The sequence below is a fragment of the Mycolicibacterium austroafricanum genome, from assembly GCF_000612725.1.
Taxonomy (GTDB): Bacteria; Actinomycetota; Actinomycetes; order Mycobacteriales; family Mycobacteriaceae; genus Mycobacterium; species Mycobacterium austroafricanum.
In genome coordinates, this window is record NZ_HG964450.1 from 1 (window position 1) to 55,626 (window position 55,626).

The window sequence follows — 55,626 nt, forward strand, 5'->3', positions numbered from 1 at the left end:
GAGGCGGCACCGCCCCGGCCTCACCGAAGATCGGTGCGCCCGGCGGCGCAGGAGACGGCGGCGCCACCACACCAGCCGGCATTGCCGCGGGCCCGCCGGGAATCGGAGGAGCCGGCGGCGTCACCACACCGGCGGGCACCGCTGCGGGTCCACCGGGAACCGGAGGCAGCGGAGGCAGCGCCGCCCCGCCGTCGCCGATGACGGGGACGCCCGGAACTGGAGGCGACGGCGGCGCCACGTTGGCCACCGGGGTGCCTGCCGGGGCGCCCGGCACCGGTGGCAGCGGCGGAGTGCCACCACCGATCGGGGTCCCCGCGGGGACTCCCGGAACGGGCGGCGCAGGCGGGGTCGCGCCCGCTGCCGGCCTGACCGTGGATCCGGGGGGCGTGGGCGGAACCGGCGGTGTCCCAACCCCGGTCGTTGTCGACGCCGGCGTCCCGGGTGTCGGCGGAACAGGCGGGGTGGCACCCGAGGACGGCCGGACCACCGAACCAGGCGGGGTCGGCGGCACCGGCGGTGTTCCGACCGACGACGAGCTGCTGGCGGGCGGCCGCACGACCGGCGGAGCGGGCTGCCCCGGGTTGGTGAACGACCGCGCCGTTTCGGTCAGCGCCTGGGGGATGTCGCCCGGACGGGAGATCACCTGCTGAAGAATGCCCACGCAGGGCACGCCGCCCCGGGTGGGGGTCGCGTTTGCGGAGGGGCCCAGCAGCGGGGCGCTCAAGAACAATCCCGCGCTGCCCATCATGACAACGACGATGCTCTTTTTCGTCCGTGACATGTGCTCCCAGTCCTTCTGCGTTCGTGCCGCGCGAATTACATCCGCGTAGTTACTGGGCTTACTCAACCGACAATTTGAGAAATCACCGCCGCGACAGAACCGGCGTTATCCAACCGTTGTGAAGGAGTGGCGTTCCCGTCACAGACGAGACCGGTGAGCTGCGTTGCCGGCCGCCTGTCGAACCGCCAGCTTCGCCGTGATCGGCCAGCGCCGCGTCGAGGACCGACAACGGGCCGACGTACTGCAGCGAGGCGCGGAGCCCCGAGCCAGTAGACGCCGCCACCGCCTCGTCGCTGCCGCAACCGGGTGACGTCCGAGGAACTGCCGCGCGGGCCGGAGATCGTCGTGCGGATGTCCTGGACGACCTCCTGCAGATCGTCCACGCACCGCGAAAGCCGTTGCCGCACTTCAGCTGGGTCGGTGCGTGCGACGGCCACCAACGGTGCACCACAGTGCCCGCGAATCCGCGCTGCGGATGAGGACCATTGACCCTGTCAGCCGAACGCTGCGGCGAGCACTGTTGTTGGTGAACCGAATGGAGGGCCGGGATGCCTGCGACACGAATTCGGATCGAGGCGATAGTCGACGCACTGCAGTTGGCCTGCCGGGCACCGTCGCTTCACAACAGCCAACCGTGGCGGTGGGTGGTCGTCGACCACAGGCTGGATCTGTACGTCGACCCTGCGCGCGTGATCCGCTCCGCCGACGCCACCGGGCGCCAGGCGTTGCTGAGCTGCGGTGCCGCGCTCGACCATTTCCGGGTGGCGATGACCGCCGCCGGCTGGAACACCTCGGTCCGGCGATTTCCCGATTCGGCCGATCCGCATCACCTGGCCACCATCGAGTTCGCGGCCGCAGGCGAGGTCTCATATGAGCAGAAGCGACGCGCCGATGCGATCCTGTTGCGTCACAGCGATCGTCTTCCGCTGGCGGCGCCGCCGGACTGGGAGCGGCTGACCGACACATTGACCAGCGCCGCCGGACGCGGTCCCGCGCAACTGCACGTCGTCGCCGAAGACCTGCGCAGCCCATTGGCCGAAGTCTCTCGCCTGGCCGAGGCGATGCGCCTCTACGATGCTCGCTACCATGCTGAATTACATTGGTGGACAGCTAGTTTCGCTGAACGCGAAGGAATTCCGCGCAGTGCGCTGATCACGGCGACCGAAAGCGAACGGGTGGACATCGGACGGTCGTTTCCGGTCACCGCGTCGCCGGAACGCCGCGGCCACCTCGACGAGGACCGCGCCGGCGTGCTGGTGCTGTCCACAGTGGACGACTCCCGCGAGAGCGTATTACGTTGTGGTGAAGCGTTGTCGGCCGTCCTTTTGGATGCCACTATGGCGGGAATGTCGACCTGCACCGTCACCCATGTCACCGAAGTGCCCGAAGGGCGCGACGTCCTCGCTTCTTTGATCGGTGGCACGGCGATCCCCCAGGCCCTCGTGCGGGTGGGGTTGGCCCCGGCGATGGACGCCACCCCGCCGCCGACGCCCCGCCGGCCGGTCCGGGAAGTGCTCGAGATACGCGGAGGTGCAGCATGTTAGAACCGAGCGCGTGCATCGTGGTCGGTATCGACGGGTCGCCGGCTGGTGTCGACGCCGCGCTGTGGGCGATCGAGCAAGCTGTCGACCACGACATGCCGCTGCGGTTGGTGTATGTGGTCGACGCCGGCGAGCATGGCACCGTCGATCCGCACGACCAGGCGCGCAGTATCGCCACCGCAGAGGTGGCCCTGCGCTACGCACTGGCCGCGGTGGAGTCGGTCGAGCGGCCGGTCAAGATCGAGGTGGAGATCCTGCAGGGCAGACCGGTTCAGACGCTGCTTGAGGCGGCCCGGTCCGCGGCGATGCTGTGCATCGGGGCCCGGGGACTCAAGCACTCCACCCAGGGCCGGATCGGGTCGACCGCGGTGGCACTCGCGACGTCGGCACTCTGCCCGGTCGCAATCGTGCGCTCGCACCGTCCCCACCGCAGGGACCGTGCCGTGGTCATCGAGTTCACCGACGGCGCCGTGATGCAGCGCGGTCTCGCCGAAGCGAAGCGACGGCGGGTACCTGCGCGGGTGCTGATCCCGGCACGGACGCACCCAGACGCCAGATCGCACGCCTCGGCCGCATGGGAGCGCAGGCTCGCCGAGTGGCAACGCAGTTACCCCGACGTCGAGATCGTCCCGGTCAGCGAACGCATCGACACTCTGGACTATCTGGCGGCGCATGGGGGCGACGTGCAACTGGTGGTCGCGGGCCGCAACCGGCCCGGCGGCGTGGCTGCTCTCGTCGGACCTCCCGGCAACGCCGCCCTTCGCGACACCGATTGTTCGATACTGGTGTGTGAACCGCACAACGTACTGTGATCGGGTGCCGACCCGTTGGGGGGATAACGTCGCAACATGGTGAAGGTTTTCCTGGTAGACGACCACGAAGTGGTCCGGCGCGGACTGATCGACCTGCTCAGCAGTGACCCCGAACTCGACGTGGTCGGCGAGGCGGGATCCGTTGCCGAGGCGCTGGCGCGCATCCCTGCGCTACAGCCCGACGTCGCGGTACTCGACGTCCGCCTGCCCGACGGCAACGGCATCGAGTTGTGTCGGGACCTGCTCTCCCGGCTTCCCGACCTGCGCTGCCTGATGTTGACCTCATTCACCTCCGACGAGGCGATGCTCGACGCGATCCTCGCCGGCGCCAGCGGCTACGTGGTGAAGGACATCAAGGGGATGGAACTGGCCCAGGCCATCAAAGACGTCGGGTCGGGCCGCTCCCTGCTCGACAACCGGGCCGCCGCGGCGCTGATGGCCCGGCTGCGCGGTGAGGGTGAGCGCACCGACCCGCTGTCCGGCCTGACCGAACAGGAGCGCGTGCTGCTCGGCCTGCTCGGTGAGGGCCTGACCAACAAGCAGATCGCGGCCCGGATGTTCCTCGCCGAGAAGACGGTCAAGAACTACGTGTCCCGGCTACTGGCCAAGTTGGGCATGGAGCGCCGCACCCAGGCCGCGGTGTTCGTGTCCAAGCTCGAGCGCCACCATCGGCCGGACGGCGAATAGCGGCAACCAGGCGCCCTTCACGCGATGGGCGACCCGTCAAGGTGGGCAATGACTTCAGTCACGTCACGGCGTGGGGTCGCGGGCAGCGGGTCTGCGTTGACCGGTGCCCATCCCACCCGCAACAGCATCTGCGGATGTCCGTCGGTGCCGAACACGTCACGACGGACCGCCTCGCGGGTGTCGGCGATCTCCAGCGGCTCGGTGATGGGGCAGCACGCCAGCCCGAGCGCCGTTGCGGTCAACAGCACGATGCTGGTCGCCTCTCCCGCCCGCAGCCAGGACAATCGGTCGTCCTCGACCGTGCCGAGTGCCAGCACCGCCGCGTTGTCGTCGGCCGGCTCGGTGTTCGGGGTCTGCGGTAGCACACCACCGGCGAAGGCTCGCAACGGAATCGGTCCGGTGCCGTCGCCGTCGGGCACATTGCGGGCGGGAACTCCGGCCGTCGACGCGTACCGGCCGCTCCAGGTGGCCAGCTCGGCCAGGTAACCCTGGTCGGACTGGTGCTGGAACGCGGCCTCGTTCACCAAGCGTTTGAGGGCGTCCAGGTCGTCGACGCGGCGCAGCATCACCCCCGCGCGGGCAGCCCGGGCGCCCATCAGGGCGATGTCCCCCCGCGGCACCGGCCATGGGCTGTAGTGGCGACGGTCCGTGCGGCGCCGCGGGATCGCGGCGGCCAGGGTGATGTCGAGCTCCGCCGCTGGGTAGCGATGCACCTGGATCGCTGCGACGTGATTCGGATCAGCCGGGTTGGGAAACCTGTGCACCTTCGACTGCCAACCCAGCGCCGCCAGCGCCACCACACAGTGGTTGAGCGCCGTTCCGCAGCTGAGCATGAAGTCCCGGGCGTCCGGGTCGATGTGCGGCAGCAACAGATCGGGGTTGGCGAACAGGTGCAGACTGTGGTCGCCCACCCGCCACTGCCATGGTTGTGAGTTGTGCACTGACGGCGCACGATTCGCCAGCGACAACGCCGACCGCAGGGTCACGCTGTCCGGAAAGTTCGTGGTCATCGCCTCGTGTCCCCTTCAGGTGTGGTCGTCCTCCCTCCAAGGATTGCTCCGCGCGTGACCCCGAGGTCAGAGCATAAAGACCTCTTCTGCCGGGAACTACCGCAACCACACCGCGGTGTCCGGCGGCAGCATGCCGTCGACCCCGGGCTCCGAGGCCAGCACCACCGCCGCTCCGGCCGGCAGCGGCACGCCGGCGTCGCCGGTGTTGACCCAGCACTGCGCTCCCCCGCGCTCGAACGCCGCGATGTCGGACGCCACCTCAAGCCACTTGACGTCCCCGGTGTCACGCCACATCGTCGGGCGGAGTTCCAGGGCGGAGCGGTACAGGTTCAGCGTCGAACCCGGATCGCGCTCCTGCGCTTCCACGCTGTGCTCGGCCCAGTGCTCGGGCTGCGGCAACCACGTCACCGCTGCGGGGTGTGCCGCGAATCCGTAGGGCACCGACGTTTCGGTCCAGGGCAACGGGATCCGACACCCGTCCCGACCGACGTCGGTGAATCCGGACTGCACCCACGTCGGGTCCTGACGCGCCTCGTCGGGCAGATCCTCGACCTCCTCGAGGCCGAGTTCCTCACCCTGGTAGACGTAGGCCGTTCCCGGTAACGCGAGCTGCACGAGCGCCGCGGCGCGGGCACGCCTGCGCCCGAGGGCATGGTCGGGCCGTTCGTCCTCCCAACGGCCCCGCTCCCAGTCCGTCTCGATCAGGTGGGCGGGCTGCGAGCGGGAGAACCTTGTCACGGTGCGGGTGACGTCGTGGTTGGACAGCACCCAGGTGGGCGGCGCGCCGACCGACGCGGCCGAATCGATCGCGTCGTCGATGACCTCGCGCAGCATCTGCGCACGCCACGGGGTGCGCAGGAAGTCGAACTGGAACGCGGTGTGCAGTTCGTCGGGCCGCAGGTAGCGGGCCAGCCGGGCGTTGCTGGACACCCACGCCTCTGCGATGAAGATCCGCTCGGGCGCGTAGCGGTCGGCCACCGCCCGCCAGCCGCGGTATATGTCGTGCACGCCGTCCTGATCCCAGGCGGGGTGGCGGCTTTGGACCTGCAGGAGGGTGTGCGGCTCCGCATCGACGCCCGCCCCGTCGGGCAGGCCCGCCGCTTTGACCAGCCCGTGCGCCACGTCGATGCGGAAACCGTCGACACCACGGTCGAACCAGAACGCCAGGATGTCCTCGAACTCCGCACGGACCTCGTCGTTCTCCCAGTTCAGGTCCGGTTGGCCGGGAGCGAACAGATGCAGATACCACTGGCCTTCCAGCGGACCACGGTCCACCCGCGTCCACGCCGGGCCCCCGAAGACGCTCTGCCAGTCGTTGGGCGGCAGCTCACCGTCGGCACCCCGCCCAGCCAGGAAGTGGTAGCGCCGCCGGGCGCCGGGCTCGCCGGCGAGGGCGGCACGGAACCACGCGTGCTGGTCGGACGTGTGATTGGGGACGATGTCGAGGATCACCCGGATTCCGAGAGCGTGCGCCTCCGCGATCAGCGCCCGCGCATCCTCGAGGGTGCCGTAGGCCGGCTCGATGTCGCGGTAGTCGGCTACGTCGTACCCCGCGTCGGCCATCGGCGACGGATACCACGGGTTGATCCACATGGCATCCACACCGAGCCGCGCCAGATACGGCAGCCTGGCCCGCAGACCCGCGATGTCGCCGACGCCGTCGCCGTTTCCATCAGCGAAGCTGCGGATGTAGACCTGGTAGACGACGGCGGTCTGCCACCAGGGCGACTCTTCGGGGGCCACGGGCGAACTCCTCCACACGGTGCGTAAACGTTTTCTCACTCAGATTCCCGCGGGAGCACCATATTGTCAATCTGTATTGTCCATACGTAAATAGTTACGTTCAGATAGTGTTGCGACCTGATGATTCCGAAGCAGACCGTCAACATGACCGACGTCGCGCGACGCTCGGGCGTCTCGATCGCCTCGGTGTCCCGTGCCCTGCGCGGCGAGTCCGGGGTTTCTGCCGCCACCCGCGACCGCATTCTGTCGGCGGCGCGCGAGCTCGCCTACGTGGTGTCGCCGGAGGCCTCACGGTTGTCGGGCGGCCCCACCGGCCGCGTCGGGGTCATCGTGCCCCGGGTGGATGCGTGGTTCTACTCGACGATCCTGGCGGGCATCGCCGACGAATTCGACACCGTCGGTATGGATCTGATCTTGTGCACGCTTCCGACATCGGCGGCCCGTCACCGGTTCTTCGAAGCACTTCCGTTGCGTCGCAAGGTCGACGCGGCGGTCGTGGTCTCCCTCCCTCTGTCCGCGCGGGAGCGCACCCGGCTCGATCAACTCGCGGTGCCGACCGTGTTCGTCGGGGGCCACCGCACCGAAGACCACCGGCCGTGGGTCGGCATCGACGACGAGCGCGCCGCCCAGCAGGCCGTCGGCCATCTGCTGCGGATCGGCCATCACGACATCGCGATGATCCAGGCCGCCGACGACACCGACATCCCGTGGGCGACCGATCAGGCCCGGATCCGCGGATTTCACCAGACGATGCAGGAGGCCGGTCTCGCGGACCCGACTGTGGTCACGGTGAAGTGGAGTGTCGACGGTGGCTCACACGGAATGGAGACGCTACTCAGCCGCTCCCGGCCGCCGACCGCGGTGTTCTGCCACTCCGACGAGATCGCGCTCGGCGCGCTGCGCACCCTGCGTCGATCAGGAATATCTGTACCACAACAGGTTTCGGTGATCGGTGTCGACGACCATCCCGCCGCCGAACTCAGCGATCTGACGACGGTCGCCCAGCCGGTTCGCGAACAGGGTCGGATCGCCGCCCGGGTGGTGCTCGGAGGGCTCGGCGACGGGGATGCGTCCGGACCGCCGGCATCGGTCACCACGCTGCCGACCCGCCTGGTGGTCCGCGGATCCACCGCCCCGCCGCGCTGAGACCGCTGCCCCACCAGCGCTGTGAGGTGTGACACACTCTCACACGTACCGAATGTGCTGCCCGTGGCCCTCATCGGAGACCACAACTTCATAGACGAGGACGTGATGAAACGAAATCAGTTCGCCCGCGGGCGACGACGTCGTGCGATCGCACTGGCCACCGCGCCTCTGATCGCGGCGTCGTTGTTGTCCGGGTGCGGCAGTCAGGGCGGTCCCCCGACGCTGACGTGGTACATCCTTCCCGACAACGGAGGCTCCGTGGCCCGCGCGGAGCAATGCGCCGAGGCCTCCAACGGCGCCTACCAGGTCCGGATCGAATCGTTGCCGAGCACCGCGACCGCCCAACGCGAGCAGATGGTGCGCCGCCTCGCCGCAGGCGATTCGTCGATCGACCTGGTCAGCATGGATGTGGTGTTCACCGCCGAGTTCGCCAACGCCGGCTTCCTGCGCCCGTACACCGAGGAGGAGACCAGCCGGCTCACCGCAGGCATGCTCCCGGCGCCGGTCGAGACCGGCATGTGGGAGGACACGCTTTACGGAGCGCCCTACAAGTCCAACACCCAGTTGCTGTGGTACCGCAAGTCTCATGCCGCCGCTGCGGGCGTGGACCCCGCCAGTCCGACGTTCACGTGGGACGAGATGCTCAAAGCCGCTGAGCAACAACAGAAGAAGATTGCCGTCCAGGCGCAGCGCTACGAGGGTTACACGGTGTGGATCAACGCACTGGTGCTCTCGGGCGGTGGCGAGTTGCTTCAGGACGTGGAGGCCGGCCGCAACGCCAAACCCTCCATGGCCACCCCGCCCGGCGAGAAGGCCGCCGAGATCGTCGGCAACCTGGGCCGGTCCAGCGCGGCGCCGACCGACCTGTCCAACGCCTCGGAAGAGCAGGCACGCGCCAACTTCCAATCCGATCAGGGCATGTTCATGGTCAACTGGCCCTACGTGCTGGCGGCGGCCCGCAGCGCCGCCGAAGAGGGCACCTTGCCGCAGGCGGTCGTCGACGACATCGGTTGGGCGCGCTACCCGAGGGTCTCGCCGGACCGGCCCAGTGCGCCGCCGCTGGGTGGTGCGAACCTCGGCATCGGCGCCTACACCAAACATCCGGACCAGGCCGTCGCGCTGGTGGAGTGCATCAACGCAGAGCCCAAGGCCACCCAGTACATGCTCGACGAGAGTGAGCCCTCGCCGTACGCCGCGTCGTACGACAATCCTGAGATCCGGGAGACCTACGAGAATGCCGACCTGATCCGGGAGTCCATCGGAGAAGGCGGCCCCCGTCCGCCGACCCCGTTCTATACCGACATCTCGGGCGCCATCCAGCAGACCTGGCACCCACCCGCCTCGGTCAACGCTGAAACCCCGGAAAGGACAGATCAATTCATGGCCGACGTGCTGGCGGGGAGGCGGCTGCTGTGACCGCACTTCACGAAGCCCCCATCCAGAAGGACCCCGGCACACCGGCGGTCAGCGAACGGGCCCGCGGCGAACGCCGGCTCGGGATCTACCTGACCCTGCCGTCGTATGTGGTGATGCTCCTCGTCACCGCCTACCCGCTGGGCTACGCACTGGTGTTGTCGCTGTACAACTTCCGGTTGACCGACCCTGAGGGCCGCAGCTTCGTCGGGCTGAGCAACTACCTCGTCATCCTCACCGACCCGCTGTGGTGGAACGACTTCGTCACCACGCTGGCGATCACGGTCGTCACGGTTGCCATCGAGTTGGTGCTCGGATTCTGGTTCGCGTTCGTGATGCTGCGCATCGTCCGGGGCCGCGGGCCGTTGCGCACCGCGATCCTGATCCCCTACGGCATCGTCACGGTGGTGTCGGCGTTCATCTGGCGCTACGCATTCGCCATCGACTCGGGTTTCGTCAACCAGTGGCTGAACCTCACCGAGTTCGACTGGTTCGGCGACCGGTGGTCGGCAATCTTCGTCATCTGCCTCTCCGAGATCTGGAAGACCACTCCGTTCATCTCGCTGCTTCTGCTGGCCGGTCTGGTGCAGGTTCCCGAGGACATGCAGGAGGCCGCCAAGGTCGACGGTGCCACCGCATGGCAGCGGCTGTGGAAGATCACGTTGCCGAACATGAAGGCCGCGATCATGGTCGCCCTGCTGTTCCGCACACTCGACGCGTGGCGAATCTTCGACAACCCCTACGTGATGACCGCGGGTGCCAACAATACCGAGACGATCTCGTTCCTGGCCTACCGGCAGAACGTCACACTGGTGAATCTCGGTATGGGATCGGCGGTCTCGGTTCTGCTGTTCCTATCGGTCGTCGGCATCGCCTGGATATTCATCAAGGTCTTCAAAACCGACCTCTCGCAAGTCAGGGGTGACCAGTGACCAAGAACACCAAGTGGTGGACGATCGCCGGCATCGTCATCGTCATCTACAGCTTCGTGCCGATGCTGTGGATGATCAGCCTGGCGTTCAAACCGCCGTCGGACATCGTCTCGGGGAAGCCGTCCTTCCTGCCGAGTTCGATCACCTTCGACAACTTCGCGCAGATCTTCAGCCAACCGTTGTTCACCCGGGCGCTGATCAACTCGATCGGCATCGCGGTCATCGCCACGGTGATCTCGGTGATCATCGCGATGTTCGCCGCGTACGCCATTGCCCGCCTGGAGTTCCCCGGCAAGAAGCTGCTGCTGTCGCTGGCGTTGGGCATCGCGATGTTCCCGCAGGCCGCGCTGGTGGGGCCGCTGTTCGACATGTGGCGCGGACTGGGGATCTACGACACCTGGCTCGGTCTGATCATCCCGTATCTGACGTTTGCGCTGCCGCTGTCGATCTGGACGATGTCGGCGTTCTTCCGCCAGATCCCCTGGGAGATGGAGCATGCCGCACAGGTCGACGGCGCCACGCAATGGCAGGCGTTCCGCAAGGTGATCGTCCCGCTGGCCGCGCCGGGGGTGTTCACCACCGCGATCCTGACGTTCTTCTTCTGCTGGAACGACTTCCTGTTCGCGATCTCGCTGACGTCCACCGACAGTGCCCGCACGGTGCCTGCCGCACTGGCGTTCTTCCAGGGGGCCTCGTACTTCGAATCCCCCGTCCCCTACATCATGGCCGCGTCGGTGATCGTGACGATCCCCGTCGTGATCCTGGTTCTCATCTTCCAGCGGCGCATCGTCGCCGGTCTTACTTCCGGAGCAGTGAAGGGATAGCCCCATGGCAGCAATCACGATGCGCAATATCGTCAAGAAGTACGGTGACGGCTATCCGGCGGTCAACGATGTGAGCCTGGACATCGCCGACGGCGAGTTCATGATCCTCGTCGGCCCTTCGGGCTGCGGTAAGTCGACCCTGTTGCGGATGATCGTCGGCCTGGAGGACATCACGTCGGGCGAGATGCTGATCGGTGACAAGCGGGTCAACGACTTGGCCCCGCGCGACCGCAACCTGGCGATGGTGTTCCAGAACTACGCGCTGTACCCGCACCTGACGGTGTTCGAGAACATCGCGTTCCCGCTTCGGTTGGCCGGCAAGCTCTCCGACGAGGAGATCCGCCAGCGCGTCAACGAGGCGGCCAAGACGCTGGAACTCGGCGAGCATCTCGACCGCAAGCCGGCCAACCTCTCCGGTGGTCAGCGCCAGCGCGTGGCGATGGGACGCGCCATCGTGCGCGAGGCCGACGCGTTCCTGTTCGACGAGCCGCTGAGCAACCTCGACGCCAAACTGCGCGGCCAGATGCGCACCGAGATCCTGCGGCTGCAGCGCAAACTGGGCGTCACCACCGTCTACGTCACGCATGACCAGACCGAGGCGATGACCCTCGGTGACCGGGTCGCCGTGTTGAAAAAGGGTTTACTGCAACAGGTTGCCAGCCCGCGCGAGCTCTACGACCAACCGGTGAACCTGTTCGTCGCCGGCTTCATCGGATCGCCCCCGATGAACTTCGTCCCTGCCCGCGTGAAGGGCAGTGAGATCGAGCTGCCGTTCACGACGATCCCGCTGCGCGACGAGTGGCGCGGCGCGGTGGAGGACGGCAAGCTCTACATCGCCGGGATCCGGCCCGGCGCCTTCGAGGACGCCGAGTTCGTCGACAGCGACAAGGCCTCGCGCGGTGTCACTTTCGACGTCACTATCGATGTCACCGAGTGGCTGGGCAATGAGCAGTACGCGTTCGTGCCGTTCGAGGCCTCTGCCGAGATCTCGAAGCAGTTGGCCGAGCTGGCCAGCGAGCTGGACAGCGAGCAGCTGCGCCACCAGATCTGCGTCGAGCTCGATCCGCTGAGTCGGGTGCGTTCCGGCGACAAGGCCACCCTGTGGCTGGACGCCGAGCGCATACACCTGTTCGATCCGCATTCCGGTGACAACCTCACGCGCGCAACCGAGTCCACAGGCCGGCACGCTGCGACCACCGGCTGAGCCGGGGCCGCTCCGGCGATGGCCGCTCCCGAACTGCGGCTGCGGGCCCCGTGCCCGGGACTGATCGCGCTGCCGTGGGAACGGCCGCTCGCCGACTGGACGGCGCCCGAGGTCCCGCTGCGCGTCATCGCGGTGGGCCCCAGTCGGCACCTGGTGAGGTTCGTCGAGTCCGACGGTGAGTTGTGGGCGCTCAAGGAGCTGCCACCGCGGATCGCCGGCCGCGAGTACGGCGTGCTCAGTCGGCTCGAGCAGATGGGACTCAACGCGGTCCGCCCGGCCGGGCTGGTGTTCCAGTCCGACTTCGACGCCGCGATCCTGCTGACCCGCTACCTCGTCGGCTCGTGGCAGTACCGGCGCCTGTTCATGCGGCTGCCACCCGATGCCCCCAAGCACCGGGCACGGCTGTTCGACGCGATGGCCACGCTGCTGGTGGAACTGCACCGGCACGGGGTGTTCTGGGGTGACTGCTCGCTGGCCAACACACTGTTCTCCAGAGACGGCCAGGTACTGCAGGCATTCCTGGTCGATGCCGAAACCAGCGAAATCCACCCTGCGCTGTCCGAGGGGCAGCGCACCCACGACATCGACATCACCGTGGAGAACGTGGCGGCGGGTCTGCTCGACCTGGCGGCCAAACTCGAAAGACCAGACCTGGAACCAGGTTTCATTGCCGAGGCCGTGGGCATCAGGGAACGCTACGAACAGTTGTGGGAACTACTGCACGCCGAACCGACCTTCGGTTTCGCCGACCGCTACCGGGTCGAGGGGACGATCCGCAAGCTCAACGAGCTCGGCTTCGCCGTCGACGAGGTGTCCCTGCAGCCCGTCAGCTCCGGGACGGACGAGCTCCGGCTGCATGTCGCGGTGGGTGACCGCAGGTATCACGCGACCCAGCTGCGTCGGCTGACCGGGATGGACGTCGGCGAAGGGCAGGCCCGTATCCTGCTCGGCGACCTGCAGGCCTATCAGAGCCAGTTGTGTCGCGAAGCCGGCCACGACGTCGACGACAGCACCGCCGCCCAGTTGTGGGTGATGGAGGTGGCCACACCCACCATGCACCGCGCGTACGCGGCCGTGGGCGGCACCGGGACCCCCATCCAGGCGTACTGCGATCTGCTGGAGGTCCGGTGGCTGCTCTCCGAGCAGACCGGGCACGACGTGGGCACCGAGCGCGCGCTGCAGGCGTTGACCCGCAAGGTCGTGCCGTCCGAATCGGCCGCACAGCTGATGGTCGTTGAGGATCCCACCGAGCCGTTCTCGGTACTCGACGAGGACGACTAGCCTCCACAGGCATACCGCAACTACGTGCATATTCTACGGATTGATCCGCGAGCATGATTGGATAGGTCATATTGCTCCGCATCCGCGGAATGACCCGATCTGCCGTGGAGGGGTTGTGCCCGACATCCGCATCAAGGACGCCGCGATCCTGCTCGGCGTCAGCGACGACACCGTGCGTCGTTGGATCGACAGCGGCAGCCTGCCTTCCTACAAGGACGACGCGGGCCGCAAAGTCATCGACGGCAGGGCGCTCGCCGACTTCGCCCGTGACCACGCCTCGCCGCCGCCGGACCCGTCGGGTGTCGGCAGTTCGGCGCGCAACCGGCTCGTCGGTCTGGTCACCAAGGTGACCGCCGACCGGGTGATGAGCGAGGTACAGATGCAGTGCGGCCCGTTCACCGTCGTCTCGCTGATGAGCACCGAATCCGTCCGGCAACTCGGCCTGGAACCGGGTGTCGTCGCGGTCGCGGTGGTGAAGGCGACGACCGTGATCGTCGAGACGCCGGCCGGAGTCTCATGAGGTCGACGCTCGGCTTGGCCTCGGCGCTGAGCGTGGCGGTACTCGTGGCGGGATGCTCTTCCTCACGAACCGATTGGGGCGCAACCCCGAACGGCACTGTCAATGTGTTCGCCGCCTCGTCGCTGAAGAAGACGTTCACCGAACTCGGAGCGCGGTTCGAGAAGGACCATCCTGGAACAGAAGTCACGTTCAACTTCGCGGGATCCGCCGATCTCGTCGCCCAGCTCTCGCAGGGTGCGCCCGCCGATGTCTTCGCCTCCGCCGACACCAGGAACATGACCAAGGCCGTCGACGGTGGTCTCGTCGCGGGGCAGCCCGCTGACTTCGCCTCCAACACGCTGACCATCGTCACCCCGCCCGGAAATCCCCGGGGCATCACGTCTTTCGGCGATCTCACCAGGCCGGGGACGCAGGTCGTGGTGTGCGCGCCGCAGGTGCCGTGCGGGTCGGCCGCCGAGCGGGTCGAGGAAGCCGCCGGCGCGACGCTGACCCCGGTGAGCGAGGAGTCCGCCGTCGCCGATGTGCTCGGCAAGGTCACCTCCGGGCAGGCCGACGCGGGTCTGGTCTATGTCACCGACGCCGTCGCCGCCGGTGACCGTGTCACCGAGATCGCTTTCCCCGAATCTGGTGTCGCCGCGAACACCTATCCGATCGCCGCGCTGGCCGGGTCGCGGAATCCGGACGCCGCACAACAGTTCATGGCACTGGTCACCGGCCCGCAGGGGCGCGAGGTGCTGTCCGCGGCGGGCTTCGGCCCCCCATGACCGTGCGGCGGACGGGTGGGACGATCCAGGTCGGGCTGCCGGTCTGGGTCTATCTTCCGGCGGCGCTCGGCGCATTGTTCGTCATCACGCCGCTGCTTGCGGTTCTTCTGCGGATCGACTGGCCGAACTTCCTGCCGCTGATCACCTCCGAATCCTCGCGCACCGCACTGCTTCTGAGTCTGAAGACGGCAACCGCCAGCACCGTGGTGTGCGTGCTGCTGGGAGTTCCGATGGCCCTGGTGCTGGCTCGTGCACGGTTCGCGGGCCAATCGGTGCTGCGTGCCCTCGTGCTGCTTCCTCTCGTGCTGCCTCCGGTCGTCGCCGGCATCGCGTTGTTGTACACCTTCGGCAGGCAGGGCCTGCTCGGCCAGCACCTCGAGGTGCTCGGTCTCCGGGTCGCCTTCTCCACCACCGCGGTGGTGCTGGCGCAGTCGTTCGTGTCGCTGCCCTTCCTGGTGGTGAGTCTCGAAGGTGCGCTGCGCTCGGCGGGGTCGGGGTACGAGAACGTCGCGGCCACGCTCGGCGCCAAGCCGACGACGGTGTTGCGGACCGTGACGCTGCCGCTGGTGCTGCCCGGCCTGGTGTCGGGCGCGGTGCTGGCGTTCGCGCGCTCGCTCGGCGAGTTCGGTGCGACACTGACCTTCGCCGGCTCGTTGCAGGGCGTGACCAGAACACTGCCGCTGGAAATCTATCTGCAGCGGGAAACCGACGCCGACGCCGCGGTGGCGCTGTCGCTGCTGCTGATCGTCCTCGCCGCCGGGATCGTGATCGCCACGACGGGTCGCAGGTGGACAGGGTCGCCGTGAGCAGCGTCCATGTGCAGACACGTCTACATCAGCGCGCTGTCGAGTTCGACGTGGAAGTCGACGAGGGCGAGGTGCTGGCCGTGCTCGGCCCCAACGGCGCAGGCAAGTCCACGCTGCTGATGCTGATCGCCGGCCTGCTGCGTCCGGACGTCGGGCGTATCGAACTCGGTGACGCGGTGGTCACCGACACGGCAACGGGGACATTCGTACCGGCGCATGCGCGTCGCGTCGCGATGCTCAGCCAGCAGGCGATGTTGTTCCCGCACATGACCGTGGCGGCCAACGTCGCCTATGCGCCCCGATGCAGGGGCGAGTCGCGTAAGACGGCGCGTGCCACGGCGCGGCGATGGCTGACCGCCGTCGGAGCGGACGAGCTGGCCGACCGGCGGCCGGCGCAACTGTCGGGCGGTCAGGCGCAGCGGGTGGCGGTCGCCCGCGCCCTGGCCGCCGAGCCACATCTGCTGTTGCTCGATGAACCGATGGCCGCGCTCGACGTCACCACGGCGCCTGCGCTGCGCCGGCTGCTCCGCGAGGTCCTGCGGGACAGCGGCCGCACGGCGATCGTCGTCACTCACGACCTGCTCGACGCGCTGGCCCTCGCCGACAAGGTGGTGGTCGTCGACAACGGCCGGATCGTCGAGAGCGGACCGGCGCGCGATGTGTTGACGGCGCCGCGCAGTGACTTCGCCGCCCGCATCGCCGGGGTCAACCTCGTCGCGGGCACCGTCGTGGAGTCCGGCGTCGTGCGCACCTCGTGGGGCTCCGTCATCTCGGGGGCGGGCGACGTCGCAACGGGCGCGCGGGCCGTCGCATTGTTCCAGCCCGCGGCGGTCGCCGTTCACCTCTCCCCACCACACGGCAGCCCACGCAACGTGATCGCGGTGACCATCGCCGGGATCGACGTGCACGGTGCGGGCGTGCGGGTGCGCGGCACCGATCAGCCGGACGGCGCGACGGGCCTGGCCGCCGACATCACCGCCGCAGCAGCCGCCGACCTGGATCTGGCCCCGGGGCAGACCGTGCACTTCGTGGTGAAAGCCCAGGAAGTGCAGGTGCACCCGGCGTCGGCGCGATGACCCCTGGCTTGCTCGGCCCCGTCAATCTGACGGACCGGAATCTTCCGCTGCGGTGTCGGCGGCACTCTCACGGGGCTCGGCATCGTTCTGTGTGACGGTGTCGTCGGACTCGCTGTCCGGTTCCGTCGCTTCGCGGTCAACGTCCTCCGTCGACCTGGTCTCGTCACCGGGAGCCTCGGCGTCGTCGGCCGTGACGTCGCGATCTTCGGCCGTCGCTTCCGACACTTCCGCGTGATCCGCGGAGGTGCCCGTCGGGGCCGCACCGTCCCCTTCGGACGCCTCGACCTCGTCCTGCGTGTCCTGCGGGGTGACAGTGTCCTCGACGTCGTCGGGAACCTCGTTGGTCAGGGTGCGCAGCGCGGTACGGACCGGATCGTTGCGGCTGTAGCCCCGGTCGACAGTGGCTTTCAACTCGGCTTCCCGGGGCGCAAGTGAAGGGTTGAGCAGGACGAGCGGGAGCCGCTGGGCGGGAACAAGATAACGGGTCGTGGTGCCGCCCAGGAGGTTCTGCGTGACCGTGACGTTCTCGTCGGGCACCTGCGACAGATCGGCGAACATGGCCAGTATGTGCCGGACCGCCGCTCCGGCCAGTGCGTTCGCGACCGCCGTCAGGTTCCACCAGCGATCCGGAAAATCGGCCAGACCGTCATACTCACCGGTGACTTCCACAGTGTCGTAAGGGGTTTGGGGCGCGCGCCGGTACGTGTAGTCGTATACCGGGTTGTACCGCTCGGTGTCGTCGATGATCTGCTGACGGCTGGAGTCCGCCACGACGACGAAGTTGATCTCGTCCGCTTCCGGATTCTCCTCACCGTCGCTCTGCCATTCCCTCAGTACCTCGGTGACCACCAGCGACCCCGCCGACAGTCCGACGACGGTGACCCGTTCACCCTCAAGCAGATTGCCATCCGCATCGCGCTCGAGACGGCCGAGCGCGGCGTCGATGTCGGCGTTGAGATTGGCGGTCCCGATCTCGATCGAATCGCCGAGCGTCATGTCGGCGGCTCCGGTGTACGGCCGCGCCTGCGCCGGCCAACTGACCGCCCTGCGTTGGTCGTAATCGCGCAGGGCGCCCCCGAGAAGCTCGGACATCACGACGTCGTGCAGAGTGGGCGTGCCGATTCCTCCGATGACCAACGCGGTGCTGACACCCCACCCCGGCGTGGCAGTCGCCATCGCCAGCCCCGCGGTCACCGCGGCCGCCGCACAGGTGACCGCGCTCCTCCGTACCTTGCCTGTGGTTCTACGCATTCGGAACTCCCCCGCTGCTCGAAAATAAAACGGCGTCGCCGTCGACTTGCGTCCAGAATGTGCAGGGCGGAAATCAACCAAACTTACAATTTCATGTTGGCAATTCATGCAAAGGCTGTCGGCGTTGCCACCAGCGACGTGCAGGTGCGGGTGATGATTGGCAAACCGGGTCGACCACCATCTGCGCGACTTACCGGGAACATCCGATCACGTTGCACGCCTGCGCACTTCACCATGGGACACACCGAGCCGGCGGCACAGGACGTCGTCGAGGACAGCGGCGTAGATCAGCGCGATTCCTGTCACCCGCTGTTGCCGCAGGCCGGATAAGTGAAGATTTTCTCTCTCACTCCACTTTCAACGGCCGGCACTCGCCGAGACGATGTCGACGCGGAAGGCTTCATCGCCGGGCGCACCATCGCGTACTCGCTTCAGGACGGCGACGCCGACCACCAGCCCGGCACCGATCAGCCCGGGCCAGAACAGGAACTGGGCCAGGGCGATCCTGCGCTGCACCCGAAGACCGCGACGGACCAGGGAACGACCACGACGGATGACTCTCATGGTGCCGGACTCCTCTCCGTAGGGATCCGACGGCCTTACCCCGCCAACGGTGCCGGCAAACGCGGTTTGCGCCTGCCGCCCCGGGAGCGAGGAGCATGTCTCCACGACGGCGGTTCTTGCGGTCTTCGGCCTCGCCTTGGCGATGGCGCTGGTGTCGCGCAAGGGACGTTGGACGGTCTCCTCTGCCCTGCTGACCGGACGACGAGCGCCGCCGATGTTTGGTTTTGACCAGTTCGGCAATTCCTCTCAGGACCACACCACCTCGGATCGGAGCACAATGATCATCCTCGGAATCATCCTTCTGCTGATCGGCTATTTCACCGGCCTCTCGATCCTCTACACCATCGGCGGAATACTCGTGGTGGTCGGCATCGTGCTGTGGATCCTCGGCGCCGTCGGCCGCCCCGTCGGCGGACGAAAAGTCTGGTTTTAGCCGCTCAGCGGTCGAAAACGGTCGTTCGATCGACGCTCCGGCGGCCAATCCTGCAGTCCCTCCGGGTTGCACATACCGAACCGACCCGTATTGTCATTGGAAGGTGATAGAAGTGAGTCACCGCGTTCGAGAGGTAAGTCCTTGAGCCTCCAGGAACTTTGCGTCTCATCGGTGACTACCTACCGCAGCAAGCGCATGTCGAGAACCCGGCGTGATTCGTTGGTCCGAATGCCAATCGCTAGTGAGCGGTCCACAACGTAGACGAGGGTGCTCACTCCCGTCAGATGACTCGCCCGCAAAGGAAACAGACGGCGAGCAATGTCGCGACCCAACCGAACGATCCATCGTCTCGGTTTACCCACCGGGGTCGGCGACCCTGGGTCATACCCCAGACCCAGCACCGAGCACTCCATGCGTCGCGTTTCGAGACCCGAAAGCCGTTACTGTGCAGACAATTGAACGTTCCAAGACTGTTGAACACACCAACACCGTCGACCACACCAAGCCCCGAAACACGCGCTCGCGCAGCCGCAGCGCCTACGACGACGTCGTCGACATGTTCCGCGAGTTGGCACTGCTCGACGAGGGATCCGCGCCATACCGACGCCAACGCGACGCGATCATCGAACGCTGCCTACCGCTGGCCGACCACATCGCGCGCCGGTTCCGCGGCCGCGGCGAAGCGCACGAGGATCTCGTGCAGGTGGCGCGGGTCGGGCTGCTCAACGCCGTCAACCGCTTCGACGTCGATTCGGCCAACGACTTCCTGGCCTTCGCCGTACCGACCATGATGGGCGAGGTGCGTCGCTACTTCCGCGACCACGGTTGGTCGCTGAAAGTCCCGCGACGCCTCAAAGAACTCAACGTACGACTCAACAGCGCGCGGTCCGAGCTCACCCATCAACTCAATCGCGCACCGACCCCGAGCGAACTCGCCGAGTTCCTGGGAATGGAGCGGGACGAAATCGTCGAGGGCCTCGTCGCGGCCAACGCGTATTCCACCCGGTCCACCGAGCAGGAGACGATGCGCACCGGCGATGGCGACGGTTTGACGCTTCTGGACACGATCGGCGGCCCCGACGAGGGCATCCAGCGGGTCATCGACATCCAGACGGTGCAGCCGCTGCTGGCGAAGCTCCCTGCCCGTGACCGCCTCGTTCTGCAGCTGCGCTTCTTCGACAACCTGACGCAGAGCCAGATCGCCGAACGGATCGGCGTCTCACAGATGCACGTGTCGCGGCTCCTCGCCCGGGCGTTGGCGACGTTGCGCGAGCAGATCGGCTGACAGCAGCGGCGGCTTAGCGCAGGATTTGCCAGCATTGCGCAGCAGGTGATCGACACCTGCGGAAACCACGCGGTAGTGGCAGCGCACACCGGACGCGACGACTAATTCCGTAGCGCGCCTAACGATGACTGGCAGTTTTGCCGCCGCGAGTGGATCCGCAGATCCACGAAACACCTTCCCAGGGCAAGGATCTGGGAAATGTGTTCAAGTCGACGACAGGCTGCGAAATTCGTACTACCCTTTGCGGTGGTTGAGTTCCCAGCCCGCGCAGGCGCCCGATCGGCGCAGCCTGAGTGCGGTAGCTGGCCGGCAAAGACGTCGGGATACCCCACAAGGCTTCTCTGCAACGACACTTGTGGAAGTGAGGATGGTCGCCGTCGGTACCAAAACCATCTACCGCCCGCGCACCGCGGTCACGGATGAGCAGGAGCGATGCGGTCATGCGACGTTCGCCGTACGCCGGTGTTCTGCGCACCGGATGGCCATCGCGGTGATCGGCGAGATCGACGCCGTGAACGGCCGGGCGCTGGGCCGCTACGTCGAACGCCACACCCGCATCTCCCGGCAACTGGTGCTCGACCTGCGGGCCGTGGATTTCTTCGGCAGTCAGGGCTTCACCGCGCTGTACTACATCAGCGTGCACTGCGCGCGCAGCGACGTGGACTGGGTGATCGTCGGCAGTCCCGCGGTGCGACGCCTGCTCGCCATCTGCGACCCCGACGGCGAACTGCCACTGACCGACGCACTGTCCTCCGCGCTGGCGCGGCTCGACCGTCTGGCGCACGGCGGCCAACATCTCGTGTGGACTGCTAAGTCCGGGTGGCACGCGCGGTGAGCTGAGCCCGTCTTGGACGACGTCGTCGCGAACCGGGACGCGCGCCTCCACGGATCCCAGTTCGGGCCGATAGCATCACTTACAACCACAAGTGATGCTAACGTCGAGGTATGGCATCAGTTAGCTCCGGCACCGCGATCGGGTACGAGTCGCTGACCTGGGATGCGCCCGTCGAAGCAGGCTACGGACTGGCGGACCTCCGTGCGGCGCAGCGACAAGCAGGAAAGTACGAGGCAGCGGTCCCCGCCTCCATCGCCGACCTCACCGTGGCATTACCCGCGGGAGTCCTGGCCGACGCTGAAGAAGCGAGCAACGAGATCACCCGTTTCGATGCCGAACTCGGCGACGAGATCGCCCCGTTTTCCGCGGTCTTGCTGCGATCCGAGTCAGCGGCAAGTTCGAACATCGAGAATCTGACCGCATCAGCGCGCGCCATCGCCGAGGCCGAAGCCCTCGGCGACACCAGTCGGCGCAATGCCGCTCTCATCGTGTCCAACACCGAGGCGATGAAGGCGGCCGTCGCACTGGCCGACCGACTCGATGAGAACGCGATCCTTGCGATGCATGCCGCCCTCATGCGTGACAGCAATCCCGCCTCGGCCGGCCACTGGCGCACTGAACAAGTCTGGATCGGTGGCGGTAACTTCGGCCCCCGGGGCGCCGACTACGTGGCTCCACACCACGCCCGCGTTCTCGACAGCATCGAAGACCTGATCGCCTTCACCCGCCGCGCCGCCATGCCGACGCTCCCCCAAATCGCCATCGCCCACGCGCAGTTCGAAACCATCCACCCCTTCACCGACGGCAACGGACGTACCGGACGCGCGCTCATTCAGGCGATGCTGCGGCATAAGCGACTCACGCGGCAGATCACCGTCCCGGTCTCGGCCGGGCTACTCACCGACACCGATGCCTACTTCGGCGCCCTCGGGTCCTATCGCGACGGTGATCCCGCGCCAATCGTCGAGCGGCTTTCGGAAGCATCAATGTTGGCTGTTGCCAACGGGCGTCGACTGGTCGCCGACCTCAGGTCACTTCGCGAAGAATGGAACGCCAGGATCATCGCCCGCCGAGACTCCGCTGTCCATCGGGTCGCCGACCTTCTCATCAAACATCCCGTCTTCAACGCGCGACTTCTCCAGCGCGAACTCGGCGTCAGGACCGGAAACGCGCGCCGATACGTCGATCCACTGACCGACGCCGGGATCATCGTCGAATTCACCGACCGCGCGCGCAACAGAGCCTGGCGCGCGCCCGAGGTCTTGAGTGCCCTCGACGACTTCGCCACGCGGGCGGGACGTCGCGGCCGGCCCGATTGAGTCGGTAGACCTGCGAACATCGGATTCGGCGAAATGCGGGACCGCGTCACGCCCGCTTCACGTCCAACCACGCGCGGCGTGTGGGCTCGATGACCAGGTCGTTGGCGTGGTGCAGGACGTTTTCGGCCCACAGCCCGATGCCGGCCACTCCCAGTTGCGGCCACCAGTTCGCGGCCACGTCCGAGACCTGGCGAATGGGGATTCCGTTGGCGACCGCCGCGAAGTGCAGCCAGACATCATCCGCGTGCGGACACACCGCGGCAAAGGCGTCGCCACGACGCCGCAGCACCGACAACAGTTCCGGCGGGTAAGCGACACCGGAGACACCGGTCGCGAACACTCGATCGGACGGTTCGCTGGTCGTGCACATGGGCCAGCCCGCGTAGGGGGCGTCGGAGCGGATCCGCGCGCGATAGGCGGTGACCTCGCCATCGCGATGCGCGGCCACCAGCCTCGACAGCCAGGTCCGCGGGTAATAGACGTCGTCATCGGCGGTGACCAGCGTGCGCGTCGGTTCCTGCGCCATGACGTAGGGAAAGTACTTGTTGTGGGGGCCGAAGTCCCCGCAGTGGTTGATCTCCAGGCCACGCCGCACCAGGCGCCGCAGCGTGCGGGGAGGTTTTCTGACCGCGGATTCGTCGGCCAACCAGAGGATCACGCGCCGAGGGCGTTCCACACCGCGCCCGATCGTTTCGATCGTCTTCCACACGGTGCGAATCCGCACTCCGTGACTTGCCAGCGAAACATCTGCGTCGCAGGTGCCGACGATTGGTTTTCGGGAACGATGGTTGATGACGCGAAGCCACCACCCGTATCCCGTGAGCTGGAAAGGCAGCAGGATCCATCTGAGCGGCCCGCCCGGAAAAACACCGTCGTTCGTCACGTTCGGCATCCCATACCAACCTCCCGCGCTTACTGTGCCAGAACGGTCGACCTGGTGCCGGGTGCAAGTGAAGCATCCTGGTCTGGATGGCGACCTCGGCCAATCCACCTGATCAGGCGAAAAGGCCACCCGCGTACAGAGTTTGAGTGATGCCGGCCTGGTGTTGGCCGAGTGTTTACCGTCAGCCACCGCACGCAGCCGCTGCGCCCGGTGGGCACTCGGTTACCGCGGCTACCGATGGAATCGACTGCGGAAGTGGATTATTCGGCAGGCCCCAACTGGCGGCCGGGTGGTTGCCACGACCGCGCGGCCAGCTGTGTGCTACGCCGGTGCGGACGAACCAGACCCGTGTTCATCGTCGTCATCGGGTTCGAACTCGTCGAACAGTTCAGCGGTGACCTCGGCGGAAACGACCAGCGAATACGCCTGCGCGAGTCTGAGCAGTTTGACGTCATCGGCCTTCGGCGCCTGATCCCGTATCGCCTTGAGCAGTTCCTTGGCAGCTTCATCGGCCAGTTCGTTGAGGTCAGCCATGATCAGTATCCCTTGTGCTCGAGGTCGTCCTACTGCGACAAGGTCGACCGTAGCGCCGAAGGTGCGGCGCGTTGCCTGATTCACTGGGCGGTTAGCTGTCGGCCAGGTGAGGTTCACCGTCGGCGCCTCGCCGGCTCCGGCGGTCCGGAAGTCGGATTCGATCCGGATGGACGCCCGAGTCGCGCGCCGTCGCGGATGGGAGCGCGGATACAGCGATCGCGACCATCAATGCCGACGACCCCCTGTCGGCCGAGCCCTGCCGGGTTGTCTCCGACGCCGTCTGCCGCCGTTCAGCGATCCTTCAGACTGCGTTCACGGCAGGTTCGTCACCGGCGGCAAGAGCTGGAAAGGATAGCCGAAAGTCCCTCCCGCACAGGACTAATGGCATTATCGAGCTGCCTGTCCGACACCAAAGCTGAGTGCATGGCCAACACACCTCCCCCGTCGTCGAATTCCGTCGGCACGACCCCAGTTGATGTTCCCATGTCAGGTCGGCTGCGCCTCACGCGCGGGCGGGCACCCTCAGAGCACATCGATGGCGCATGGTGGCCGACCTCCAAGCGACTCGACGACCAACTGCCCGATCTCGTGGCCGCGTTGCGCGACCGCATACCGTCGGTGGCTCTGGTTGGGTATCGCCGCGATGGATGGATCGCCCCACCGCAGGTGGATCTCGGCGACGGTCATATCGTCCAGCTGCTCAGCTTTGCCAGTGACGAGCCGCCCACCATCATCGTCATCGGCGAGGACGGTCACCATCTGACGCTGCGCGTGATCGACCCCGACACCGACCGACACGACGCCCAAGTCGCCCTCGACGAGATACCCCGCAGGTCAGATTCGCAGCGGCTGAGCCGGCCGGCCGCTCGATCAGTGGCCGAGGTGGCCAAGAAGCTGGCCGACCATGAAGGCCTCAATCAAGTCGAGCGCAATGCCGAACTCCTCCGCTGGTGTGAGGACGCAGCCACGCAGTTCGACGAGGCCAGAATCCAGACATTCGTCCCGATCCTCGTCGAACACATCGTCAACAACCGCATCCACCGGGAACGCCGCGCCGCCCGCGACCGCACCCACGACACGGAGGCACCGCAGACCACCAGCTAGCCCAACACGAGTTCATCGGCGGTGGCGGACCGTCAATCGACGCACGCGTTAGAGTTGACCTGGTGCGAAGTGAGAAGGAACTCGCCGCGGAATCTGATTTGCTGCAGGCCATTGAGTGCTGCGCTTTCCTCGGCGCTGAGCGCAAGCATCTCGCCGAGCAATCGGCGCGCCTCGAGGCCGTGGCCGCCGCGACGCTGTCCACCGGCGGCGACGTTTCCGGGCTGAGGCGGACTATCCGGCAAGTCGACAGCGATCTGCGCCAGATCGATCGCATGCTTGAAGCGATCGAATCGCGCTTTCCCGCGGCGGTCCAACGCCGGGCCTAGCCAGTTCGGTATTGGTGGAGCACTTGACGAATGCGGAACTACGTCGCGAATCGCCCAGCCGCGCTTGACCCGAGCACAGGTCGTCCCAGCACGGGCCGGGGCGACAAAAGTAGCCTTTTCCCGGGATATTGATGGTGGTCCCGGCTGGGTTCGAACCAGCGACCTTCCGCGTGTGAGGCGGACGCTCTCCCACTGAGCTACGAGACCGGGGCGTTCGACGAGTCGAACGAGGCAGAAGACTAACACGCGGCGCGCTCGACCCGGGAATCCGCTGGTCGGCGCAATCTCGGCGTCGCGCCTCCCAACAGGGGTTTTCCCGGTAATCTGCCCGCAGGGAGCCGCCGGGTCGGCCCGGCGCCGCAGGGCACCTACCGCCAACGCCGCCAAGGCGATTCGGTACGGGAGATCGGCTGAGGAGAAGCACCATGAAGCAGGTGGTCGTTGCGGCGGCGTTGGCCGGAACCGCACTTCTGGGCCCCGCGCCGGTGGCCGGGGCCGACATCGTCGGGTTCACCTCGCCCAGCGGCAACATCGGATGCATGCTGGACGACGACATGGTCCGCTGCGACATCGCCGCCCGCGACTGGGCGCCTCCCCCACGGCCGGCCGACTGCCCGGACTTCACCGGCTTCGGGCAGGGGATCTACCTGGAATCCACCGGCCACGCAGCGTTCGTCTGCGCCGGGGACACCGCAATGAGCAGCGGACCACCCCTCGATTACGGCCAGGTCCGGGCCGCCGGCGGGATCAGCTGCACCAGCGAGCCGTCGGGCATGCGCTGCGCCAATTCCGACGGCCACGGCTTCGTGATCTCACGGCAGGCATACCAGCTGTTCTGAACCGCGGCGCGCCGTGCGAGCAAGGGATTTGTGTATGCCCAGCTGCCTGGACTATCGTTCTGCATCGCGACGGGCGACGATCTCGCCCGTGGCGCGCGGATGTAGCGCAGTTGGTAGCGCATCACCTTGCCAAGGTGAGGGTCGCGGGTTCGAATCCCGTCATCCGCTCGAGGATGCAGTGGCATCAACCCAGCGGTGGAGTGGCCGAGTGGTGAGGCAACGGCCTGCAAAGCCGTGCACACGGGTTCGATTCCCGTCTCCACCTCCGAGATGTTCCCGGCGCGATTAGCTCAGCGGGAGAGCGCTTCCCTGACACGGAAGAGGTCACTGGTTCAATCCCAGTATCGCGCACCACAGTCACCATGAAGGCCCGGGCAACCCGGGCCTTCGTCGTATCCGGAGTTGATCGTCCCGGTTCGCAGCGTCCACACTTCATCGAACATATGATCGAATCGTGGCCATGCAGAAGATCGGGCACGGCGGCCAGCCTCTCCGCCCCGTCTTCCGCCGCGTGCACCCCCCGAGGGCTGTCCTGGTCGACCTGATCGCCCTGTTTCCGCGGGAGCCGCACTGCGAGGACAGGTATCACCCGAAGGGTCTGCAGATGGATGCGATCGTGGAGGGGAAGCTGACCTGCTGGGGCCTGAGCGAGCAAGGCCGGTGGTGGGGCCTGGTCACCTACCCCATCAGACACGGCAGCGAGAAGGACCCGGTGACCCACTGGGTTCCGGCGTCGGTGCTGCGGCTCAAGTAGCGGCACGTAAGTCACGTCCGCCCTGGCGTTTTGACGTTCACCACACGTTCACCGCATCGCCGCAGGACGCCCGCACGCCAAGGCTTGCGACAAATTGACCGGCGCGAAGAACGACGGCAGGCTGACCGCCGTGATCGCGTTGACCGAACAGCAGATCATCGATCAGCTCACGCAACGGCTGGCCGATGCCCACAGCGACATCGAGCCGGCACTGGTCGCCAAGGTCGTGTACGCGCAGTACGCCCGCTTCGAGGGCCTGCCGATCCGCGACTACGTCCCCCTCTTCGTCGAGCGCAACGCCGCCGCCGAACTGACCAAGCGGACGGCCCGAGTCCTCAGTTTCGAAGCAGAGACATAACTGTCTATTAGGTGCTTCTCAGGTTCGGCCCATAAGTTCGACAGTGTTCGGTTGCCCCCCAACCGAGCAGGACGAACCCGATACGCTCGGCCCGCCACCAACCCCCCGGGTGGCGGGCCGAGATCTTTCCCGGGATCGAAATCTCACAACACCCGCCCGCCACCGGCTAATGTCGCGGTACGCCGAACGGTTCCTGGACAACGTGGGGGTGGAAGATGATCCGCGAAATGCTCGCAGCGGCGGCACTCGGCGGCGCCGCGCTGTGCGCCGCCCCCACAGCGCCTGCGGAACCAGGGCCGATGTACCCCGACAATCCGGGCCGGTATGCCACCGACGTGCCGGGGATGGTCTACGGCGCGCACCTGACCGCGCCCTGCACCAACATGGACCGCTTCACGTTCGGGCGCGGCCCCGGCGGCGAGGCGCTGCAGTGCCGGTGGATTCCCAACCAATGGCCACCGATCTACACCGGCTTCTGGCAGACCAGCTATCCGCTGGTCGGCGTGCGCGACATCGGAAGCCCCTGCCCCCAACGGCAATCGGCGGCCCAGGCTCCCGACGGCCGGCCGCTGGTCTGCATGGGCGGCCAAGGGTGGCAGGCCGGAAAGTTCAACGGAGTCGGCTTCACCCCGATGTGACCAGGGCCCTCACGAGGAGCGCAGCGTCCGACTCGGCTCGGTGCCGAACACCTCTTTATAGGCGCTGCTGAAGCGCCCCGGATGGCTGAAGCCACACCGCCCGGCGATCGAGGTGACCGTGTCATAGGCGGGGTCGGCCGACTTGAGTTCCTGGTGCGCCCGCTCCAGCCTGACCCTCCGCAGATACTCCAGCGGCGTCGTCGCCATGTGCTCGCGGAACGCGTACTGGATGGCCCGCGGGGTCACGTCCGCCGCCGCGGCGATATCGCGGATCGTGATGTCGTACTGGGCGTTTTCGTGGATGAAGTCCAACGCGCGCCGCAGCATGCGCGGCTGCGTCGAAGATCTGTCGCTAGCCCTCACCATTGACCCGGTGTTCCCGGACTTACGGCAAGACGAAACGCGACAGTGACCCATGCCACTGGCGTGACACCATGAGGCAATGACCGATCGCATCGAGGTACCCCGCACCATCGCCGCGCCGGCGAGCGAGATCTTCTCCGTGCTGCGCGATCCGCAGGGCCACGTCGCGATCGACGCCACCGGCATGCTTCAGGACGCCGACGGCGATCCCGTCCGCGCCGTTGGCGACACCTTCGTCGTCCACATGGACCGCGAGGCGCTCAACGACTTTCCCGAACTCGGCCGTTACGACGTGACCGTGCAGATCACCGAGTACGAGCAGGACAGCCTGATCGCCTGGACCATCCTCGGCCGGCTCAGACCCCAGATCGGCCACGTCTACGGCTACCGCCTGGAGCCCGCCGAGCAGGGCACGCTGGTCACCTCCTTCTACGACTGGTCCGGCATTCACCAGCAGTGGCGCGAGGCCGGCATCTTCCCGGTGGTGTCCGAACTCGCCCTGCGCGGCACGTTGGGCATCCTCGACCGGACGGTCCGGCGCGGCTACCGTCGCGGCTGATCGTCAACTTACGGTTGACGATCACGCTCCGTCAACCTACGGTTGACGCATGAACGATTCCAAGATCAGTCATCCGGTGCGGCTCGACGACCTCATCGACGTGATCAAGCAGGTTCATGACGAACCGCTGGAACAGCTGACCGACGCGGTGCTTGCCGCCGAAGCGCTGGGCGAGGTGGCCGACCACCTGATCGGGCACTTCGTCGATCAGGCCCGCCGTTCCGGCGCCTCCTGGACCGAGATCGGCAAGTGCATGGGTGTCACCAAACAGGCCGCGCAGAAGCGGTTCGTGCCCAAGACGCCCACCGACACCGGCGCGCTCGACCCCGACGCCGGATTCAGCCGCTTCACCCCACGCGCGCGCGCCGTGATCGTCGAGGCCCAGAACAAGGCGCACGACGCCGGCAACCCGGAGATCCTGCCCGCCCACCTGATCCTCGGCCTGTTCGCCGACCCGACCGGCCTGGCCGCGCGACTGGTCGCAGGCCAGGGTGTCGATCTCGCTGCGGTCGCCGACCACATCACACTGCCGGCCAGGGTCGACGGTGTCCCGGCGCTCATCCCGTTCGACACCCGTGCCAAGAAGGCGCTCGAGTTGACGTTCCGGCAGGCGCTTCGGCTGGGCCACAACTATGTCGGCACCGAGCACCTGTTGCTCGCCCTCTACGAAGAGGAGGACGACGACGGCGTGCTGCACGGCCTCGGCATCGACTTCGACCGATTCGAACGTGAGCTTCGGGAAGCACTGGAGGCATTCTCCGGCCAGTGATCTCACATTCGTGCCGCCCCGGCCGTCTTCATGATGTGAAGGTGCGACCGTTCGAAGAGGTGGTGGCCCACCACGGCGCCACGGTGCTGCGGGTGTGCCGCGCGGTGGTCGGCGCCGCGGACGCCGAGGACGCGTGGTCCGAGACGTTCCTGTCCGCCCTGCGCGCCTACCCCGACCTCCCCGAAGACGCCAACGTCGAAGCCTGGCTGGTGACCATCGCCCACCGGCGCGCCCTCGACGTCGGGCGGGCGCGTGCCCGACGCGCGGTGCCCGTCGAGGCGGTGCCTGAGCGCGCCGACGCGCGCGCCGACCCGGCCGCCCGCGATCCGGACCTGTGGACGGCGCTGCAGCGACTGCCCGCCAAACAACGCCATGCCGTGGCCTACCACCACATCGCCGGGCTGCCCTTCACCGAGATCGCCGCCATCCTGGGCAACTCCCCCGACGCCGCGCGCCGGGCCGCCGCCGACGGCATCAAGAACCTGCGCGCACACTATCGTGAGGACGAAAAGCCATGAGCATCAACATGTTCGACGTAACCGAAGCAGACGACGCCGACACCCTGGCCCGGTTGCACGGCCGCCTGACCGCCGCGGCCGACGCCGACGGCCTGCTCGATGTCGCCTACCGCACGATCGACTCCCCCGTCGGCAGCCTGCTGTTGGCGGCCACGCCGGTGGGGGTGGTGCGGGTGGCCTTCGACGTCGAGATCCACGACGCCGTCCTCGCCCGGCTCGCCGAGACGCTGAGCCCGCGCATCCTGTACGCACCGCACCGCCTGGACGCCGTCGCCCGGCAGCTCGACGAGTACTTCGCCAAACAGCGCACCACCTTCGACGTGCCCGTCGATCTGCGCCTCGCCGACGGGTTCCGGCGCAGCGTCGTCGAGCACCTGCGCGACATCGGCTACGGGCGCCGCGAGAGCTACGCACAGGTGGCCGCCGCGATCGGCAGCCCCCGCGCCGTACGCGCGGTCGGCACCGCCTGCGCACACAACCCGCTTCCCGTCGTGATCCCGTGCCACCGCGTCGTGCGTTCCGACGGGACCATCGGGCAGTACGTCGGCGGCCCGCACGCCAAGACCGCACTGCTCGATCTGGAGGCGGTCCGGGAATGAACCGGCGTCCGGCGCCGTAGAAGATGCCATGAGACTCAACGACGCAGCCCGCGACCTCATCGGCAACGGCGCCGATGCCACGTTGGTCACGTTGAACCCCGACGGCAGCCCGCAGGTCAGCCTGGTCTGGGTGGCCCTGCAGTCCACCGCCGACGGCGACGAGCTGGTGTCCGCCCATCTGGCCGACTACAAGAAGCTGCGCAATGTGCGGCGCGACCCCCGCGTCGCGGTCACCATCGTCTCGACCGGCGGCGTCACGGGCGTCATGCGGCCGTACCTGTCGATCACCGGAACCGCGAGGGTGGTCGAGGGTGGAGCGCCCGAGTTGCTCGCCGACCTGGCACGGACACTCGCCGCGCCCGGCACCCCGTTCCCGCCCGCCGACGCACCCCCCGGTTTCCTGACCCGGATCCGGATCGACAAGGTCGGCGGAGTCGGCCCCTGGGCGCCCTGACCGCCGAGACCATCCAGGCGACCGGCCGGGTGTGCGATCATGCCAGGCATGCGTCGCTGGCTCGTACTCCTGACCGTCATCCTGGCGACATTCGCCGGTGTCGCCGCCCCGTCGGCGTCGGCCGCCGAGATCCCGATCGGGCGCCTCGGCGACACGCTGCGGGTCGAGTACGAGGGCCTGGTGGCCGACGTGTCGGTCAACAACATCGCGCCCTCGCCACCGCCGCCGGGCTTCGGCTATCCGCCGCGCGCGCCGCGCTATCAGGTGTTCCGCGCCGACATCACGGTCACCCCGGTGAAGGTGCCCACGCCGTACGCCATGGCGATCACGTTCTCGTTTCGCGGGGTGACCCCGACCGGTGACGCCTATGAGTCACGCAACAGCGACGCTCCCGACGCGCTGCAGCACATGATGCAGAACGCCGTCGCGGGCCAGACCTTCACCGGCGGCGTCTGGTGGGACTGCTACCGCGACCTGGTGTCCAATGTCGTGCTGCTGGACAAGATCACCGGAATCCGCCTGGCCCAGTGGAACGTGGCCTGAGGGTCGCACCGGCCACCGCCGACCAGGTCGCCGAACTCGCCGACGTCGCCGCGCGCACCTTCCCGCTGGCCTGCCCGCCGTCGGTCGGACCGGACGACGTCGCGGCGTTCATCGCCGAGAACCTGTCCCGCGAGCGGTTCGCCGACTACCTGGCCGACCCTGACCGTGCCGTCCTGACCGCGGTCGCCGACGGTCGAATCCTGGGCTACGCCATGATGATCCGCGGCCTGCCGGACGACCCGGACGTCGCGTCGGCGGTGACGGCGACACCGACCGTGGAGCTGTCGAAGATGTACGTGCTCCCCGAGGTTCACGGCGGCGGCGTTGCCGCCGCGCTGATGAGCGCGGCGCTGCAGCACGCGCAAACGCTGGGAGCGGCGTCGGTGTGGCTCGGGGTGAACCAGCGCAACGAACGCGCACAACGCTTCTACGCCAAGCACGGCTTCACCGTCGCGGGCACCAAGACCTTCCGGCTCGGCGGCCACTGGGAGCAGGACTACGTGATGGTGCGCTCGGCCTGACCGGCGGCGGTCAGCGCCAGCAGCCGGGACGTGGCGCGCAGATACTTCTTGCGGAATCCGCCCTCGAGCATCTCCTGGCTGAAGATGGTGTCGAGCTTGGTACCCGACGCGACCACCGGGATGCCGGCGTCGTAGAGCCGGTCGGTCAGCGACACCAGCCGCAGCGCGACGTTCTGATCGTCGATGGGGTGCACGCCGGTGACGAACACCTGCGAGACCCCCTCGATCAGGGTCAGATACCGCGACGGATGCATGGTGGCCAGATGCGCACACAACGCGTCGAAGTCGTCCAGCGTGGCGCCTGACACCTCACCAGCGCGCCGGGCCACGTCGTCGTCGCTGGGCGGCTCCGGCGCGGGCGGCAGGTCGCGGTGCCGGTAGTCCGGCCCCTCGATCCGCACGGTGGTGAACATCGCTGCCAGCGTGTGGATCTCGCGGAGGAAGTCCTGCGCGGCGAAGCGGCCCTCGCCGAGCTGTTCGGGCAGCGTGTTCGACGTCGCCGCCACCGACACGCCGCGCTCGACCAGAGCCGACAGCAGCCGCGAGATCAACGTGGTGTTGCCGGGATCGTCGAGTTCGAACTCGTCGATACACACCAGCACGTAGTCCGACAGCAGGTCGATGCACTCGAGGAAGCCGAACACCCCGGCCAACTGCGTGAGCTCACCGAAGGTCGCGAACGCCTTCTTGCCGGACACGGCGTAATACGACGACGCCAGCAGGTGCGTCTTGCCGACACCGAACCCGCCGTCGAGATACACGCCGACGCCGGGGAGTACCTCCCGCTTGCCGAAGAGCTTCTTCCTGCCGGCCCGCCGCTGCTCGGCCTGCTCGCAGAACTCGCGGCACGTCTGCACCGCCGCCGCCTGCGACGGCTCGGCCGGATCGGGCCGGTAGCTGTCGAAGCTGACGTCGGCGAACGTGGGCGGCGGTATCAGCTGAGCGATCAGTCGTTCCGGTGTGACGCTGGGCTGTCGATCCACCAGATGTGCGACATCACTGGACCCGTGCATGCAGGCACCTTAACGGCGTGTTCTGATTCTGCGTATGTCCGGCGACGGTGACGGGACGCAGTTCACACTGCTGGGCCGAATCGAGGAGCTTGGCGCAGAAGGCGTCGCGGCACACTACGGCTACCCCGACGGCCTGCAGTCCTGCTGGGTGCGCGCCAACATGATCGCCTCCGTCGACGGCGGCGCGACCAGCGGCGGGAAATCCGGCGGCCTGGGCGGCGACGGCGACCGCGCACTGTTCGCGACCCTGCGCGACCTCGCCGACGTGATCGTGGTCGGGGCGGCCACGGTGCGGGTGGAGAACTACTCGGGGGTTCAGCTCGGCGCCGCCGAACGGTTGGCGCGGCAGCGCCGGGGGCAGGCCGAAGTGCCGCCGGTCGCGGTGCTGACCCGGTCGGGATTGCTGGACAGGGACGCCAAGCTGTTCCACCTCACCGACGTTCCACCGCTGATCCTGACGTCCTCGGACGCGGTCGAGGACACCAGGCAACGGCTGGGCGCGGTCGCCGAGGTGGTCGACGCCTCGGGTCCGGCACCGGACTCGGTGGATCTGCGCACCGCGCTCGATCTGCTCGCCGAACGCGGCCTGGTCCGGGTGCTCACCGAGGGCGGGCCGGGCATCCTCGGCATGTTCACCGAGCAGGATCTGCTCGACGAGCTGTGCCTGACAGTGGCGCCGCTGCTCCTCGGAGGGGGCTCGGCGCGCATCGTCACCGGTCTCGGCGAGGTGCGCAGCGACTTGGCGCTGCTGCACGCGCTCACCGACGACCGCGGCTTTCTGTACCTGCGCTACGTCCGCGACCGCCTGGCGCGGGACGCGGAACGGTAGCGGCCGGTCAGTACTGTGGTCCCCATGCGTCGTCTGGTGCCGGCTGTCGTGCTGTCGATGGCCGTCGTGCTTCCGCTGGCGGCCTGCTCCCCCGGCCTGGCCGCCAACCCGCGCTTCGCCACCGACTCCGGCGCCGGCCCGCAGGGTTCACCGCAGACCAGCGATCAGCCGCCCGGGCCGCCCGGCGTCGAGGCTCCGAAAAACGACCTGTCCTGGCGGGACTGCACCTCCCGGGTGTTCGCGTCGGCGGCCGTCCAGCCGCTGGGGGGAGTCAAGCTCGACTGCGCCAGCTACGACGCCGACCTCGATCCGATCAACGGCGCCACCGGAACCGTCAGCATCGGGGTGGTGCGCGCGACGTCGGTCGAAACCCCGGCCGACGCCGGCCCGCTGGTGATGACCACGGGATCGGACCTGCCGTCGTCGGTCCAGCTTCCGGTGTGGCTGTCCAGAGCCGGCTCGGATGTGCTGAAGAGCCACCCGATCGTGTCGGTCGACCGCCGCGGAATAGGCATGTCCGGTGCGCTGGACTGCCGCGACCTGTTCGACCGCCAGGAGATGTTCGAGCAGGCCCAGTTCCAGTCCGGTGACGACCCCGTCGCGAACCTCGGCGCGATCACGATGACCGCGACCACCAGCTGCACCGACACCATCGCCCCCGGCGACTCGGCCTACGACAACTCACACGCCGCCGAGGACATCGAGCGGCTGCGCACCACCTGGGACGTGCCGACGCTGGCGCTTCTGGGCATCGGCAACGGTGCGCAGGTCGCCCTCGCCTACGCGGGCTCGCACCCGAACAAGGTGGCCCGTCTGGTCCTGGACTCGCCGCTGCCGCTGGGCATCTCGGCCGAGGCCGCGACCGAACAGCGCGTCAAGGGTGAGCAGGCCGCCCTCGACGCGTGGGCGGCACAGTGTGTGGCGACGAACTGTCCCCTGGGCCCGGACCCCAAGGCCGCCGTCGACGCACTGCTGACCGCCGCGCGACAGGGCAACGGACCCGGTGGGGCGTCGGTGGCCGCCGTCGCCGACGCCATCTCGACGGCGTTGGGCTATCCGCGGGGCGGGCGGGTCGATGCGGGCACCGAGCTGGCGTTGGCCATCGCCGACGCCCGTTCCGGCGACACCAACCGGCTGAACAATCTCATCAACCAGGCCGAGACGCTGCGCCAGACCGACGGTCAGTTCGTCAACACCTGCAGCGACGCGCTGAACCGGCCGACCCCTGACCGGGTCCGGGAACTGGTCGTCGCGTGGGGCAAGATGTACCCGCAGTTCGGCACCGTCGGCGCGCTGGACATGGTGAAGTGCCTGAACTGGCCCAGCGGCAGCGCGCCGAAAGAGCCCAGCGAACTGGAGATCCCGACCCTGCTGCTCGGCGTCGCCAACAACCCGATCGTCGGCAACGAGGGCGTCGCCGCGGTGGCCGCGACCGCGATCAACGCCGGCTCCTCCAACCGGCGGGTGATGTGGCAGGGCATCGGGCACGGCGCGACGATCTACTCCTCGTGCGCTCTGCCCCCGGTGCTCGAATACCTCAAGAGCGGTGAACTGCCGTCCACCGACACGTACTGCCCGGCCTGACGGTTCACCGGGTCCGCTGCGGTACGGTGCGGGGCGTGCGCGATCTTGTTCTGACCGCTTTCCGGCCCCGCACGTCCCCTCCCACGACGGCGTCTGTGCTGCGGTCGATCCTGTGGCCGCTGGCGATCATGGCGGTCATCCACCGCAGCTATGTGCTGGTCTTCAACCGTTACATCACCGACGATTTCGCGCCGGTGTACCGCGCGGTGATCAACTTCAAGTTCGGTTGGGACATCTACAACGAGAACTTCGGCCACGTCGACCCGCACTATCTCTATCCGCCCGGCGGAACGCTGATCATCGCGCCGTTCGGCTACCTGCCCGAGGTCGCGTCGCGGAACTGGTTCATCTTCTTCAACACGGTCGCGATCGTCCTCGCGGGCTATTTCCTGCTGCGGCTGTTCAACTTCACGCTCGCCTCCGTGGCGGCACCCGCGCTGCTGCTGGCGATGTTCTGCACCGAGAGCGTCACCAACACGCTGGTGTTCGGCAACATCAACGGCGTCATCCTGCTGTTGGAGGTGCTGTTCTTCCGTTGGCTGCTGGACGGCAACCGCAGCCACGAATGGTGGGCCGGGGTGAGCATCGGGTTGACGCTTGTGGTGAAACCGCTGCTGGCCCCACTGCTGCTGCTGCCGTTGCTCAACCGGCAGTGGCGCGCGCTGGTCACGGCGTTCGCGGTGCCCGTCGCGTTCAACCTTGCGGCGTGGCCGCTGATCAGCGACCCGATGAACTTCGTCACCCGCACCGTGCCCTACATCTTCTCCACCCGCGACTACTTCAACAGCTCGATCCTGGGCAACGGGCTCTACTACGGACTGCCGATGTGGCTGATCATGTCGCTGCGGATCGCGTTCGTGGTGCTGGGCGCGGCGGCGCTGTGGCTGCTGTACCGCTACTACCGCACCCGCGATCCGTTCTTCTGGATGCTCACGTCTTCCGGCGTGGTGCTGGTGACCTCGTGGCTGGTGCTGTCGCTGGGCCAGGGCTACTACTCGATCGTGCTGTTCCCGTTCCTGATGACGGTCGTGCTGCCGAACTCGGTGATCCGTAACTGGGTGGCCTGGCTGGCCGCCTACGGATTCCTGACCATGGATCGCTGGTTGCTGTGGCAACTGCCGACCACCGGCCGCGCCCTCGAATACCTGAAGATCACCTTCGGCTGGTCACTCATGTCGGTGGTGGTCTTCTCGGTGCTGCTGTTCCGCTACCTCGACGCCAAGGACGACGGTCGCCTCGACGAGGGCATCGATCCGCCGTGGATGAAACAGCTCACCCCTGCGGACAAGGCCGCCGAGTAGCCTGGCAATCATGACAGGCCCCAAGCTCGTGCTCAGTGACGACCAGTGGCGCGAACGGCTGACACCGCAGGAGTTCGCGGTGCTCCGTCAGGCCGGCACCGAGCGCCCGTTCACCGGCGAGTACACCGACACCAAGACCGACGGCGTCTACCAGTGCCGCGCCTGCGGTGCCGAGTTGTTCCGCAGCAGTGAGAAGTTCGAATCACACTGCGGGTGGCCGTCTTTCTTCGATCCGGCCGACTCCGATGCGGTGCTGCTGCGTCCCGACGACTCGCTGGGCATGCGCCGGGTGGAGGTGCTGTGCGCCAACTGCCACAGCCATCTGGGGCACGTGTTCGAGGGTGAGGGCTATCCGACGCCGACGGACCAGCGCTACTGCATCAACTCGATCTCGCTTCGCCTGGTTCCGTCGCAGTCCTGACCCCGATACCGGGACGAGTCCACCTGCGCGATCTGGCAGCGATACCCCGCGCCGGCGCCCGATGAGCTGTGGTGGCTGCGCGTCAAGGTTCCGTCAATGTCGCCGTCCCAGCCGTTAAGAGCCCGCTAGGCGACTGGCTTCACCGTGCCCGCAGCGCCACCGTGGAGGGTGAACACCTGGACACGAGGTCCGGGGCTGGAATGAGAAGGTTCGGTGACGATCTCCGGAATTGTGCTGTCCCTGTTCGCCAACGGCAAGGCACAGGCGCGTCCACCCGCGACTACCCCGGCCGACACCGATGCGGTCCGGCGCTGCGCCCTGTACCGGAACTGCTTTCCATCGATGGACGTCGCCTACCCGGCGCTGGTCGTGCGCGACCACACCGTCGCGAAATGGGTGCGCGCGCACGACGTTGCCGTGCACGTCCGTACCAGCGAGGAACTCGGCGCCGTGATCTCGGCAGGCGTGCACCCTGCCCGCCTGACGGTTCACGCCGACGGGGTCCTCACCAACGAACTCGTGTTCTGCGCAGCCAGTCTGGCGGTCGGCCACATCGTGGTGAACTCCGTCGATCAGATCGAGATCCTCACCCGGGCGATCGGCAGGCAGCGTCGACAAGCCGTCTTGGTGAGAATCGTCGACACCGCCGCGAACGGGGAATCCTACGCGGCCATCCGCGCCGTCCTCGCCGGCGCACGGCTGAGTCTGATCGGCTTGCACGCCGACATCGGCTCGGCCGCAGCGGACTTCGTGAGCTACCCGGCCGCGGTCGGTGACCTGATCTGCACGATGCACCGCTTTCGTCAATCTCACGGTCGGGTGCTGACCCGACTGAGCCTCGGTGGTGTGCCCGCCCCGGCCGACGATTGGGTGGCCGAACTCAGCCGGCAGGCCGCCGTCATCGATCAGTCGCTCGACGACGCCTGTCTCACAGTCGACTTCCCCCGCCCCACGGTCACGGTGTCGGCATTCACCGTCGCGAGCGGGAAGCGTGCAGCATGATCGCACTACCGTTCGGCACGGCGACGGCCGCACGCCTCGACAACCGCGTCGGCCATGCCGCGGTGTCGCGGAAGTATCAGGAGTACCAGCGCGCGATCATCGATCTCTCGGTCTGCACCGATCCCCATCTCGCGCTCCGCGTCGCCGCATCGAGGCTACTCGAGCTCATCGGTGTGCACCATCGACTGCCGACCCCCCTGTCGGGTGAAGCGGCAGAGGAAACTGTGACAGCGATGGTTGCCTGCGTCTCCTGCTTACGTCGTCATCATGGCCAGATCGCGACTCGGCTCAGCTTCGCCGGACTGATGCCCGACCACAATCTGGCACCGAGAGGCCTGCGCGCCGCCGCCGAGAAGCTGGAATCCCTCGTCGAGGATGCATGCGCCCGATTCCGTTACCCGCGACCGGCTTTGGTGGTGCAGTGCTGAGGCGAGTCGTTCGTCGGGTGCTCGACGGAGACGCACAGTGGGGCTCGCTGACCATTCAACCCGACCGATTCGGCACCCGCTATCACCTGGTGGTCTACCCGCCGGGCATCACCGCGACCGAGCGGCGCCGTGTGCGGATCTGGCGGGGCTGGCCGTTGTGGGGGGCCCTGCTGTGGATCCTGTCGCAGATGGTGCTGATCCGGCACCTCGACCCCTGGTCCGCTCTGTTCGCCTCGGCCGGACTGGTTGTCGTCACCGCCGCCACGGCGTGCGCGATGGCCGGTCCGGCGCGCGCCCGCGTGCACACGCTCGCGGCGACCTTGCTCCCACGCCAGTACGACCCCGTCTCCAAGGCCTTGTGCACCACGATGCACCAGCTGGCGAGAACCTTGCGCGAAGCCGACTCTCAGCGCGCACAGGGTGTGATGAGCCCTGCACAGTTCGAGATGACGTGGTGGCGGGTCTACAACGAGATGGCCGTCGTGGCGCATGCATGTATCCGTGACTCATCGCCGGGAGCCTCTCAATGAGTACCTGCCGACGCTGCATCGGGGCCTCAGCCGCGTCAACTGGATGTACCTGGCCACGGTGACCGCCCTCGCGGTGATCCTGCATGCGCCGCGCAGGGCATGCCGACCAACCATCAGGGCAGCGCGGCGACCAACTGCTCGACCGACACCCGGGGGCCGGTGAAGAAGGGGGTCTCCTCGCGGACGTGGCGACGCGCATCGGTGGCGCGCAGGTCACGCATCAGATCGACGATGCGGTGCAACTCGGGCGCCTCGAAGGCGAGCAGCCACTCGTAGTCGCCCAGCGCGAACGCGGGAACCGTGTTGGCGCGCACGTCCTTGTAGCCGCGCGCCGCCATCCCGTGCTCGGCCAGCATCCGGCGGCGCTCCTCGTCGGGCAGCAGATACCACTCCAGTGAGCGCACGAACGGGTAGACGCAGATGTAGGCGCCGGGCTCTTCGCCGGCGAGGAACGCCGGGACATGGCTCTTGTTGAACTCGGCCGGACGGTGCAGGGCCACATTGCTCCACACCGCGGTCGAGGCGCGGCCGAGTGCGGTGGTGCGGCGGAAGTCCGAGTACGTCTTCTGCAGCGCTTCGACGCTCGCGGCGTGCGTCCAGATCATGAAGTCGGCGTCGGCGCGCATTCCGGCGATGTCGTAGATCCCGCGCACCACGACTCCCCCATCCTCCTGACGTTTCAGGAAGGTCGCGGTGTCGTCGACCACCTTCGCACGGGCTTCGTCCGCGGTGTCCAACGCGCCGGGCGTGACCGCGAACACCGAGAACATCAGGTAGCGGATCGTCGCGTTCAGTTCGTCGTAATCGAGCTTGGCCATGTGCCCATCGTGCCACGCACCCTCAGGCGCCCCCGCACGTCACCGCCCGTCGACTACCAGGGCGGCCACCGCCCTGGTCGCCGCTGCGACACAGGCAGGCACCCCGATCCCGTCCAGGTACGCGCCGGCGACCGCAAGCCCCCCGGGGAGGCCGGCACGCAACTCGGCGACCAGCGCGGCGTGCCCCGGTCCGTACTGCGGCAACGCGTCGATCCAGCGCACCACCCGCGAGTCCACCGGCTCCACCGAGATCCCGAACAGAACGGAGAGATCCTGTGCCGCCCACGCCAGCAGATCCTCGTCTCCGGTGCTGCGCGCGAGATCGTCGCCGAAGCGGCCGTAGGACAGCCGGACCATCTCCACGTTGGCGCGCCGCCCCCACTTCTTCGACGACAACGTGACGGCCTTGGCGCGGAGCCGGCCCTGACCCGCGACGAGCACTCCGGACTGCTCCGGCAGCGGGGTCCCGCCCGGCAGTGCCAGCGCCACCACCGCCGCCGAAGCCACCGGGATCCGGCGTGCGGCCGCGGCGGTGCGCGGAGCAATATCGGCGACCAGTGCCGGCAATCTGGGAGCCGGCACCGCGAGCACCACGGCGTCCGCCGGCCAGCGGGTGCCCTCGTCGTCGAGCACCTCCCAGCCGCGCGCCCCGCGGCCCACGCTGCGCACGCTGACCTGCGCCCACTCCAACCCCGACCGGCGGACCAGCTCGTCGACCAGCACCTGATACCCGCCGTCGATCGCGCCGAACACCGCGCCGGCCTGCGGTGGCGGCAGCGCTCTGGTCACGGCCTCGGTGAGACTGCGCGCTCCACCGTCGAGCGCCGCGGCCACCGTCGGTGCGCCCGCGCGGATACCGATCGTGGCGGCCGAACCGGCGTACACCCCGGACAGCAGCGGGTCGACCGAGCGGATCACCACCTGCTCGCCGAAGCGGTCGCCGACCAGTTCGGCCACGGACGGGTCGGCGCCCTGGCACCAGGAGAACGGGCGGCGCGGTTCGTCGAGCATCCATCGGATCGTCGCGTCGTCCACGAGGCCGGCCAGCGCCTCCGGGCGCGACGGGATTCCCTGCACGGTGTCCTTGGGCAGCGGGTGCAGCCGGCCCTCGCTGTAGATCAGCGGCCGCGCGCCGGAGGGCACGATCTGCCTGCCCGACAGTCCGAGCTCGCCCAGCAGCGCCGGCACCTCCGGCCTGCGGGCGACGAAGGCCTCCGCTCCGACATCGAGCAGCTGTCCGCCGATCCGTTCGGTGCGCAACACCCCGCCCAGCCTGTCTGCCGGGTCGAGAAGCGTGATCGATGCGTCCGGACCGGCGGCCACCCGAAGCCGGCAAGCGGCGACCAGCCCCGAAATACCGCCGCCGACAACACAATACCGCGCAGGGACGGCGGTACTCACAGCTCGTGCACCAGTGCCACCGTGTCGGTGATCACGGCGGGGTCGGTGGCCGGCAGCACCCCGTGTCCGAGGTTGAACACGTGCCCGACCGCACCGGCGTCAACCGCCCGTCTGCCGTCCTCCACGACGGCCCGCACCGCACGTTCCACCACCGGCCAGCCCGCGAGCAGCACCACGGGGTCCAGGTTGCCCTGCAGCGCGGTGCCCGGCCGCACACGTGCGGCGGCGTCGGTCAACGACGTGCGCCAGTCCACGCCGACCATCGCGGGCACCCCGTGCCCGGTCACCGCCTCGGACATCGCGCCGAGCAGTTCGGCGGTGCCGACCCCGAAGTGCGTCATCGGCACCCCGGCCCCGGCCAGTGACGCGAACACCCGCGCGCTGTGCGGCAGCACATAGGTGCGGTAGTCGGCCAGCGACAGCGTGCCGGCCCAGGAGTCGAACACCTGGATGGCGTCTACCCCGGCGTCCACCTGGGCGCGAAGGAACGCGATCGTGATGTCGGTCAGCGCCGTCATCAGCGCGTGCCAGGTGGCGGTCTCGCCCAGCATCATCGCCTTGGTGCGCTCGTGATTGCGGCTCGGACCGCCTTCGACGAGATACGACGCCAGCGTGAACGGGGCGCCGGCGAAACCGATCAGCGGAACGTCGCCCAACTCCCCGACCAGCCGACCGATCGCGGTGGCCACCGGGTCCACCCGCGAGGGTTCCAGCGGCCTGATCGCGGCAACGTCGTCCGCCGTACGGACCGGCTGCGCGATGACCGGGCCGACGTCGGGGACGATGTCGAGGTCGATACCCGCCGCGCGCAGCGGCACCACGATGTCAGAGAACAGGATGGCGGCGTCGACACCGTGCCTGCGCACCGGCTGCAGCGTGATCTCGGTGATCAGGTCGGCGTCGAAGCAGGCCTGCATCATCGTGTTCTTGGCCCGTAGTGCGCGGTATTCGGGCAGCGACCGACCCGCCTGTCGCATCATCCACACCGGCACCCGGAGCGGCTTGCGACCGGCGACTGCGGCCAGGTACGGGGATTCGGGCAGCTCGCGGCGCGTGTTCATCGCCCCCCATGGTGCCATGCCGGGTCGGGCCCGAATCGGCGCGCCATGAGCACAGACCTGCCCGAATGGGCTAGCGTCAAACGCCGTGACCACCGCCGAACCGGCTCAATTCCGTGAAGCGGTGGCGGCGATGACTGCCACCACCGTAAGACCGGAGATCGAGCTGGGCCCGATCCGGCCGCCGCAGCGCCTGGCGCCCTTCAGCTACGCGCTGGGCGCCGAGGTCAAGCATGCCGAAACCGCGGTCATTCCCGAGCGGTCCGAAGGCGACGCGTTCGGGCGGCTCATCCTGCTGCACGACCCCGAGGGCGCCGAAGCGTGGGACGGCACGATGCGGCTGGTCGCCTACATCCAGGCGGACCTGGACTCCACCGAGGCCGTCGATCCGCTGCTGCCCGAGGTGGCTTGGAGCTGGCTCGTCGACGCACTGAACCAGCGAGCCGAGCACGTCACCGCGCTGGGTGGGACCGTCACGGCCACCACGTCGGTACGGTACGGCGACATCTCGGGGCCGCCCCGCGCGCATCAACTGGAGCTGCGCGCCTCCTGGACGGCCACCGATCTCGAACTCGGGCCGCACGTGGAGGCGTTCTGCGAAGTGCTCGAGCACGCCGCAGGCCTGCCGCCCACCGGGGTGACCGACCTGAGCTCCCGCACCCGCGCCTGAACCCGATGTCAGAACCCGAGACCGAGGGCGTGTCGGTGGACGCCGAAGCGCCCGACGACCAGGCCCCGCAGGCCGAGCCGCTGCTTCGCCCGCGCGACGGAGTACCCGACGTGTCCGTCAGCCGCTACGAGATCGCCAAGGCCGCGGACCTGCTGGCGTCCGGGCACGGACCGTTCGCGGTCGACGCCGAGCGGGCGTCGGGCTTCCGGTACTCCAATCGGGCCTATCTCGTGCAGATCCGGCGGGCGGGGGCGGGCAGCGTGCTGATCGACCCGGTCAGCCACGGCGGGGATCCGCTGGAGGTACTCGCGCCGGTGGCCGAGGTGCTGTCCGATGCCGAATGGGTGTTGCACGCCGCCGATCAGGACCTGCCCTGCCTGGCGGAGATCGGTATGCGGCCGCCCTCGTTGTACGACACCGAACTGGCCGGCCGGCTGGCCAACTACGAGCGGGTCAACCTGGCAGCGATGGTGCAGCGCCTGCTGGGGCTGCAGCTGACCAAGGGGCACGGCGCCGCGGACTGGTCGAAACGGCCGCTGCCCCAGGACTGGCTGAACTATGCCGCACTGGACGTCGAGGTGCTCGTCGATCTGCGCCATGCCATCTCCGAGGTGCTGCAGGAACAGGGCAAAGAGGGTTGGGCCGCAGAGGAATTCGAGTATCTGCGGACAGTGGAGGCCACCCCGACACGACGCGACCGCTGGCGGCGGACGTCGGGAATCCACAAGGTCCGCGATCCGCGCGCGCTCGCCGCGGTGCGGGAACTGTGGACCACGCGCGACCAGATCGCTCGGCGCCGCGACATCGCACCGGGCCGCATCCTGCCCGACAGTGCGATCGTCAACGCCGCGACCGCCAACCCTGACACGATCGAAAAGCTGACCGCACTACCGATTTTCGGTGGATCGAAACAACGGCGCAGCGCTGCGGTGTGGCTGGACGCACTGGCCCGCGCCCGCACCAGTGAGCCTCCCGATGTGCAGGAGCCGTCCAACGGCCCGCCGCCGGCGTCCCGCTGGGCGCGCCGCAAACCGGAGGCCGCGGTCCGCCTGGAGGCGGCCCGCACCGAGCTGGCTGCGCTGGCGGACCGGGTTTCGGTGCCCGTGGAAAACCTGCTCTCACCGGAGATCGTGCGCAGGCTGTGCTGGGACTGGAAGCCCGTCGAAGGTGTCGACGCCACCGCGGCCGCGGTGGACGCCTTCCTGCGAGATTCGGCCGCCCGCCGCTGGCAGCGTGAGCTGGTGGTGCCGGCGCTGGCCAAGGCGCTGGCCGGCGCGGGGCAGTGATCCCGGTCAGCTGAAGGCGCGCGCCAGGAACCGCGTCGAGTCGGGCATCGAAGCCAGCACCGTGCCGCTGTGGTCGGAATCCGGATACACCTTGAGCGTCACGTCCTCGCCGTTGGCGCTCAGCTTCTCCGAGAACCGCAGCGTCAGGCTCGGCGGGACATCACGGTCCTGCATCCCGACACCGAGGAAGACCGGGCGGTCATAGCCCGATGCGGGAACGCCCATGAAGTCATCGATCGCCTCGATGGCTCCGGGAATCGACGTGACCGGAGCGGTGAAGAAGCCGGGCACCGTCATGCCGTCGAGCGCGCCGGCAAGGTCTGCGGCACAAGATGTTTCGGCCTTGTCGGCGGCGGCGCGACCCGCAGGGGTCAACACCCGGTCCACGCCGAGGTCGGGGCGCGCCTCCCGCAGCGCTGCGACGATGTAGGCGGTGTAGGCGTTGGCCATCGGGCCGAGTTCGGGCGGCACCACCATGTCGGGCCCCGCTTGCTTGACGATGGTCTCGACGTTGGCCGGGGTGCCGGTGGCCACGACGCCGCGGTAGTCGAGCCCGCTTCCGGCACTGAACTCGCTGGCCCACCGCGCCGTCGCGACCGCGGCGCCCCCGCCTTGCGACTGCCCGACGACGGCCCACTTCGGGGACAGCGGCAGGTCCATGTGGTGTGCCGCGAGCACCGAATCGACCACGCCGCGTGCGGTGGTGACGCTGTTGAGGTAACTCATCAACCCCGGCGTTCCCAACCCGGCGTAGTCGCTGCCGACGACCACGTAGCCCTGGTCGAGCCAGTGCGACAGGTACTCGTCGTCGCGCCCGCTGCGCGGCAGCGCCGACGGGGTGCAGTCGTCACCGAGTCCGACGGTGCCGTGCGCCCACGCCACGACCGGCCAGCCACCTTCGGGCGCAGGCGTTTTCGGGGTGAACACCACGGCGGTGCTGACCGCCGGTCGACCATGCTGGTCGACCGTGGAGTACAGGATGCGGTAGGCGCCGGCGGCCCCGGCCACTGAAAGGGCGGGATCCAGCGGGACGGTCTCCAGCAGCGCGCCCGGCGCCGGGACGGGTGTCTCGTGGACGCGGGCGTCCAGCCCCGACCACGTCGGCGTCGCCGCGTCCGCAGTGGTCGCGCAGCCCATCAGAACGGCAGTCGCCAGTAGCGCCGCACCCGGGATGCGGCAGATGTTCGTCTTGGTCACCTCAGTCGACGTGCTCGCTGACCTCACGGTCACCCGTCGAGGCCCCGAGCGCGGCCACCCAGCCGGTGATCTGGCGGGCGATGTTGCGTTCGGTCAGGCCGACAGACTCCAACACCTCGCCGCGCGAGGCGTGGGCGAAGAACTCCTGAGGCAACGCGGCGTCGCGGCATGGCACGTCGATCTCCTTGTGCCGCAACGCGCCCGACACCGCCGAACCGACACCGCCGTGGCCGCCGTTGTCTTCGAGGGTGACGACGAGCTTGTGCCTGGTGGCCAGCGTGGCGATCTCCTCCGGAACCGGCAGCACCCAGCGCGGGTCGACGACCGTCACGCCGATCCCCTGGTTGCGCAACCGGTCGGCGACCGCCAGCGCCATGGCGGCGAACGGGCCGACGGCGACCAGCAGCACGTCCTCGGACATGCCGTCGGCGGGGACGGCGAGCACATCGACGTCGCCGCGCCGCTCGATCGCCGGGATGTCCTCGCCGACATCACCTTTCGGGAAGCGGATGGCGGTAGGGCCGTCGGAGACATCGAGCGCCTCGCCGAGCTCTTCGCGCAGCCGGGCACCGTCACGCGGTGCGGCGACCCGCATCCCGGGCACGATGCCCAGAATCGACAGGTCCCACATGCCGTTGTGGCTGGCGCCGTCGGGTCCGGTGACACCCGACCGGTCCAGCACCACCGTCACGGGAAGCTTGTGCAGCGCAACGTCCATGAGCATCTGGTCGAACGCACGGTTGAGGAACGTCGAATAGATCGCCACTACCGGGTGCATCCCGCCCATCGCCAGGCCGGCCGCCGACGTCATCGCGTGCTGCTCGGCGATGCCGACGTCGAAGAACCGGTCCGGGAAGCGGTCCCGGAACGCGCTCAGGCCGGTCGGTCCGGGCATCGCGGCGGTGATCGCGACGATGTCGCGACGCTTGCCGGCCAGCCGGATCAGCGCCTCGGAGAACGTCGAGGTCCATCCGGGGCCCGGCACCGAGGTGGCCAGACCGGTCTCGGGATCGATGACGCCGCAGGCATGCATCTGGTCGTCGGCGTCGTTCTCGGCGGGCGCATACCCCATGCCCTTGCGCGTGACGACGTGGACCACCACCGGGGCGTTGAAGGCCCGCGCGTGGCGCAGCGCGCTCTCCACCGCGTGCTCGTCGTGGCCGTCGATCGGACCCACGTACTTCAGCCCCAGGTCGGTGAACATCACCTGCGGCGACAACGCGTCCTTGATGCCCACCTTGATGCTGTGCATGCACTGGTAGCAGAACTCGCCGATCATCGGGACACCGCGGACTGCCTTGCGGCCCTCCTCGAGGACCCGCTCGTACCCCGGCTGCAACCGAAGACCCGCGAGATGCTCGGCGAAACCGCCGATCGTCGGCGCATAGCTGCGGCCGTTGTCGTTGACGACGATCACCACAGGCCGGCGCGACGCCGCGATGTTGTTCAACGCCTCCCAGCACATCCCGCCGGTCAACGCGCCGTCACCCACCACCGCCACGACGTGCCGGTTGCGGTGGCCGGACAGCTCGAAGGCCTTCGCCAGCCCGTCGGCGTAGGACAGCGCCGAGCTGGCGTGGCTGGACTCGATCCAGTCGTGCTCGCTCTCGGCGCTCGACGGGTAACCGGACAGGCCGTCCTTCTTGCGCAGCGAATCGAAGTCCCGGCAGCGGCCCGTGAGCATCTTGTGCACGTAGGCCTGATGACCGGTGTCGAACAGGATCGGGTCGTGCGGCGAGTCGAACACCCGGTGCAGCGCCAACGTCAGTTCGACCACGCCGAGGTTGGGTCCCAGGTGCCCACCTGTGGCCGCGACTTTGTGGATCAGGAAGTCACGGATTTCGTGGGCCAGGTCCTCCAGCTGCGCCTGCGACAGGTGCTGTAGATCTGCGGGACCGCGGATCTGTTCAAGCATCCCGTCAGTCTACGCACGGGCACAGCCGTCAGTCCTGTCGAGTCTGGTACACATCGGGCACTCCGTCGTGGTCGTCGTCGGCCGTCTCTTCCCGGTGAATGCGCCGGTAGGCACGGTTTCTGGTGAGCAGCACGATCGCCGCCAGCGACGCCGCCAGCAGTGACCCGGACAACACACCGATCTTCACAAATTCGTCACGTTCAGATCCCATCCCGAACGCCAGATCGCCGATCAGCAGCGACACGGTGAACCCGATTCCGGCGAGCATGGACATGCCCAACACGTCGACCCACCGCAATGAGGAGTCGAGGCTGGCCCGTGTCACCGCCGAGAGCACACGCGTGGTGACGAGAATCCCGATGGGTTTACCGGCGACCAGACCGAGCACGATGCCGAGGGTGATCGGGTCGCCAAGCGCACGGGACAGTCCGCTGAGACCACCGATGCTGACCCCGGCGGCGAAGAAGGCGAACACCGGTATCGCGATGCCTGCCGATATCGGGCGCACCCGGTGCTCGAAGTACTCGGCCATACCCACCCGCTCCGCGTGGTCGACCTGCTGTCCCCGACGGGTCGCCGATCGGTGCACCGGAACCGCGAAGCCCAGCAGCACGCCCGCCACGGTCGCGTGCACTCCCGACTCGTGCACCAGCACCCAGGTCGCGACCGACAACGGGACGAGCAGCCACCATTTCTGCACACCGCGCTGCGCGCACACCGTGAACAGCGCCAGCGGAACCACGGCCAGCGCAAGCGCCCACGCCTTGATGTCGTCGGTGTAGAACACCGCGATCACGGTGATCGCCAGCAGGTCGTCGACGACGGCCAGGGTCAACAGGAAGGTGCGCAGCGCCGACGGCAGGTGCGTGGAGATGACCGCGAGCACCGCCACCGCGAACGCGATGTCGGTCGCGGTGGGGATCGCCCAACCGCGCAGCGCGCCGTCCCCGGTGTTCAGATTCACCAGCACGAAGATCAGCGCGGGCACCACCATGCCACCGACGGCCGCGGCGATCGGCAGCGCCGCCCGACTCGGATCCCGAAGGTCTCCTGCGACGAATTCGCGCTTGAGCTCCAGGCCGACCACGAGGAAGAAGATCGCCAGCAGTCCGTCGGCGGCCCAGGCCCCGAGGGTGAGGTTCAGGTGCAGACCGAGCCATTCACCTCCGAGTTCGAAGTCGCGCAGCGCGAAGTAGCTTTGCGACCACGGTGAGTTGGCCCAGATCAGCGCCGCGGCGGCGGCCACCAGGAGAATGATGCCGCCGACGGTTTCCTTGCGCAGGATCTCGGTGACCCTGTTGGTCTCGGACCACGAGCCGCGGGCGAGAAGTGCCCGCCGGATGCGTCGTGCGCGGGGATCGGATGTCACGGCCTGCCTTACTGGTCGTCGGCGAATAGACGCCGACCAGTCTTCCCGGCACACCTATGGTCGGTAACCCTACTACCGGGTGAGCACGGCGACACACTCGACGTGATGCGTCAGCGGGAACGAGTCGAACACCCGCAGCTCCTCGACGGCGTACCCGTGCCCCAGATACAGGCCCACATCCCGGGCGAATGACGCTGCCTCGCAACCGATGTGAATGATCCGGGGTACCTCCGCGGCGGCCAGCAGGTCGACGACCTCACGTCCCGCGCCGGTCCGCGGCGGGTCCAGCACCGCGACGTCGGCGCGGGTGCGCTGACCGGTCAGCGCCCTGCGCACCGAGTCGGTCACCACCGACACGTTGCCGAGGTCGGCCAGCGCCGCCCGCGCAGCCCGCGACGCACCACGCGAGGTGTCGACGGTGGTGACCGCCCCGGTGTCGCCGACAGCCCGGGCCAGTGCCGCGGCGAAAACCCCTGCGCCACCGTACAGATCCCAGGCCGTCATCCCGGCCTCCAGCTGCGCCCACTGCGCCACGAGCGCACTGTAGAGCGCAGGTGCGTCGCGGTGCGCCTGCCAAAACGCCGTCACCGGGACCCGCCAGGTACGGCCGGCAACCCGCTGGACCGCTTCGTAACCGCCCTCGACCACGGCCGTGCGCTGACCCTTGCCGGTGTGTGCGACGTGCCGGTTCCCGTCGTCGTCGACGACAACGTGAACCACGCTGCCGGCCGGCCACTGCGTGTCGGCCAGACCGTCGAGCATTCCCGCGGGCAGCTGGGCGCAGTCGAGCCGGTGCACCAACTCGGCGCTGTGGTAGCGGTGGAAGCCCGCACGCCCGTCGGCGGACGTGTCGAGCCGCACCCGGGTGCGCCACCCGGTGGCGCCACCGTCGCCGACCGGCTCCGCGGTGGCCTCTGATTCGTCGCACCACCGGTAATTACCAAGGCGGGCAAGTTGATTGGCGACAACCGCGCCCTTGATCCGGCGCACCGCCGACGGTTCGGCGAAGGCCAGGTCGCAGCAGCCGGAGCCGTCCACCCCGGCGATCGGGCACAGCGAGTCGATGCGCTCGGCAGCCGACTCGAGCACCTCGACCGTATCGGCGTTCCAGTACGCACCCCGGTCTCCGACCAGCCGGGCCCGGACCATCTCCCCGGGCAACGCGTAGCGCACGAACACCACCCGGCCGTCGTGGCGGGCGATGCAGCTGCCGCCGTTCGCCGCTGCGACGGTGGTCAGGACGAGTTCATCGGTGCTCAATCGAGGAAACCCCTGCGCGCATCCCCCGGCGCGGACTGCGGCGCCAGCTTCTTCAACCGCTCCGACGAAGACAGCTGCCACGGAACCGAAGTCACCATCACGTTGGGTTCGAACAGCAGCCTGCCCTTGAGCCGGAGCGCGCTCTGATTGTGCAGCACCTGCTCCCACCAGTGGCCGACGACGTACTCCGGGATGAACACGGTGACGACCGTACGCGGCGAATCCTTGCCCACCCTCTTGACATAGTCGAGCACCGGTCGGGTGATCTCACGGTACGGCGAGGCGACCACCTTCAGCGGCACGCTGATATCGCTGTGCTCCCACTTGTGCACCAGCTGTCGAGTTTCCGCGTCGTCGACGCTGACTGTGATCGCCTCCAGCACATCCGGCCGGGTGGCACGGGCGTAGGCCAGGGCTCGCAGCGTGGGCAGGTGCGCGTTGGACACCAGCACGATCGCGTGGTTGCGGCTGGGCAGCACAATGTCCTCGGTCTCGGCGGCCCTGGCCTCCAACTCACGGGTCACCGACGCATAGTGCTTGTGAATCAGCTTCATCAACCCGAACAGCGCGCTCATCGCCAGGATCGCGATCCACGCCCCCGCCAGGAATTTCGTGACCACAACGATGACCAGCACGGTTCCGGTGCAGACCAGTCCCACCGAGTTGATCACCCGGGCACGCATCATCCGCCGTCGCGCGACGGGGTCGGTCTCGGTGCGCAACAGCCGGGTCCAATGCCGGACCATGCCGATCTGGCTGAAGGTGAATGAGACGAACACCCCGACGATGTAGAGCTGGATCAGCGCGGTGACCTCGGCCTGGAACGCCACCACGAACGCGATGGCCCCGAACGCGAGGAACAGGATGCCGTTGGAGAAGGCCAGCCGGTCACCGCGGGTGTGCAGCTGGCGTGGCAGGAAGCGGTCTTGGGCCAGAATCGATCCCAGTACCGGGAAGCCGTTGAACGCAGTGTTGGCGGCCAACACCAGGATCAGCGCCGTCACCCCCGCGATCAAGTAGAGCCCGAGTGGGAAATCATGGAAGACGGCGTCGGCCAGCTGGGCGATCAGGGTCTTCTGTTGGTAGTCGGCGGGCGCACCGCCGAGTTGTTCGAGGGGGCGTTCGGCGACCTGCACGCCGGTAGCCCTGGCAAGCAGGATCATTCCCATGAACAGCGTGATCGCAATCACACCGAGCAGCAGCAGCGTGGTCGCGGCGTTGCGCGACTTGGGTTTCCGGAAGGCGGGCACGCCGTTGCTGATGGCCTCCACACCGGTCAGCGCGGCGCTGCCCGACGAGAACGCCCGTGCGACCAGAAAGACCAGCGCAAAGCCCAATACCTCGCCGTGCTCGGAATGCATCTCGAAACCGGCCGACTCGGCACGCAAGTCTCGCCCCAGGACGAGAATCTGCAAGAACCCCCACGCCAGCATCGCGTACATACCGATCATGAACGCGTAGGTGGGGATCGCGAAGGCGGTGCCGGATTCCCGGATCCCGCGCAGATTCAGCGACGCCAACACCAGGATCGCGATGACCGCGAACCACACCTTGTGGTCGTTGATGAACGGCACCGCCGAACCGATGTTCGTCATCGCCGAGGACATCGACACCGCGACCGTCAGCACGTAGTCGATGAGCAGCGCGCTGGCCACGGTCAGCCCAGCGGTGGGGCCCAGATTCGTGGTGACGACCTCGTAGTCCCCGCCGCCGGACGGGTAGGCGTGCACGTTCTGGCGGTAGCTCGCGATCACGATGATCATGACCCCGGCCACCGCGAGTCCGATCCACGGCGCCATCGAGTAGGCCGCGAGCCCGGCGACCGAGAGCACCAGGAAGATCTCCTCGGGGGCGTATGCCACCGAGGAGAGTGCGTCGGAGGCGAAGACCGGCAGCGCTATCCGCTTGGGAAGAAGGGTGTGCGACAGCCTGTCGCTGCGGAACGGCCGGCCGAGCACCAATCGCCGTGCGACGGTCGAAAGCTTAGACACGAGTGCCAAGAGTAAGCCCGAAGCTCGACGGCCGTCGGAAAGCTGTACCGTTCCGGGTGCGCAGGTTTTTCGGCGACCTCGGCTGGGAAAGGACCGCAAGGTGCGTGTAGTGGTGATGGGGTGCGGCCGGGTCGGTGCATCCCTGTCGGACAGCCTGGCCAGGATCGGCCACGACGTCGCGGTGATCGACCGCGACGGCACCGCGTTTCACCGGCTCTCCCCCGACTTTCCCGGCGAACGGGTGCTCGGTATGGGGTTCGATCGCGACGTGCTGATCCGGGCGGGCATCGAGCAGGCGTCTGCCTTCGCGGCGGTGTCCTCCGGCGACAACTCCAACATCATCTCGGCGCGGGTGGCGCGGGAGACCTTCGGCGTACAGCGCGTGGTGGCACGCATCTACGACGCCAAGCGCGCGGCCGTCTACGAGCGGCTCGGCATCCCCACTGTGGCCACCGTGCCGTGGACCACCGACCGCCTGCTCAACGCGCTGACGCGGGAAACCGAGACCACCAAGTGGCGCGACCCCACCGGCAACGTGGGGGTGGCCGAGCTGGCGCTGCACGAGGACTGGGTGGGCCGCCGGCTGAGCGAGCTGGAGGCTGCCACCGCCGGCCGGGTGTCGTTCATGATCCGCTTCGGCGCCGGGCTGCTGCCCGACGCCAAGACCGTCATCCAGGCCGGCGACCAGGTCTATCTGGCGGCGATCTCCGGGCACATCGCCGAGGCGATGGCCATTGCGGGGCTGCCGCCGAGCGAGGACGCGGAGGGCTGACGACGATGAAAGTAGCCATCGCCGGAGCGGGCGCCGTGGGTCGTTCCATCGCCCGCGAGCTCGTCGAGTCACATGACGTCACCCTGCTGGAGCGCAACCCCGACCACATCGACGTCGACGCGGTCCCGGCCGCGCATTGGCGCCTGGGCGACGCGTGCGAGCTGAGCCTGCTCGAATCGGTCAAGCTGGAGGAGTTCGACGTCGTCATCGCCGCCACCGGGGACGACAAGGCCAACGTCGTGGTCAGCCTGCTGTCCAAGACGGAGTTCGCGGTGCCGCGCGTGGTGGCCCGCGTCAACGACCCGCGTAACGAATGGCTCTTCGACGAGTCCTGGGGTGTCGATGTCGCGGTGTCCACGCCGCGGATGCTGGCCTCGCTGGTGGAAGAGGCGGTGTCGGTGGGCGATCTGGTTCGGCTGATGGAGTTCCGCAAGGGCCAGGCCAACCTCGTCGAGATCACCCTGCCCGACGACACCCCGTGGGGCGGCAAACCGGTCAAGCGCCTGGAGCTGCCCAGGGACGCGACGCTCGTGACGATTCTGCGGGGCCCGCGCGTCATCGTTCCGGAACGCGACGAACCCCTCGAAGGCGGGGACGAACTGCTTTTCGTCGCCGTCGCCGAGTCCGAAGACGAGCTGCGCGAGTTGGTGCTTAATCCCCAACATCGCTGAGCGGTGGGTTAGGTCGGCTCCTGCGCAGCGTCGTGGACGTCGTCGCCGTGCGCCGTGTCGGCAGGTTCGTTCAGCCCGCGCTCATGGAGCGCGCGCTGCGCGGCCCGGATCGCCAGGTAGGTGACGAGCGCGGCCACCGCGGTCAGCGGCCAGCCCATCGCGATGCGGGCGACGCCCAGCCAGCCCGTCTGGTCCGCGTCGTAGAGGTGGTGCTGAACGACGAACCTCGACGTGAACACCGCCACCCACACCAAAGTGGCGGCGTCGAACGCCAGCACCGCGCGCCGCGCCTCGCGCCAGCGCCGGTCGTTGGCGTGCACCCAGGCCCAGATGTAGCCGACCACGGGGCGACGGATGACGATTGACAGCGTGAACACCACGGCCCAGAACAGCGACATCCAGATGCCGAGCAGGAAGTACCCCTTGGACGCCCCCACGAGGTAAGCGATGAGCGCGCTGATGCCGACCGCGAAGAAACCCGAGATCGCCGGCTGTGCGGACTCTTTACGGGCCAGCCGCCAGATGAGGATGAGCGTGGCGACACCCAGCGCGGCGCCGATGGCGGGGATCAGCCCGAATGCCGAGGAGATCGGGACGAAGACGACGACCGGCAGCGACGAGTAGATCAGCCCGCTGATGCCGCCCATCTGTTCCAGGACGGCCGCGCCACGCGCCGGAGATGTCTGCTGCTTGCCCGGATCGGTGCCGGGGTCGCTCACTTCTGGATCTCGTAGTGGGGGTTGTAGATCGCCTTGGATCCGTTGTCCAGCTTGCCGACCCGGCCGTGCACCTTGAGGGTGCGGCCCGATTCGATACCGGGGATGCGGCGTTGTCCCAACCACACAAGCATCACCGTGTCGGTGCCGTCGAAGAGTTCGGCTTTGACGCCGCCCGCGCAGCTCTTGCCGTTGCACTCGACGCTGCGCAAGGTGCCGATCATCGTGACTTCCTGACCGCGCTGACAATCGATCGCCTTCTGGGCGCCGGTGCCTGCGGCTTCCTCACTGAGCTCTTCGACGTCGAGTCGTTCCGGGTCTTCGGTCAACCGGCGGGTGAGCCGGCGAAGATATCCCTCGGCCGTGGCCATTGGCCTCTCCTGACCTTCTGCCAATCCACTGTGGATCTACCAATCAACGCCACGGTAGACCTCTTGGTTCCCAGATGCTAACCAGGGCGGGGGGTTCGCGCGGGTCGCGTCGTCAAGAATTCCACGAACAGGCACGATCGAAACATGGCGGTCGATCTGCGCGGTGTCACCACTATTCTGCTGCCCGGCACGGGCTCCGATGACGACTTCGTCTACCGGGCGTTTGCCCCGGCACTGCACGAGGCCGGTGCGATAGTCGTCACACCTCCCCCGCAGCCGCACCGTCTCATCGACGGATACCGCGACGAGCTGCGCGACGCCGCGCGGTCGCAACCGATCGCGGTGGGCGGGGTGTCCATCGGCGCAGCGGTGGCCGTCGAATGGGCGCTGGCACACCCCACGCAGGTGGTCGCGGTGCTGGCAGCGCTGCCGGCGTGGACCGGTGCCCCCGATGCGGCACCCGCGGCGATGGCCGCACGGCATTCGGCTGAACTGCTGCGTCGCGATGGCCTGGTGGCGACGACCACGCAGATGCAGGCGACCAGCCCGAGGTGGCTTGCCGAGGAACTGACGCGCTCGTGGCTGAGCCAGTGGCCCGCACTGCCGGAGGCGATGGATGCGGCGGCCGGCTACGTGGCCCCGACGAGCGGGGAAATGGAGCGCCTCGGTGCCGCGCTCGGGGTGGTGTCGGCCGTCGACGACCCGGTGCATCCACTCGAGGTGGGCATCGAGTGGGTGTCGGCGGCACCGCGCGCGGCGCTGCGCACACTCACGCTCGACGCCATCGGCGCCGACCCGGCGGTACTGGGCGCCGAGAGCCTGGCCGCGTTGTGGGATGCCGACAACCCGGCGCGTCCGGCGGTGAGGTGAACCCGCGGCTCGTCCCTCACCGCTTGATCGTCATCCGCCGGACCTGATTGGCGAATTCCTCAACGCGGCTCGTCCCTCACCGCTTGATCGTCATCCGCCGGTGATGGTGCGCAGCTGCTGCATCGCCGATCCCATCGTCGAGCGACGGGCGTTCGGCTGCGGAG

Annotated in this window: 61 protein-coding genes, 4 tRNA genes and 1 pseudogene (1 of these 66 only partly in view); 46 read left to right on the plus strand and 20 right to left on the minus strand. The window is 68.0% G+C overall.

The features are described 5' to 3' along the window. The 4 genes and pseudogenes from BN976_RS33700 to dosR all read left to right on the plus strand — a co-directional run. Positions 1-650: pseudogene (locus tag BN976_RS33700) on the plus strand (hypothetical protein); the annotation flags it as partial. 679 nt (positions 651-1,329) lie between these two features. Beyond that, on the plus strand, positions 1,330-2,325 hold the full coding sequence (locus BN976_RS00015) for an Acg family FMN-binding oxidoreductase (protein ID WP_036366908.1): 996 nt from the start codon (positions 1,330-1,332) through the stop codon (positions 2,323-2,325). After that, the gene (locus BN976_RS00020; protein WP_036366911.1) at positions 2,319-3,134 is read left to right on the plus strand and encodes a universal stress protein; all 816 of its coding nucleotides are present in this window, start codon (positions 2,319-2,321) and stop codon (positions 3,132-3,134) included. The genes BN976_RS00015 and BN976_RS00020 overlap by 7 nt, the downstream gene beginning before the upstream one ends. Before the next feature lie 36 nt (positions 3,135-3,170). Beyond that, positions 3,171-3,821: a hypoxia response regulator transcription factor DosR/DevR gene (gene dosR / locus BN976_RS00025; RefSeq protein ID WP_011779768.1), complete on the plus strand. Its 651-nt coding sequence runs from the start codon at positions 3,171-3,173 to the stop codon at positions 3,819-3,821. Between the two features lie 17 nt (positions 3,822-3,838). On the opposite strand, the gene BN976_RS00030 is transcribed toward dosR, so the two are convergent. Together BN976_RS00030 and BN976_RS00035 are read right to left on the minus strand one after the other, a co-directional pair. Further along, the gene (locus BN976_RS00030) at positions 3,839-4,831 is read right to left on the minus strand and encodes an Acg family FMN-binding oxidoreductase (protein WP_011779767.1); all 993 of its coding nucleotides are present in this window, start codon (positions 4,829-4,831) and stop codon (positions 3,839-3,841) included. Positions 4,832-4,927: 96 nt separating this feature from the next. Beyond that, entirely contained in the window at positions 4,928-6,574 is a 1,647-nt protein-coding gene (locus tag BN976_RS00035; protein WP_036366918.1) for a glycoside hydrolase family 13 protein, read from the minus strand. Between the two features lie 120 nt (positions 6,575-6,694). Here BN976_RS00035 and BN976_RS00040 point away from each other — a divergent pair, with 120 nt between their 5' ends. The 10 genes from BN976_RS00040 (at position 6,695) to BN976_RS00085 (ending at position 16,540) form a co-directional block, all read left to right on the plus strand. Then, positions 6,695-7,720, plus strand: a complete 1,026-nt coding sequence (locus BN976_RS00040) for a LacI family DNA-binding transcriptional regulator (RefSeq protein WP_011779765.1) — start codon at positions 6,695-6,697, stop codon at positions 7,718-7,720. 63 nt (positions 7,721-7,783) lie between these two features. Next, the gene (locus BN976_RS00045; RefSeq protein WP_234935524.1) at positions 7,784-9,136 is read left to right on the plus strand and encodes an extracellular solute-binding protein; all 1,353 of its coding nucleotides are present in this window, start codon (positions 7,784-7,786) and stop codon (positions 9,134-9,136) included. After that, a complete protein-coding gene (locus BN976_RS00050; RefSeq protein WP_011779763.1) occupies positions 9,133-10,065 on the plus strand; it encodes a carbohydrate ABC transporter permease in 933 nt (310 codons plus the stop codon). Before BN976_RS00045 ends, BN976_RS00050 begins: the two co-directional genes overlap by 4 nt. Beyond that, positions 10,062-10,889, plus strand: coding sequence for a carbohydrate ABC transporter permease (locus tag BN976_RS00055; protein WP_036366923.1), 828 nt, complete (start codon positions 10,062-10,064; stop codon positions 10,887-10,889). The genes BN976_RS00050 and BN976_RS00055 overlap by 4 nt, the downstream gene beginning before the upstream one ends. Positions 10,890-10,893: 4 nt before the next feature. After that, a complete protein-coding gene (locus BN976_RS00060) occupies positions 10,894-12,093 on the plus strand; it encodes an ABC transporter ATP-binding protein (protein ID WP_036366925.1) in 1,200 nt (399 codons plus the stop codon). A gap of 18 nt (positions 12,094-12,111) precedes the next feature. Then, positions 12,112-13,374 carry a DUF4032 domain-containing protein gene (locus BN976_RS00065; RefSeq protein WP_036366928.1) on the plus strand — a complete coding sequence of 421 codons (1,263 nt, stop codon included), beginning with the start codon at positions 12,112-12,114 and terminating at the stop codon, positions 13,372-13,374. 115 nt (positions 13,375-13,489) lie between these two features. After that, positions 13,490-13,894 (plus strand): TOBE domain-containing protein, encoded by a 405-nt coding sequence (locus BN976_RS00070; RefSeq protein ID WP_036366931.1) that lies wholly within the window; start codon positions 13,490-13,492, stop codon positions 13,892-13,894. Then, a complete protein-coding gene (gene modA, locus BN976_RS00075) occupies positions 13,891-14,658 on the plus strand; it encodes a molybdate ABC transporter substrate-binding protein (RefSeq protein WP_036366934.1) in 768 nt (255 codons plus the stop codon). The genes BN976_RS00070 and modA overlap by 4 nt, the downstream gene beginning before the upstream one ends. Continuing rightward, positions 14,655-15,464 (plus strand): ABC transporter permease, encoded by an 810-nt coding sequence (locus BN976_RS00080; RefSeq protein WP_011779757.1) that lies wholly within the window; start codon positions 14,655-14,657, stop codon positions 15,462-15,464. Before modA ends, BN976_RS00080 begins: the two co-directional genes overlap by 4 nt. Next, positions 15,461-16,540 carry a sulfate/molybdate ABC transporter ATP-binding protein gene (locus tag BN976_RS00085; RefSeq protein ID WP_011779756.1) on the plus strand — a complete coding sequence of 360 codons (1,080 nt, stop codon included), beginning with the start codon at positions 15,461-15,463 and terminating at the stop codon, positions 16,538-16,540. The genes BN976_RS00080 and BN976_RS00085 overlap by 4 nt, the downstream gene beginning before the upstream one ends. Positions 16,541-16,561: 21 nt before the next feature. Here the strand turns inward: BN976_RS00085 and BN976_RS00090 are convergent, their stop codons facing one another. Both BN976_RS00090 and BN976_RS33470 read right to left on the minus strand, forming a co-directional pair. Further along, on the minus strand, positions 16,562-17,791 hold the full coding sequence (locus BN976_RS00090) for a PE-PPE domain-containing protein (RefSeq protein ID WP_011779755.1): 1,230 nt from the start codon (positions 17,789-17,791) through the stop codon (positions 16,562-16,564). Between the two features lie 357 nt (positions 17,792-18,148). Further along, positions 18,149-18,355 carry a hypothetical protein gene (locus BN976_RS33470; RefSeq protein WP_145977894.1) on the minus strand — a complete coding sequence of 69 codons (207 nt, stop codon included), beginning with the start codon at positions 18,353-18,355 and terminating at the stop codon, positions 18,149-18,151. 49 nt (positions 18,356-18,404) lie between these two features. Here BN976_RS33470 and BN976_RS33990 point away from each other — a divergent pair, with 49 nt between their 5' ends. From BN976_RS33990 to BN976_RS00110, 4 genes are all read left to right on the plus strand, one after another. Beyond that, complete coding sequence (locus BN976_RS33990) at positions 18,405-18,788, plus strand: hypothetical protein (protein ID WP_162144931.1); 384 nt, start codon at positions 18,405-18,407, stop codon at positions 18,786-18,788. Between the two features lie 454 nt (positions 18,789-19,242). Further along, entirely contained in the window at positions 19,243-20,073 is an 831-nt protein-coding gene (locus tag BN976_RS00100; protein ID WP_263997081.1) for a SigB/SigF/SigG family RNA polymerase sigma factor, read from the plus strand. 367 nt (positions 20,074-20,440) lie between these two features. Beyond that, a complete protein-coding gene (locus tag BN976_RS00105) occupies positions 20,441-20,908 on the plus strand; it encodes an STAS domain-containing protein (RefSeq protein WP_036366941.1) in 468 nt (155 codons plus the stop codon). A 110-nt stretch (positions 20,909-21,018) separates the two neighbouring features. Then, on the plus strand, positions 21,019-22,227 hold the full coding sequence (locus BN976_RS00110; protein WP_036366945.1) for a Fic family protein: 1,209 nt from the start codon (positions 21,019-21,021) through the stop codon (positions 22,225-22,227). A 46-nt stretch (positions 22,228-22,273) separates the two neighbouring features. Here BN976_RS00110 and BN976_RS00115 read toward each other — a convergent pair whose 3' ends face one another. Together BN976_RS00115 and BN976_RS34165 are read right to left on the minus strand one after the other, a co-directional pair. Then, positions 22,274-22,885: a hypothetical protein gene (locus BN976_RS00115; protein ID WP_133167794.1), complete on the minus strand. Its 612-nt coding sequence runs from the start codon at positions 22,883-22,885 to the stop codon at positions 22,274-22,276. Between the two features lie 546 nt (positions 22,886-23,431). Next, entirely contained in the window at positions 23,432-23,761 is a 330-nt protein-coding gene (locus tag BN976_RS34165) for a putative universal stress family protein (protein WP_133167793.1), read from the minus strand. A 306-nt stretch (positions 23,762-24,067) separates the two neighbouring features. Here BN976_RS34165 and BN976_RS00125 point away from each other — a divergent pair, with 306 nt between their 5' ends. After that, positions 24,068-24,748: a DUF5994 family protein gene (locus tag BN976_RS00125; RefSeq protein ID WP_011779747.1), complete on the plus strand. Its 681-nt coding sequence runs from the start codon at positions 24,068-24,070 to the stop codon at positions 24,746-24,748. 62 nt (positions 24,749-24,810) lie between these two features. Further along, on the plus strand, positions 24,811-25,074 hold the full coding sequence (locus tag BN976_RS00130; RefSeq protein WP_036366947.1) for a hypothetical protein: 264 nt from the start codon (positions 24,811-24,813) through the stop codon (positions 25,072-25,074). 132 nt (positions 25,075-25,206) lie between these two features. Here the strand turns inward: BN976_RS00130 and BN976_RS00135 are convergent. Continuing rightward, positions 25,207-25,281: transfer RNA gene (locus tag BN976_RS00135), tRNA-Val, on the minus strand. A 218-nt stretch (positions 25,282-25,499) separates the two neighbouring features. Here BN976_RS00135 and BN976_RS00140 point away from each other — a divergent pair. The 7 genes from BN976_RS00140 to BN976_RS00170 all read left to right on the plus strand — a co-directional run bounded on the left by BN976_RS00140 (position 25,500) and on the right by BN976_RS00170 (position 27,663). Continuing rightward, a complete protein-coding gene (locus BN976_RS00140; RefSeq protein WP_011779745.1) occupies positions 25,500-25,913 on the plus strand; it encodes a DUF6636 domain-containing protein in 414 nt (137 codons plus the stop codon). 95 nt (positions 25,914-26,008) lie between these two features. Continuing rightward, positions 26,009-26,081, plus strand: a tRNA-Gly gene (locus tag BN976_RS00145). Positions 26,082-26,107: 26 nt separating this feature from the next. Then, positions 26,108-26,178 (plus strand) — tRNA-Cys (locus BN976_RS00150). A 14-nt stretch (positions 26,179-26,192) separates the two neighbouring features. Then, positions 26,193-26,267: transfer RNA gene (locus tag BN976_RS00155), tRNA-Val, on the plus strand. A 106-nt stretch (positions 26,268-26,373) separates the two neighbouring features. After that, positions 26,374-26,667, plus strand: coding sequence for a hypothetical protein (locus tag BN976_RS00160; protein WP_011779726.1), 294 nt, complete (start codon positions 26,374-26,376; stop codon positions 26,665-26,667). A gap of 94 nt (positions 26,668-26,761) precedes the next feature. Then, on the plus strand, positions 26,762-27,025 hold the full coding sequence (locus BN976_RS00165; RefSeq protein ID WP_084182163.1) for a three-helix bundle dimerization domain-containing protein: 264 nt from the start codon (positions 26,762-26,764) through the stop codon (positions 27,023-27,025). Between the two features lie 215 nt (positions 27,026-27,240). Next, a complete protein-coding gene (locus BN976_RS00170) occupies positions 27,241-27,663 on the plus strand; it encodes a hypothetical protein (protein ID WP_011779724.1) in 423 nt (140 codons plus the stop codon). Positions 27,664-27,672: 9 nt separating this feature from the next. Here the strand turns inward: BN976_RS00170 and BN976_RS00175 are convergent, their stop codons facing one another. Continuing rightward, positions 27,673-27,990, minus strand: coding sequence for a helix-turn-helix transcriptional regulator (locus BN976_RS00175; RefSeq protein WP_370501146.1), 318 nt, complete (start codon positions 27,988-27,990; stop codon positions 27,673-27,675). 115 nt (positions 27,991-28,105) lie between these two features. Between BN976_RS00175 and BN976_RS00180 the strand changes: the two genes are divergently transcribed. The 7 genes from BN976_RS00180 to BN976_RS00210 are packed head-to-tail and all read left to right on the plus strand — an operon-like array spanning position 28,106 to position 31,989. Then, entirely contained in the window at positions 28,106-28,585 is a 480-nt protein-coding gene (locus tag BN976_RS00180; protein ID WP_011779722.1) for an SRPBCC family protein, read from the plus strand. A gap of 49 nt (positions 28,586-28,634) precedes the next feature. Beyond that, positions 28,635-29,354 carry a Clp protease N-terminal domain-containing protein gene (locus BN976_RS00185; protein WP_036366951.1) on the plus strand — a complete coding sequence of 240 codons (720 nt, stop codon included), beginning with the start codon at positions 28,635-28,637 and terminating at the stop codon, positions 29,352-29,354. A 35-nt stretch (positions 29,355-29,389) separates the two neighbouring features. Further along, positions 29,390-29,872: an RNA polymerase sigma factor gene (locus tag BN976_RS00190; protein WP_199558868.1), complete on the plus strand. Its 483-nt coding sequence runs from the start codon at positions 29,390-29,392 to the stop codon at positions 29,870-29,872. Continuing rightward, positions 29,869-30,471, plus strand: coding sequence for a methylated-DNA--[protein]-cysteine S-methyltransferase (locus BN976_RS00195; RefSeq protein ID WP_011779719.1), 603 nt, complete (start codon positions 29,869-29,871; stop codon positions 30,469-30,471). The genes BN976_RS00190 and BN976_RS00195 overlap by 4 nt, the downstream gene beginning before the upstream one ends. Before the next feature lie 28 nt (positions 30,472-30,499). Continuing rightward, positions 30,500-30,925: a PPOX class F420-dependent oxidoreductase gene (locus BN976_RS00200; protein WP_011779718.1), complete on the plus strand. Its 426-nt coding sequence runs from the start codon at positions 30,500-30,502 to the stop codon at positions 30,923-30,925. A 48-nt stretch (positions 30,926-30,973) separates the two neighbouring features. Then, positions 30,974-31,468 (plus strand): hypothetical protein, encoded by a 495-nt coding sequence (locus BN976_RS00205; protein WP_199558869.1) that lies wholly within the window; start codon positions 30,974-30,976, stop codon positions 31,466-31,468. After that, positions 31,453-31,989 (plus strand): GNAT family N-acetyltransferase, encoded by a 537-nt coding sequence (locus tag BN976_RS00210; protein WP_036366963.1) that lies wholly within the window; start codon positions 31,453-31,455, stop codon positions 31,987-31,989. Before BN976_RS00205 ends, BN976_RS00210 begins: the two co-directional genes overlap by 16 nt. Here the strand turns inward: BN976_RS00210 and zapE are convergent. Continuing rightward, complete coding sequence (zapE, locus tag BN976_RS00215; protein WP_036366965.1) at positions 31,965-33,002, minus strand: cell division protein ZapE; 1,038 nt, start codon at positions 33,000-33,002, stop codon at positions 31,965-31,967. The genes BN976_RS00210 and zapE overlap by 25 nt on opposite strands. A gap of 34 nt (positions 33,003-33,036) precedes the next feature. Between zapE and BN976_RS00220 the strand changes: the two genes are divergently transcribed. The 7 genes from BN976_RS00220 to BN976_RS00250 all read left to right on the plus strand — a co-directional run bounded on the left by BN976_RS00220 (position 33,037) and on the right by BN976_RS00250 (position 39,097). Continuing rightward, the gene (locus BN976_RS00220; protein WP_011779714.1) at positions 33,037-33,831 is read left to right on the plus strand and encodes a pyrimidine reductase family protein; all 795 of its coding nucleotides are present in this window, start codon (positions 33,037-33,039) and stop codon (positions 33,829-33,831) included. Between the two features lie 24 nt (positions 33,832-33,855). Next, positions 33,856-35,415 (plus strand): alpha/beta fold hydrolase, encoded by a 1,560-nt coding sequence (locus BN976_RS00225; protein WP_011779713.1) that lies wholly within the window; start codon positions 33,856-33,858, stop codon positions 35,413-35,415. A 35-nt stretch (positions 35,416-35,450) separates the two neighbouring features. Then, positions 35,451-36,716 carry an arabinofuranan 3-O-arabinosyltransferase gene (gene aftC / locus BN976_RS00230; protein WP_011779712.1) on the plus strand — a complete coding sequence of 422 codons (1,266 nt, stop codon included), beginning with the start codon at positions 35,451-35,453 and terminating at the stop codon, positions 36,714-36,716. A gap of 10 nt (positions 36,717-36,726) precedes the next feature. Further along, positions 36,727-37,137, plus strand: a complete 411-nt coding sequence (gene msrB, locus BN976_RS00235; protein ID WP_011779711.1) for a peptide-methionine (R)-S-oxide reductase MsrB — start codon at positions 36,727-36,729, stop codon at positions 37,135-37,137. Between the two features lie 213 nt (positions 37,138-37,350). Next, positions 37,351-38,139 carry a type III PLP-dependent enzyme domain-containing protein gene (locus BN976_RS00240; protein ID WP_011779710.1) on the plus strand — a complete coding sequence of 263 codons (789 nt, stop codon included), beginning with the start codon at positions 37,351-37,353 and terminating at the stop codon, positions 38,137-38,139. Further along, positions 38,136-38,567, plus strand: coding sequence for a hypothetical protein (locus BN976_RS00245; RefSeq protein WP_036366972.1), 432 nt, complete (start codon positions 38,136-38,138; stop codon positions 38,565-38,567). The genes BN976_RS00240 and BN976_RS00245 overlap by 4 nt, the downstream gene beginning before the upstream one ends. After that, positions 38,561-39,097, plus strand: a complete 537-nt coding sequence (locus BN976_RS00250) for a DUF6611 family protein (RefSeq protein ID WP_145977895.1) — start codon at positions 38,561-38,563, stop codon at positions 39,095-39,097. The genes BN976_RS00245 and BN976_RS00250 overlap by 7 nt, the downstream gene beginning before the upstream one ends. A 113-nt stretch (positions 39,098-39,210) precedes the next feature. On the opposite strand, the gene hemQ is transcribed toward BN976_RS00250, so the two are convergent. The 3 genes from hemQ to hemE are packed head-to-tail and all read right to left on the minus strand — an operon-like array spanning position 39,211 to position 42,377. Next, a complete protein-coding gene (hemQ, locus tag BN976_RS00255) occupies positions 39,211-39,915 on the minus strand; it encodes a hydrogen peroxide-dependent heme synthase (protein ID WP_036366974.1) in 705 nt (234 codons plus the stop codon). Between the two features lie 39 nt (positions 39,916-39,954). Continuing rightward, positions 39,955-41,316 carry a protoporphyrinogen oxidase gene (locus BN976_RS00260; protein ID WP_036366976.1) on the minus strand — a complete coding sequence of 454 codons (1,362 nt, stop codon included), beginning with the start codon at positions 41,314-41,316 and terminating at the stop codon, positions 39,955-39,957. Beyond that, the gene (gene hemE, locus BN976_RS00265) at positions 41,313-42,377 is read right to left on the minus strand and encodes a uroporphyrinogen decarboxylase (protein WP_011779706.1); all 1,065 of its coding nucleotides are present in this window, start codon (positions 42,375-42,377) and stop codon (positions 41,313-41,315) included. The genes BN976_RS00260 and hemE overlap by 4 nt, the downstream gene beginning before the upstream one ends. A gap of 130 nt (positions 42,378-42,507) precedes the next feature. On the opposite strand from hemE, the gene BN976_RS00270 reads away from it, so the two are divergent. Together BN976_RS00270 and BN976_RS00275 are read left to right on the plus strand one after the other, a co-directional pair. Continuing rightward, positions 42,508-43,044, plus strand: coding sequence for a DUF3000 domain-containing protein (locus tag BN976_RS00270; RefSeq protein ID WP_234935589.1), 537 nt, complete (start codon positions 42,508-42,510; stop codon positions 43,042-43,044). A 5-nt stretch (positions 43,045-43,049) separates the two neighbouring features. Beyond that, on the plus strand, positions 43,050-44,330 hold the full coding sequence (locus BN976_RS00275) for a ribonuclease D (RefSeq protein ID WP_011779704.1): 1,281 nt from the start codon (positions 43,050-43,052) through the stop codon (positions 44,328-44,330). A gap of 6 nt (positions 44,331-44,336) precedes the next feature. Here the strand turns inward: BN976_RS00275 and BN976_RS00280 are convergent, their stop codons facing one another. The 5 genes from BN976_RS00280 to BN976_RS00300 all read right to left on the minus strand — a co-directional run bounded on the left by BN976_RS00280 (position 44,337) and on the right by BN976_RS00300 (position 52,071). After that, positions 44,337-45,467 (minus strand): alpha/beta hydrolase family protein, encoded by a 1,131-nt coding sequence (locus tag BN976_RS00280; RefSeq protein ID WP_051558314.1) that lies wholly within the window; start codon positions 45,465-45,467, stop codon positions 44,337-44,339. Between the two features lie 61 nt (positions 45,468-45,528). Beyond that, entirely contained in the window at positions 45,529-47,442 is a 1,914-nt protein-coding gene (dxs, locus tag BN976_RS00285) for a 1-deoxy-D-xylulose-5-phosphate synthase (RefSeq protein WP_011779702.1), read from the minus strand. Positions 47,443-47,470: 28 nt separating this feature from the next. Beyond that, positions 47,471-48,811: a Na+/H+ antiporter NhaA gene (gene nhaA / locus BN976_RS00290; RefSeq protein ID WP_036366981.1), complete on the minus strand. Its 1,341-nt coding sequence runs from the start codon at positions 48,809-48,811 to the stop codon at positions 47,471-47,473. Between the two features lie 72 nt (positions 48,812-48,883). Then, positions 48,884-50,071, minus strand: a complete 1,188-nt coding sequence (locus BN976_RS00295; RefSeq protein WP_036366984.1) for a class I SAM-dependent RNA methyltransferase — start codon at positions 50,069-50,071, stop codon at positions 48,884-48,886. Then, a complete protein-coding gene (locus tag BN976_RS00300) occupies positions 50,068-52,071 on the minus strand; it encodes an APC family permease (protein WP_199558870.1) in 2,004 nt (667 codons plus the stop codon). Before BN976_RS00300 ends, BN976_RS00295 begins: the two co-directional genes overlap by 4 nt. Positions 52,072-52,162: 91 nt before the next feature. On the opposite strand from BN976_RS00300, the gene BN976_RS00305 reads away from it, so the two are divergent. Both BN976_RS00305 and BN976_RS00310 read left to right on the plus strand, forming a co-directional pair. Beyond that, a complete protein-coding gene (locus BN976_RS00305; protein ID WP_084182164.1) occupies positions 52,163-52,834 on the plus strand; it encodes a potassium channel family protein in 672 nt (223 codons plus the stop codon). A 5-nt stretch (positions 52,835-52,839) separates the two neighbouring features. Then, positions 52,840-53,505: a potassium channel family protein gene (locus BN976_RS00310; RefSeq protein ID WP_011779697.1), complete on the plus strand. Its 666-nt coding sequence runs from the start codon at positions 52,840-52,842 to the stop codon at positions 53,503-53,505. A gap of 8 nt (positions 53,506-53,513) precedes the next feature. Here BN976_RS00310 and BN976_RS00315 read toward each other — a convergent pair whose 3' ends face one another. Further along, entirely contained in the window at positions 53,514-54,224 is a 711-nt protein-coding gene (locus BN976_RS00315; RefSeq protein ID WP_011779696.1) for a DUF3159 domain-containing protein, read from the minus strand. After that, entirely contained in the window at positions 54,221-54,592 is a 372-nt protein-coding gene (locus tag BN976_RS00320) for an OB-fold nucleic acid binding domain-containing protein (protein WP_036366991.1), read from the minus strand. Before BN976_RS00320 ends, BN976_RS00315 begins: the two co-directional genes overlap by 4 nt. A gap of 144 nt (positions 54,593-54,736) precedes the next feature. On the opposite strand from BN976_RS00320, the gene BN976_RS00325 reads away from it, so the two are divergent. Further along, the gene (locus BN976_RS00325; RefSeq protein ID WP_036366995.1) at positions 54,737-55,462 is read left to right on the plus strand and encodes an alpha/beta fold hydrolase; all 726 of its coding nucleotides are present in this window, start codon (positions 54,737-54,739) and stop codon (positions 55,460-55,462) included. Positions 55,463-55,552: 90 nt separating this feature from the next. Here BN976_RS00325 and BN976_RS00330 read toward each other — a convergent pair whose 3' ends face one another. Next, on the minus strand, positions 55,553-55,626 hold the 3' portion of the coding sequence (locus BN976_RS00330; RefSeq protein ID WP_049778084.1) for a DUF3710 domain-containing protein. The gene runs 667 nt beyond the window's last position; the window shows 74 of its 741 coding nt (coding positions 668-741); its start codon lies beyond the right edge, outside the window; it ends in the stop codon at positions 55,553-55,555.

Bases quoted from the DNA above. Each gene is read 5' to 3' on its own strand.
- BN976_RS00220 (WP_011779714.1), top strand. From the start codon at position 33,037: ATGTCCGGCGACGGTGACGGGACGCAGTTCACACTGCTGGGCCGAATC.
- hemE (WP_011779706.1), bottom strand. From the start codon at position 42,377: ATGAACACGCGCCGCGAGCTGCCCGAATCCCCGTACCTGGCCGCAGTC.
- modA (WP_036366934.1), top strand. From the start codon at position 13,891: ATGAGGTCGACGCTCGGCTTGGCCTCGGCGCTGAGCGTGGCGGTACTC.
- BN976_RS00205 (WP_199558869.1), top strand. From the start codon at position 30,974: ATGCGTCGCTGGCTCGTACTCCTGACCGTCATCCTGGCGACATTCGCC.
- BN976_RS00175 (WP_370501146.1), bottom strand. From the start codon at position 27,990: ATGCTGCGGCGCGCGTTGGACTTCATCCACGAAAACGCCCAGTACGAC.
- BN976_RS00105 (WP_036366941.1), top strand. From the start codon at position 20,441: ATGGTCGCCGTCGGTACCAAAACCATCTACCGCCCGCGCACCGCGGTC.
- BN976_RS00325 (WP_036366995.1), top strand. From the start codon at position 54,737: ATGGCGGTCGATCTGCGCGGTGTCACCACTATTCTGCTGCCCGGCACG.
- BN976_RS00060 (WP_036366925.1), top strand. From the start codon at position 10,894: ATGGCAGCAATCACGATGCGCAATATCGTCAAGAAGTACGGTGACGGC.
- BN976_RS00125 (WP_011779747.1), top strand. From the start codon at position 24,068: ATGGCCAACACACCTCCCCCGTCGTCGAATTCCGTCGGCACGACCCCA.
- BN976_RS00310 (WP_011779697.1), top strand. From the start codon at position 52,840: ATGAAAGTAGCCATCGCCGGAGCGGGCGCCGTGGGTCGTTCCATCGCC.
- BN976_RS33470 (WP_145977894.1), bottom strand. From the start codon at position 18,355: ATGAGAGTCATCCGTCGTGGTCGTTCCCTGGTCCGTCGCGGTCTTCGG.
- BN976_RS00245 (WP_036366972.1), top strand. From the start codon at position 38,136: ATGATCGCACTACCGTTCGGCACGGCGACGGCCGCACGCCTCGACAAC.
- BN976_RS00065 (WP_036366928.1), top strand. From the start codon at position 12,112: ATGGCCGCTCCCGAACTGCGGCTGCGGGCCCCGTGCCCGGGACTGATC.
- BN976_RS00015 (WP_036366908.1), top strand. From the start codon at position 1,330: ATGCCTGCGACACGAATTCGGATCGAGGCGATAGTCGACGCACTGCAG.
- BN976_RS00170 (WP_011779724.1), top strand. From the start codon at position 27,241: ATGATCCGCGAAATGCTCGCAGCGGCGGCACTCGGCGGCGCCGCGCTG.
- BN976_RS00195 (WP_011779719.1), top strand. From the start codon at position 29,869: ATGAGCATCAACATGTTCGACGTAACCGAAGCAGACGACGCCGACACC.
- BN976_RS00200 (WP_011779718.1), top strand. From the start codon at position 30,500: ATGAGACTCAACGACGCAGCCCGCGACCTCATCGGCAACGGCGCCGAT.
- dosR (WP_011779768.1), top strand. From the start codon at position 3,171: ATGGTGAAGGTTTTCCTGGTAGACGACCACGAAGTGGTCCGGCGCGGA.
- BN976_RS00270 (WP_234935589.1), top strand. From the start codon at position 42,508: ATGACTGCCACCACCGTAAGACCGGAGATCGAGCTGGGCCCGATCCGG.
- BN976_RS00030 (WP_011779767.1), bottom strand. From the start codon at position 4,831: ATGACCACGAACTTTCCGGACAGCGTGACCCTGCGGTCGGCGTTGTCG.
- BN976_RS00275 (WP_011779704.1), top strand. From the start codon at position 43,050: ATGTCAGAACCCGAGACCGAGGGCGTGTCGGTGGACGCCGAAGCGCCC.
- BN976_RS00110 (WP_036366945.1), top strand. From the start codon at position 21,019: ATGGCATCAGTTAGCTCCGGCACCGCGATCGGGTACGAGTCGCTGACC.
- dxs (WP_011779702.1), bottom strand. From the start codon at position 47,442: ATGCTTGAACAGATCCGCGGTCCCGCAGATCTACAGCACCTGTCGCAG.
- hemQ (WP_036366974.1), bottom strand. From the start codon at position 39,915: ATGGCCAAGCTCGATTACGACGAACTGAACGCGACGATCCGCTACCTG.
- BN976_RS00180 (WP_011779722.1), top strand. From the start codon at position 28,106: ATGACCGATCGCATCGAGGTACCCCGCACCATCGCCGCGCCGGCGAGC.
- BN976_RS00160 (WP_011779726.1), top strand. From the start codon at position 26,374: ATGCAGAAGATCGGGCACGGCGGCCAGCCTCTCCGCCCCGTCTTCCGC.
- BN976_RS00280 (WP_051558314.1), bottom strand. From the start codon at position 45,467: ATGGGCTGCGCGACCACTGCGGACGCGGCGACGCCGACGTGGTCGGGG.
- BN976_RS00320 (WP_036366991.1), bottom strand. From the start codon at position 54,592: ATGGCCACGGCCGAGGGATATCTTCGCCGGCTCACCCGCCGGTTGACC.
- BN976_RS00225 (WP_011779713.1), top strand. From the start codon at position 33,856: ATGCGTCGTCTGGTGCCGGCTGTCGTGCTGTCGATGGCCGTCGTGCTT.
- BN976_RS00040 (WP_011779765.1), top strand. From the start codon at position 6,695: ATGATTCCGAAGCAGACCGTCAACATGACCGACGTCGCGCGACGCTCG.
- BN976_RS00090 (WP_011779755.1), bottom strand. From the start codon at position 17,791: ATGCGTAGAACCACAGGCAAGGTACGGAGGAGCGCGGTCACCTGTGCG.
- BN976_RS00185 (WP_036366951.1), top strand. From the start codon at position 28,635: ATGAACGATTCCAAGATCAGTCATCCGGTGCGGCTCGACGACCTCATC.
- BN976_RS00080 (WP_011779757.1), top strand. From the start codon at position 14,655: ATGACCGTGCGGCGGACGGGTGGGACGATCCAGGTCGGGCTGCCGGTC.
- BN976_RS00020 (WP_036366911.1), top strand. From the start codon at position 2,319: ATGTTAGAACCGAGCGCGTGCATCGTGGTCGGTATCGACGGGTCGCCG.
- zapE (WP_036366965.1), bottom strand. From the start codon at position 33,002: ATGCACGGGTCCAGTGATGTCGCACATCTGGTGGATCGACAGCCCAGC.
- msrB (WP_011779711.1), top strand. From the start codon at position 36,727: ATGACAGGCCCCAAGCTCGTGCTCAGTGACGACCAGTGGCGCGAACGG.
- BN976_RS00140 (WP_011779745.1), top strand. From the start codon at position 25,500: ATGAAGCAGGTGGTCGTTGCGGCGGCGTTGGCCGGAACCGCACTTCTG.